We start from the raw sequence: 57,671 nt of genomic DNA on the forward strand, positions 1-57,671 counted from the left end.
CAGGTGGCTCTCGCCACACCGGACTGGCGGCTCTGCCGCACCGTAATATTCATATCGGATCTGACCTATAATACACTTGGTGGAGCAGTAGGTGGTGTCATCTATTATTTAGGATATTTCAGAAAGCGAAAGTGAAAAAATAAAATAAGAAACAGAGGACAGCTATCGGAGCATTAGTCCGGAGCAAAGAATCCTCTGTTTTAGGTGTAAGCTGATTGGATTCACATGGAAATAGGAATTAGAAATGGCAGGAAGACCAAAAAAGAAACCAGAATATAATCCAGAACTTCAATTTAACAATTTTCTTCAAGAGTTAAGAGATGCCTATGAAGAAGCAGATTCCTTAAGATCACTGGCAGATGAGTTAAATATTAGTCTGCTTAAACTTCGTAAGCTACTTATTACTGCAGATGTATTCACATCAGATATATGTACAGAAATTAATGATCTGCATCAGTCGGGGAAAAAGATTCCGGAGATTATGAAACTCACAGGTCTTTCCAGAGCATCGGTTCATTCCTATCTGCCCTACACTAAGGGAATTTATAATGCAGCAGAGATAAGTTTAAATGCGGAGCGATGCCGGACGTATAAGATTCGGCAAGAGCAGGTTCGGCTTCTACACGAAATACCATCAGAAGAAAATCTGTGGCAGACTGTTATTGCATTTCAGGAGTATCCATTTAAAACGGCAACAGGATTACCATTCCGATATAAATTGAAGGTCGGTAAAAACGGAGAGTATAACAGAGAGCTGCTGATAGACCGGAGAGAGAAAAGTAAGAGTCTTGCCTGGAGTAGTGTGGTGCTGGCATTTGAAAATAGTAAGAAGATTTCAGAAGAAGTGAAGAAACCGAAGGCACTTGGAGACATTAGAGGAGTTTCATATATTTATCCGATACTATGGCGATTTGGCATCATCAGAGTTCCGGAAGCAATAGAGAAGAAAATGCATCAACATTTGTATTAAGAAAGAAGAGGATAGAAGAATGACAATTATCGTAACTGGAGGAGCCGGATTTATTGGAAGTAACTTTGTATTTCATATGTTGGATAAATATCCTGATTATAGAATTGTATGTGTGGACAAGCTTACATATGCAGGAAACTTATCTACTTTAGCTCCAGTAATGGATAATCCTAATTTCCGTTTCTGCAAGATTGATATTTGTGACAGAGAAGCAATCTATAAATTATTTGAAGAGGAACATCCAGATATGGTTGTGAACTTTGCAGCAGAATCCCATGTAGACCGTTCTATTGAAAATCCTGAGATTTTCTTAGACACAAACATTAAAGGAACTACTGTTATGATGGATGCCTGCCGTAAATATGGTATCAAGAGATACCATCAGGTAAGCACTGATGAAGTTTACGGAGATCTTCCATTAGACAGACCGGACTTATTCTTTACAGAAGAGACACCAATCCATACAAGTTCTCCATACAGTAGCTCAAAGGCAGGAGCAGACTTATTAGTTCTTGCTTACCACAGAACTTATGGGCTGCCTGTAACAATTAGCCGTTGCTCTAACAACTATGGACCATATCATTTTCCAGAGAAGTTAATCCCGTTAATGATTGCCAATGCTTTAGCAGATAAGCCATTACCTGTTTATGGCGAAGGATTAAATGTTCGTGATTGGCTCTATGTAGAGGATCATTGCCGTGCGATTGACTTAATCATCCATAAGGGACGTGTTGGAGAAGTTTACAATGTCGGCGGTCATAACGAGATGAAGAATATTGACATTGTAAAGATTATCTGTAAAGAACTTGGAAAGCCGGAAAGTCTGATTACTCATGTAACAGACCGTAAAGGTCATGATATGCGTTATGCCATTGATCCAACAAAGATTCACAACGAATTAGGCTGGCTTCCAGAAACAAAATTTGAAGATGGAATTAAGAAGACGATCCAGTGGTATTTAGATAATAAGGAATGGTGGGAGACAATTATTTCCGGTGAATATCAGAACTACTACGAAAAAATGTACGGAAACAGATAAGAATATTAGGAGCGATAAGAAATGAAAGTATTTGTAACAGGCGTGGCAGGCCAGCTTGGTCATGATGTCATGAATGAATTACATACGATATTGCAAAGCTGAGTGATGGGAAAAAGCTGGCTAAGGTTTGCTATTATGGAACGAAGGCGGCAGGTGATGAAAAATTGAAAAAAACAGAGAATTAATGTGTTTTCATAAAAATCTTACTGTGATAAACTTATAGGAAAAACGAAGGAGGATAAATCAATGTTTGACACAATTCATCATATTGCAATTATAGGAAGCGATTATGATAAATCAAAACATTTTTATATTGATTTACTGGGATTTGAAATAATCCAGGAAAATTATCGAAAGGAACGGGATGATTATAAAATAGATTTAGCTTGTGGAGAGCAGGAGATTGAGCTATTTATTATAAAGGATGCTCCGGCCCGTGTGAATTATCCAGAGGCACTTGGTTTAAGACATCTGGCATTTAAGGTAAAAAGTGTTGACGATACGGTTAAGGAGCTTAACGCAAAAGGAATAGCAACAGAACCGATACGTTTAGACGATTATACTGGAAAGAAAATGACATTTTTCCATGATCCGGATGGCTTGCCATTAGAAATCCATGAATAATTGAATTTAAGCGCTTACGATTGGAAAAGTAATAAGATGAGCAAAAACCTGCATTTTCGATTGGGAAAATACAGGTTTTGTTAATATGTAAAATGTCTATATTATATAATATCTATTAATCTCTTTTGAAAATATCACGTGTATATACTTTGTCAAGTACATCATCCAGACGGGAATCGTACCGGTTTGTGATGATTGCTTGACTTTTCTTTTTGAATTTTTTTAGATCATTTACCACGAGTGATCCAAAGAATGTTTCTCCATTTTTTAACGTTGGTTCGTAAATGATAACAGTAGCCCCTTTTGCTTTGATTCGTTTCATGACACCTTGAATAGAAGACTGTCTAAAGTTATCAGAGTTTGATTTCATAGTCAAGCGGTAAACACCGATAACGCAATTCTTCTCCTGATCCGGAGCATAATCCCCACGATTGTAATAATCATAATATCCAGCCATATTTAACACCTGATCAGCAATAAAATCTTTTCTAGTTCTATTACTTTCTACGATAGCAGAAATCATGTTCTGTGGAACATCATTGAAGTTTGCCAGAAGCTGTTTTGTATCTTTGGGCAAGCAGTATCCACCGTAACCGAAGCTTGGATTGTTGTAGTGTGTTCCGATACGCGGATCCAGGCAGACACCGTTGATGATTTCCTGTGTATCTAAGCCTTTTGTCTCAGCATAAGTATCCAGCTCGTTGAAATAAGAAACACGAAGAGCGAGGTAAGTATTTGCAAAAAGTTTTACAGCCTCAGCTTCGGTGAATCCCATAAATAATGTATCAATATTTTCTTTGATTGCTCCTTGCTGAAGAAGTCTTGCAAAGATTTCAGCTTTTTCTTTTGATTCCTCATTGCAGGATACAATGATTCTGGATGGATACAGGTTGTCATAGAGTGCCTTTGATTCACGTAGGAACTCAGGGCTGAAAATAATGTTTTTTGTATTATATTTAGCTCTTACAGATGCTGTATATCCAACAGGAATAGTAGATTTAATGATCATAGTTGCATCTGGATTTACTTTTAATACAAGTTCAATAACTGCCTCTACTGCAGAACAGTCGAAGAAATTTTTCTTGCTGTCATAGTTAGTCGGAGCTGCGATTACTACAAAGTCTGCATTTTTGTATGCTTCTTCTCCATTCAGTGTAGCGGTAAGATCCAGTTCTTTTTCAGCGAGATACATTTCAATATAGTCATCCTGGATTGGCGATTTTCTGTTGTTGATTAGTTCCACTTTCTCAGGAATAATATCTACAGCTGTTACGTGATTGTGCTGGGATAGGAGTGTTGCAATCGACAGACCTACATAACCGGTACCGGCAACAGCGATATTATATTTTTTATTGAGGATAGGTTTATTTACTATAGAATTTTCCTCTTCAAATAAATCGGTTACTTCGAATCCAAGTGCTTCGGCAATGGCCTGAAGCTGATCGATGGAAGGAATATAATCTAATCCCTCTAATCGGCTTACCATAGCTCTGTGGATGCCAGTCATTTTGGCAAGCTGAGCTTGCGTAAGTTTTTGCTCTTTTCTTTTGGCAATAATTGTATCCGCCATTTTCTTATAAGAGATCTTTTTCATAATTACTCCCTTGATGTTATTAATTATCACATTTTAAATGTGAAATGATTACAATCCAAAACATTTTCATGCTAACAGAAGCGTGTGAGGGTGTCAATGTTAGGGGCTGTGAAAAAAGATAATTCTATTATTAATAACAAAAATATTTGTTGCTTTTATGAAAGCATTTCCAGAATGACTGCCTGATAGCCTTCCAGCATAATCTCATTGCCCTCGGTCTTAAGCTGCGGCAGATTGTTCAGCACGATGTGTTTGAGCTTTGATGGAAGTGTCAAAGTCTGTTGCTGGGTTTTATAGTTGCCAATCACGAGCAATGTCTGGTCAGCAGATTTTCGGTAGTAAGCCATGACACGGTCCTGATTCTCAAATACAGGGAGGAGATCACCGTATACGATCGTTTCAGCATAAGCTGGATCCTTGCGCAGTGCAAGCAAACGACGGTAGTACTGGTAAACAGAATCCGGATCATTTTTCTGACTTTCCAGATTGATCTTTTTGTAATTGTAATTTACCCTGAGCCATGGGGTACCGGTTGTAAAGCCTGCATTTGCAGAAGCATCCCACTGGTAAGGAGTTCTGGCATTATCGCGGCTGATGCGGTTTACTGCCTTTAAGGCGCTGTCTGGTGTCAGACCGGCATTTAATGCCACCTGATATTCGTCGAGTGTAGAAATGTCATCGACTTCATCAATCGACTGGAATTCTACATTTTCCATACCAATTTCCTGCCCCTGATAGATAAATGGAAGACCACGGAGCATGATATTCATTGTGGCAAGCAGCTTTTTGGAAGTGTCGGTGCATTCGCCCTCTGGGATATAGCGAGAAACGCCGCGCGGTTCATCGTGATTTTCAATAATATTGGAGAGCATGCCGAAGTCTTCAATCTTTTTCTGACTGGCGAAGCAGCAGCTCCGGTAATCATTTGGTGTGATTACTGTCTGGTCATACCAGCCCTTCGCGCTGGCACCGAAGATAGTCTCATTGAAATCAAACATCGTTGAGAAGTAGCCGTTGTCACCGATGAAATCCGGAAGCTCTTCCGCTTTTTCATTGAAGATTTCTCCGACAGTAAATGCACCATGCGGAAGGAAGGTGCGGTCACGCATTTCTCCTAAAAATTCACCCACACCGACTGCGTGTTTCAGCATTTCGTCCGGACTGCACATTCCATCTTTGCGGTCTGCCGGATAATTCTGCCACGGAAGAGGTTTTTTGATATTAATGATCGCATCGATGCGGAAGCCGGCAAGTCCCTTATCAAGCCACCAGTTGATCATTTTATAAATTTCCTTGCGCAGCTTTGGATTTTCCCAGTTCAGGTCTGGCTGCTTTTTATGGAACATGTGCAGGTAATATTTCCCAGGCTGGCCAGGGAGTGGCTCCCACACACTGCCACCAAAGTAGGAACGCCAGTTACAGGGCAGTTTCCCATTAGGGCAGTCTTCAATGTAAAAATATTTTCCATATTCTCCGTCCGGATCTTCGCAGGCTTTTTTGAACCATTCATGCTCATCCGAACAGTGATTGACGACGAGATCCATCAAAATGTGCATATCACGTTTCTTTGCTTCGGCAATCAATAGATCCATGTCATCCATTGTACCGAAACGTGGATCGATATTGTAATAATCAGAAATGTCATAGCCTTGATCTGCAAGTGGAGAGCAGTAAATTGGAGAGAGCCAGATAATATCTATACCGAGGTCTTTGAGATAATCGAGCTTGCTGATAATGCCTGGAAGATCGCCGATGCCGTCTCCGTTGGAGTCACAGAAGCTTTTCGGGTAGATCTGATAGGCGGTTTTTGTGTGCCACCATTTTTTTTGCATAGTAAAAATCCTTTCGTTGTAAAGTGTGTGTATCAGTGGAAAGAGAAGCCGTTCCTGGCGTCCTTCATTGATTAATAGTGGTTTCAATAAAAATTATTATCTTTTCGATTTTTAGAAACAATCTCATTATACTCCCTTAAGTAAGAAAATGCATCCTCAATCATGTGCCGAAGTGACATGGCATAATATAAAAAGTGGAAATTCGTATAAACGGATGAATAAAAAGCTTTACGGAGGCAGAGTAGTGGATATATTTGAAATGGCAGGAACACAATTTCAGAGTTGGAGCATGAGGCAGATGGCAATATTTGTAGTCTTGTTAGTAGTGCTTGCAATTGGCTTAACATATAGTGTCAGACAGAAGAGATTACATGGATCGCAGGCGATAGCAGCATGGATTTTGGCTTTATTTCTTGGCATTATCTTGGGAGCAACAACATTTACGAGAACACCGATGCAGGGACGTATCGTCAAATTAATCCCATTCTGGTCGTGGTATACCGGAATTGTTCTGGATGATAAGTTACTACTGGAGCAGAATGTTTTGAACTGCTTGATGCTTGCGCCGATGGGATTTTTATTACCATGGATCACGGACCGGAAAGTGAAATTACGATATGCTTTCCTGTCGGGTGTTGCTGTGGCTGTAGTGATTGAAGGATGCCAGCTTATATTCAAGCTTGGCTGGTTTGAATTGGATGACATGATCCATAATGGGATCAGTTGTTTGCTTGGCAGTGTAGTTGGAAATTATGCTGTCAGACGCGTTTAGAGATAATTAATATAGATAGAACAGCTGGCTGATTAGTTATGAATAATTATGCAACTGATTTTATAGAAACGGAAGGGAAGACGTTATGAAGACGGTAAGCGATAGAATTTTTGAATTATTAAAAGAACGGAAGATGAGCCAGAAAGAATTTTCAAAGAAGACAGGGATTGCAGAAAGCACGATCAGCGACTGGAAAAAGAAGAGAACGAATCCGGTATCGGATAAGATTTTGATTATATGCGAAGTTTTGAACGTAACGCCTTATAATCTCCTGTCCGGGGCTGAACATATGGGAAGCAGAAGCAGAAGTGCAGATACTTACGTGATTAGTAAGGGAACTGAGATTGGAACTCTTGTTGAGACATACCAGAAGTTGGAACCGGATATGCAGAAGAGGGCCATGGGGTATCTGGAGGCGTTGAGTGATTTGGAAAAGTAGAGAAAGTGTTGAAAAGTTGCAGGAAACATAATTAAATTGGACAACAATACAGAGGTATGATAATATTTATTGTATCTTAATGAGGATATTGAATGAGATTAGTAATTGATAAGAAAGAATTAGAATTATTACTTGAACAAAAGAAAGAATACATTGGGAATCAAGTTACTATTGATACAGTAATAGCAGGTGTTTCATTTTTATTGTCAGTAATGACAGCGCAATATCAGAAGATTTTTGGAATATCTGGAGAAATAATAAAAGTATTTTTTTGTACAATTGGTATTTTATATGCAGTAAAAATCATATGGGATTGCAAATTGTTTTTGAATTATAAAACGCAGGAACGTGGAGATGAAGCTGCGATTATTGCAAATGTAGTGAAAGAGTTGAAGCTTAATCAGAAAGAAGTAAAATGTCGATACATTACTTCAAAGTTGCAGGAAAAATATTCAGTAAGTCATCGTGAAAATAGAATTTATAATCATCGTTTATATGAGCTTCAGGTTAATAGATTTTCAGAACAGGAAATGGAAAAGGATTTTGTTGTAAATGGAAAGCATTATTATTGGATGAGTATAGAAGAAATGGAAAAAGATGATAACATTAGGAACAAAAACCTGGAAGTGGTAGATTTTGTAAAAGAATATATGGGATAAAGTTTTCCGCTTGTGTATTTCGCAGAGTTTTTGAAGATACACAGGCGGTTTTGTTACTTATATTGTAGCAGGAGGTTGCTATGTCGGAAATGAAGATGAATTATATTTTTATAGAAAAAGAAACGCAGGATTCGATATCTATGTGTGAGCAGATCGCTGAGCTGCTGGGCGTGGAGGACAGCAAGATGAAGTCAGGCAACTTGCCAATGTCAGGTTTCATTTGCTTGCAGGATGTAGAAGTGTTTTATGAGATCTCCGGCAAGAGTGGTGCGGATCAATATTTCCTGGAATTAAGTACAAAAGCCAGAGTGAACAGAGCTGTGATCGCACTGCAGACATTAGATGATACCATTTATCAATCGCCGAAGCAGAAGTATTACACGGCAATTCGTGTGTATGATGGGATTTCGGAAAGCTATTGTAAGCGGCTCTATCCTAAATATGCAGAGTTTGAGCGGCTGCTTCGCGCGTTGGTATCTCTGATCGTGACGAAGGCGTATGGAAGTGCATGGCGGGAAGAGACCGTGCCGGAAGAGATGATGGCAGATCTTAAGAAGAATGCAAGAGGCAATCTGCCGATCAGTGAGACTCTGGAGCAAATGGATTTATCCACAGTGGAAGAATATTTATTTGCAGAAAGAGAAGTTGTGTATGAGGAGGTTGTCGCAGGTAGCGGTGAAAATGCAAATGGGACGGCTGGTAAAACAGCAGATTTTGAACAATTATCAAAAGAAGAATTATGCCGGTTGCTGGAAGAACTTCGACCGACAAGCCTGTGGGAGCGGCATTTTGAATCACTTGGAAGTCAGAAAAAGTGGAAAGAGAAAATTGTTGGCGTACATCCGGTGCGCAACAAAGTGGCACATCAGAAACGGATCAGCGGCGCGGAATATAAGCAGACAACCAGAAAATTACAAAGTCTGAACCGGGATCTGAAGCATGCGATTGGAGAGATCCAGAAGCAGAACTTCACAGATGTGAGTCGGGCAGATATGCTGGGAAGTTTTGTTGATGTATTGGAAAATATTCAGCTTATGACAGATGCTACAAAGGCAGCGGTGTCTGCAATATCAGCAGTACCGGCAGCTGTGGAAAATGTTGCCAGATGGAATACAATTTCACCGGTTACAAAAAGTACGCAGATGATAGCGGAAGTATTATCTGATATGCGGCGTAGACAGCAGGAAGTAATGGCAGCAGTCAGACCGGCGGCGATAGCTGCGAGCATGCAAAAAGATGTGGTATCGGAAGTTGCGAAAAGTCTTCGTATACCACAGACAATGCGTGACAGTATCGCAACTGCGGCGAAGATGTCACGGCTTATGAACATTTCAGGAATTGTAAATCTGGAAGATAAGGGGAATAAAACTGAGGATAATGACTTAGAAAACAATAGGGACTAGTAAATTCCGGCAATTTACGCTATAATAAATAAGATTATAGGCAAAACTAAGGAATTAATAAAAAGAGATAATAATCAAGTCCGGATCTGCCGGACGCCAAATATAATATACCAAAGTAGAAAGGATTTTAGAACGATGGGTAAGTATTTTGGAACTGATGGTTTCCGTGGGGAAGCTAATAGGAACCTGACAGCAGATCACGCATACAAGATTGGGCGTTTCCTCGGCTGGTATTATGGAGAACTGAAAAGACAGAATGGAGATGACACTCCGGCTAGAATTGTAATTGGTAAGGATACAAGACGTTCCAGCTATATGTTTGAATATACACTGGTCGGTGGACTGGTAGCATCCGGTGCAGATGCATACCTGCTTCATGTTACAACAACACCGTCTGTAGCTTATGTGGCAAGAGTAGATGAGTTTGACTGTGGTATTATGATTTCCGCAAGTCATAATCCATATTATGACAATGGAATTAAGCTGATTAATGGTAATGGTGAGAAGATGGATGAAGGAACAATCAGCCTGATCGAAGCATATCTGGACGGAGAAGTAGAATTATTTGGAGAGAAATATTCAGAAGTTCCGTATGCACACAAAGAGAAGATTGGTCGTACCGTAGATTATGTATCAGGAAGGAACCGTTATGTCGGATATCTGATTTCTCTTGGAATGTATTCGTTCAAGGGTGTCAAAGTTGCATTAGACTGTGCGAATGGAAGTTCATGGAATATTGCCAAATCTGTATTTGACGCACTGGGAGCAAAGACTTACGTGATCAATGCGGATCCGAATGGAACAAATATCAATAACAATGCAGGGTCTACACACATTGGAGGACTGCAGAAGTACGTGGTAGAAGAAGGCATGGATGTTGGATTCGCTTATGACGGAGATGCTGACCGCTGTCTCTGTGTGGATGAAAAAGGGCAGGTTGTAGACGGAGATGCGATTCTTTACGTATATGGAAGATATATGAAAGAGCGCGGAAAACTGGTGACAAATACAGTTGTTACAACAGTTATGTCTAACTTCGGACTTTACAAAGCATTTGATGAGCAGGGTATCGATTATGCGAAGACTGCTGTCGGAGATAAATATGTATATGAATATATGCAGAAGAATGGCTGCCGAATTGGTGGAGAGCAGTCCGGTCACATTATTTTCTCAAAATATGCATCAACAGGTGATGGTATTTTAACCAGTCTGAAAATGATGGAAGTTATGATGGCAAGAAAGAAGACAATGAGCCAGCTGACAGAAGATTTACACATTTATCCACAGGTGCTTGTGAATGTACGTGTACAGGATAAAGCTGTTGCACAGGCAGATCCGGATGTGCAGGCAGCAGTACAGAAAGTTGCAGACGAGCTGGGTGATACAGGAAGAATCCTTGTCCGTGAATCTGGTACAGAGCCACTGATACGTGTAATGGTAGAGGCTGAGACACACGACATCTGCCAGAAATATGTGGATGATGTAGTGAATGTGATTAATGAAAAAGAGAAGACAAGATAGCCTGGCTCTCAGAATCAGAAAATGTAGATAGATGATAAGGTCGTATGATCTGACAGGAAAGATAGGAGTATTAAGAAATATGTGTGGAATTGTAGGATATGTAGGAAATAATCAGGCAGCACCGATTTTGTTGGATGGACTGTCCAAGCTGGAATACCGTGGTTATGATTCGGCCGGAATTGCTGTCCGTGATGCAAATGGCGATGCTGAGATTGTTAAGGCAAAAGGACGTCTGAAGATTCTGGCTGAGAAGACAGATAATGGTGCCGCTGTCCCGGGAACATGTGGAATCGGCCATACAAGATGGGCAACACATGGGGAGCCGTCTGAGAACAATGCACATCCGCATAAGAGTGATGATGGCAATGTAGTTGCTGTTCACAACGGTATCATTGAAAATTATCAGGAATTAAAGGAAAAACTGTTAAGAAACGGATATACATTCTATTCCAATACAGATACAGAAGTAGCGGTAAAACTGATCGATTACTACTATAAGAAATATGAAGGAACACCGGTTGATGCGATGAATCACGCAATTGTCCGCATCCGAGGTTCTTATGCGCTGGCAGTTTTGTTTAAAGATTATCCGGAAGAGATTTATGTGGCCAGAAAGGACAGTCCGATGGTTCTCGGAGTTGCTGACGGAGCATCATATATTGGATCTGATGTACCGGCTATTTTGAAATATACAAGAAATGTATATTATATTGGCAACCTGGAGATGGCGCGTGTAAAGAAAGGTGAGATCACTTTCTACAATCTGGACGGAGAAGAGATTGAGATTGAACCAAAGGAAATTAACTGGGACGCAGAAGCCGCTGAAAAAGGCGGTTATGAACATTTCATGATCAAAGAGATTCATGAACAGCCAAAAGTTGTAGGAGATACCATTAACTCTGTTCTTACGACAGATGGCAAGATTGATTTGTCAGAGGTTGGTCTGTCAGAAGAAGAGATCAAAGATATTCGTCAGATTCACATTGTAGCATGTGGTTCTGCATATCATGTTGGAGTTGCAACACAGTATGTAATGGAAGATCTTGCAAGAATTCCGGTGCGTGTAGAGCTGGCATCCGAATTCCGTTATCGCAATCCGTTACTGGATGAGAAGGACCTGGTTGTATTGATCAGCCAGTCCGGTGAGACAGCAGATACGCTGGCTGCACTTCGTGAGTCCAAAGCAAGAGGTGTGCGCACACTTGCAATTGTAAATGTAGTAGGTTCTTCCATTGCAAGAGAAGCAGATAATGTATTCTACACACTGGCTGGACCGGAGATTTCCGTTGCAACAACAAAAGCATACAGCACACAGTTAATTGCAGGTTATGCACTGGCAATCCAGTTTGCCAAAGTAAGAGGCGAGATTGACGAAGCGCGTTATAGCGGTCTGATCAAGGAAATGCAAACCTTACCGGAGAAGATTGAGAAGATTATTGAAGACAAAGAGAGAATCCAGTGGTTTGCATCCAAACAGGCAAATGCAAGAGACGTATTTTTCGTAGGTCGTGGTATTGACTATGCAATCTGCCTGGAAGGAAGTCTGAAGATGAAGGAGATCAGCTATATTCATTCTGAGGCATACGCTGCAGGTGAATTGAAGCATGGAACGATTTCTCTGATTGAAGACGGCATTCTTGTTGTCGGTGTTCTGACACAGCCGGATCTCTATGAGAAGACAGTTTCTAACATGGTTGAGTGCAAGAGTCGTGGCGCTTACCTTATGGGACTTACAAATTTTGGACAGTATAATATTGAAGATACAGCAGACTTTACGGTATATATTCCAAAGACAGATCCGTTATTTGCAACATCACTGGCAGTCATCCCGTTACAGCTCCTTGGTTATTATGTCAGCGTTGCAAGAGGTCTGGACGTAGATAAGCCGAGAAACCTTGCAAAGAGTGTTACAGTAGAGTAATCTTCCTACAAAAGGCGGTCGTTTAGAAAATATTAAAAGAATATTAATAAAAAAGGTGCTCAATATTGTGATGAAAATGCTATAATATTATCGCAATATTGAGCAACATAGCATCTGAAGGAAAATGCCGATGGCGGGCTTGAGAGATGCTGGAACAAGGAGAGGTACAAATGAAAACGACATTAGTTATTATGGCTGCCGGAATCGGATCCCGTTTTGGCGGCGGAATTAAACAGCTGGCACCGGTCGGACTGCATGGTGAGATCATCATGGATTATTCCATTCATGATGCAATCGAAGCAGGATTTAATAAGATTGTCTTTATTATCCGTAAGGACATTAAGGAAGCATTTAAGGAAGCAATCGGAGATCGTATTGAGAAGATCTGTGCGGATCTGGATGTAGAGATTGCATATGCATACCAGGAGCTGGATGCACTTCCGGAAGGAATCGAACTTCCGGCCGGACGTACGAAGCCGTGGGGAACCGGACAGGCAGTTCTTGCGTGCAAAGATGTTTTAAAAGAGCCATTTGCAGTTATCAACGCAGATGATTACTATGGAAAGGAAGCATTTACTAAGCTTCATGATTTCCTCGTAGATTACACACCGGAGAAGGCGAATGCATTCTGCATGGCAGGTTTTATCCTGAAGAACACATTAAGCGAGAATGGATCTGTTACCAGAGGTGTGTGTGAACTGAATGAGAAAGGCTATCTGACAGCAGTTCATGAGACACATAACATTGTGAAGACAGCAGACGGTACAGCAGCCGATACAGAAGACGGATTAAGAGCCATCGATCCGGAATCTTATGTATCTATGAATATGTGGGGACTGACACCGGAGTTTATTGGTGTGCTGGAAGATGGATTCAAAGAGTTTTTTGAGACAATGGGAGACAAAGACATCCTGAAAGCAGAATATCTTTTGCCGATTTATATTGATGAACTATTACAGGCTGACAAAGTATCTGTAAAAGTGCTTGACTCTCATGACAAATGGTTTGGTGTAACATACAAAGAAGACAAAGACTATGTTGTAAAGTCTTTTGCCAAACTGATCGAAGACGGCGTATACGCTGAGAAACTGTTTGAGGACTTGAAGTAAGAATTATCAGAAATAAGAAAGACTGTTATAGCATGTGTGCATGCTATAACAGTCTTTCTTGATTTTATGAAGTTATTGTAATGTTGGAGCGTTTTATGAGAAAATACAATTACATCAACGGTATAATAATATAGAAACGAAAAAATTGTAAATTTGCAAACCATCGCAAACCCGTGTAAAATGGGCATTTTCAAAGACGCTCGACAAGAAAATACAAAAAAGTTGAAAAAAATTAAAAAAAGGGGTTGCAATTTTTGGATTTGCTGATATAATAATATTTGTTCGCTGATGAAATACAAAAGATAAACAACGAACGCAACAGAGAACTACGTAATGCGGATTGGTGTAATGGCAGCACAGCAGACTCTGACTCTGTTAGTAGAGGTTCGAGTCCTCTATCCGTAGTTCCTTGGCAGGGGCGCCGAGTGTTTTGAATGTTTGAAACATTCGGTTGACATGCCGGAGTGTGGCTCAGCTTGGTAGAGCGCTACGTTCGGGACGTAGAGGTCGCAGGTTCAAATCCTGTCACTCCGATTAAGATGAATCTCAAAGCTTATTGCTTTGAGATTTTTTTTTGCTATGGCATCTGGAGAAAGTTGCCGGTGGCAAGTTCTGTAGCTTATGGTGATGGGAAAAATGCGTCATACTTGCATGATTTATAATTGCAATTTCTTGACATCTGTTGGTGGGGCGAGTATCATTAACTGTGTTAAGACTGTAACTATCCAGTATAGTTACAGTAGATGAATTAACGAGTAAAAGAGTGATGACAAGGGGAGCTTATGTATAGGCTGAGAGGAAGTTTAGAAACTTCGACCCGGAACCTGATATGGATAATGCCATCGTAGGGATGTATTAGATATTACAGAACCCTCCTTCGTCTTCAGTCGAAGATACAGGAGGATTTTTTTGTGCAAGTTGGAGCTTACGGAGGAAGGCTAAGAATAAGCTTAAAAAGAAGAAAAACAACAGGAGGACAACAGTCATGAAATTATTTCAGCAGAAATCAGTGATCGAGAAATATGATGATGTGAAAAGCTTCGTGGAAGCATACAACATCGGAGCGGATGATTTCATTCTCGCGACAAAACGGATTTACGAGACCTGTTTTGCACCGCTGAATCTGAAAGCACATGTAGAATACAAGAGCAAATATGGCAGCGGTGAGCCGACAGATGTAATGATCGATGCACTGCTTGAGGATTTCCGTCAGGGAGATTATAAGAGAATCATTGCTATCGGCGGTGGAGCTGTCATTGATATGGCGAAGATTCTTGTACTGGACGGGGAAGCGAAAGCAGAGAGCTATTATCGGAAAGAAGTACCGCTTCGCAAAGTGCGCACACTTCTTGCAGTGCCGACAACCTGTGGCGCAGGATCGGAAGTGTCCAATGTCTCCATTACAGAGATTACTTCGATCCACAGCAAATTAGGACTCGCCGTAGACGAGATTTATGCAGATGAGGCAGTGCTGATCCCGGAACTTTTGCGTGAGCTTCCATATGAGTTCTTCGCAACCAGCGCGATCGATGCATTTATCCATGCGATTGAATCTTTTGTATCACCAAAAGCGAATCTCTACACGGAGATGTTCAGCGAGAAAGCAATGGAGATGATCGTGCATGGATTCCGTAAGATTATCGCTCATGGAAAAGAATACAGGATGGAGCTGCTGGAAGATTTTCTTGTGGCAAGTAATCTGGCAGGTGTTGCATTTGGCAATGCCGGAACCGGAATGGTGCATGCCATGTCCTATCCGCTGAGCGGAATGTATCATGTCGCACACGGAGAGGCAAATTATCAGTTCCTGACTGCCGTATTTGCTGCTTATCAGAAAATGAATCCGACCGGCAAAATCATTCGTCTGAATGCATTTCTCGCAAAAATGATGGAATGTGATGAAGCGGTTGTCTATGAAAAACTGCAGGAATTGTTAGACCAGATTATCAGTCGTAAAAAATTAAGAGAATATGGCATGAAGGAAGAAGAAATCCATTCATTTGCCGTAAGTGTAGACGCAAGTCAGCAGAGACTTTTAAATCAGAGCTATGTGAAGCCTACCATTGAGCAGATGGAGGCAGTTTACAGAGAACTGTACTAGATAGTATACGAAAGTATAGAATAGTATATTCAAACATCAGGAGGAGAATTATGCTTGGAGAAATGTTAAATAAAGTCAGAGAGACAACCCCTCTGGTTCACAATATCACAAATTATGTAACCGTAAATGATGTGGCAAATGTATTGCTGGCATGTGGCGGAAGTCCGATCATGTCTGACGAGCCGCAGGATGTGGAAGATATTACTTCCATCTGTGGAGGATTGAATATCAATATCGGTACATTAAATATAAGAAGTATCGAAGGCATGAAGCTGGCTGGAAAGAAAGCGGCAGAACTGGGACATGCAATTCTGCTGGATCCGGTAGGAGCGGGAGCAAGTGCACTGCGCACGAACACAGCCGTTTCTCTGATGGAAGAAATTCCGTTTTCCGTGATCCGTGGAAATATTTCCGAGATCAAGACCCTGGCATCCGGCAGTGGTACAACAAAAGGCGTAGATGCTGATGTTGCAGATGCAGTGACAGAAGAGAATCTGGATGAAGCAGTTGCATTTGCAAAGGCATTTGCAGAGAAAGCAAACTGTGTTGTTGCGATTACAGGGGCGATTGATCTGGTGAGTGATGGAAAATCCTGCTATGTGATTCGTAATGGACGCCCGGAAATGGGTAAGATTACAGGAACTGGCTGCCAGTTATCCGGAATGATGACTGCATATATCACCGCAAATCCGGAGCATACGCTGGAGGCGGCAGCGGCAGCAGTATGTGTGATGGGACTTGCCGGTGAGATCGGATTTTCACGAATGCAGGACGGAGACGGCAATTCTACATACAGAAACCGTATTATTGATGCGATTTACAATATGGACGCAAAAACACTGGAAGAAGGTGCAAAATATGAACTGCGATAAGAAAGATTTACTTTTATATGCGGTGACAGACCGTCACTGGCTTGGAGAAGAAACATTATATGAACAGGTGGAGAAAGCGCTGAAAGGTGGAGCTACATTTATCCAGCTGCGTGAAAAAGAACTGGATACAGCGCATTTCTTAGAAGAGGCGAAGGAAATCCAGAAACTTTGCAGAGAATATAAAGTGCCGTTTGTGATCAATGATAATGTAGAGATTGCGGCAGAAATTGAGGCAGACGGTGTGCATGTCGGACAGAGTGATATGGAAGCCGGAGATGTGCGTGCAAAACTTGGAGCGGATAAGATCATCGGTGTTTCTGCGCAGACGGTTGAGCAGGCACTCCGTGCGCAGGAACATGGCGCAGATTACCTTGGCGTTGGTGCGGTATTTCCGACAGGTTCTAAGGCAGATGCGGTAGAAGTGGATCATAATGTGCTGAAAGCAATCTGTGAAGCAGTGGATATTCCGGTTATTGCCATTGGTGGAATTACAAAAGACAATGTAAAAGACCTTGCCGGTAGCGGTATTTGTGGAATCGCAGTGATCAGTGCGATTTTCGGACAGAAAGATATTGAAGCTGCAACAAAAGAACTGCGCGAACGCACTCAGAATATGTTGAGAAATTAAGAGAAGTTATGCATAAAGAAGTTCGATATAAGAAGGTTTAATAGGAAATGAAATTAAAAAACAGAGAAATAGACGGTGTGATCTTCGATGTGGACGGTACTTTGCTGGATTCGATGGCGATCTGGGAGGATGCCGGAGCCAGATATCTGCGTAGTGCCGGGATTGAACCGGCGCCGGATCTTGGGAAGATATTATTTCCGATGAGCCTGGATGATGGCGTGGCTTATGTGAAGCGGGAATACCATCTGGAAGAGTCAGAAGCAGAATTAAGAGAAGCGGTATTAAAACAGGTAGAGATCTTTTATAAAGAAGAGGCACCGCTGAAAAAGGGTGTATGTAAGCTCCTTGAGAAGATGAAAGAGGCAAAGGTGCCGATGATCGTGGCGACTTCCAGCGATAAAGAGCAGATCGAAGCGGCGTTTGAACGACTGGAGATTGCCGGATACTTTAAGGAAATATGGACTTGCACGGATGCAGGAGCAGGAAAAGACAAACCGGATATTTATTTTCAATGTGCTGATAAGCTTGGAAGCACACCGGAGCATACATTGGTATTTGAGGACGCATTACATGCGGCAACAACCGCAAAACAGGCAGGCTTCCCGGTAGTCGGACTGTATGACCGCTTCAGCGAAGAAGGACAGGATGAGTTAAAAGAACTGGCGGATCTTTATGCGGGTGACCTTGTGGAGGCTACGGGGAAACTGCAATTCTAACTGCGCTTCTGTCTGTGGGAGAGCTGCAATTTTAACTGCGCTCCTGTCTGTGGGAAGAGATTCAGGATAAATGCGATGGATAAGAAAAATAATTAGAATAGATTGGAAAAGGATAAGTAGATGAATACGAAGAAAAGAAAAACAACCCTCACAATTGCGGGAAGTGATTCCAGCGGCGGTGCGGGGATTCAGGCAGATATCAAGACGATGCAGGCAAATGGCGTTTGTGCCATGAGCGCGATCACGGCGCTGACAGCACAGAATACGACAGGAGTATCCGGAATTTTTGAAGTGACACCGGAATTTTTAGGACAGCAGTTGGATGCGGTATTTACAGATATTTACCCGGATGCGGTTAAAATTGGTATGGTCGCTTCCGCTGAACTTGTAAAAATGATCGCTTTCAAACTTAAAGAATACAAAGCAGAACGGATCGTCGTTGATCCGGTGATGGTGTCCACAAGCGGTTCCAGACTGATCAGCGAAGAAGCAATCCAGATACTGAAGACGGAATTATTTCCGCTGGCAAGTGTGCTGACACCGAATATTCCTGAAGCAGAAGTCCTGTTTGGTGCATCTATTCATTCAGCAGAAGACATGGAGCGCGCAGCGCAGGCAATCAGCGAAGAATATCACTGCGCTGTGTTGTTAAAAGGCGGTCATCAGTTAAATGATGCCAATGATCTGTTGTACGCAGAAGGAAAGAGCCGTTGGTTTTATGGGCGTAGAATTGATAATCCGAACACGCACGGAACAGGATGTACATTATCCAGTGCGATTGCATCGAATCTGGCAAAAGGATATGGACTTGAAGAAGCTGTGGAGCGTGCAAAAGAATATATTTCCGGAGCACTTGCGGCAATGCTGGATCTGGGAGCCGGCAGCGGACCGATGGATCATGGATTTGATATCGGTGGAAAATTCACCTCATAGAGTGATTTGTAGAGATATTGTGGGTGTACGAAGTACGTAATAATTCATAGGGAGTTTGTCCCCAACATATATTTATAATGAAAAGATCATGACTTGCATATTTGTGCGCAGGCATGGTCTTTTTAATAATTAAGAAAGAACATTTCCTCATTATGTAAAAAGTCTCCGGCAGGATGAGCAATTGATCCAACGTTTTATTGATAAAAATACATCTGGAACAAACGTGGAAAGGAATTGACTTCCCTATGAAGTTAGTCTATACTAACTAATAGAAACGATTAGTTGGAACTAACTAAAAACTGATAAAAAGCAAATAAGTTAGGTGAAACTAAGAAAAGATAAGGAGAATGGATATGAGCAAAGTAGCAGTCGTATATTGGAGTGGAACAGGCAATACAGAGGCAATGGCAAATGCAGTTGCAGATGGAGCAAAGAAAGCAGGAGCAGAGGCAGAACTTTTAGGATGCAGTGATTTCACAGCAGCAAAGGTAGCGGAATATGATGCAATCGCATTTGGATGCCCTGCAATGGGAGCAGAAGTGTTGGAAGAAAGCGAATTTGAGCCTATGTTCGAAGCTTGCAAGGGTGCACTTGACGGAAAGAAAATCGCACTTTTCGGTTCATATGGCTGGGGAGATGGCGAATGGATGCGCAACTGGGAAGAAGACTGCAAAGCTGCAGGAGCAGAGCTTGCGTGTGATAGCGTAATGAGCAATGAGGGGCCTGGAGACGCGGAAGTAAAATCCTGCGAAGACCTCGGAGCAGCATTGGCATAAATAATACAAGCAGGACGGTGCTTTTTAACGAAAGCCCGTCCTAACTTACTATGGAGAAAAAATATCAATAAAGAACTTTTCTGTGGATTTTATGAAAATGAGGGATTATACTTGTGTGAACCCAAAGAAATGGGGAGAAAAAAATAAGAGAAAACAAGGAGGAAGATACAAGATGGATTGTTTAAAATTTTTATCAAAATCTAATATGAAGAAAAGTGGACTTTTTGCAGCAGGTGTTTTGTTTGGCACAGCAGGAATTAAAGTACTTGCAAGTGATGATGCAAAAAAAGTATACACAGGATGTACAGCAGCAGTGCTTCGTGCAAAAGAATGTGTAATGAAGACAGCAGCAAAAGTACAGGAGAACGCAGAGGATATTTACGCTGAGGCTCAGCAGGTAAACGAAGACAGAGCCGCAAAGGCAGAAGCTGTAGCAGATGCAGAAGAGGTAGCTGAAGAAACAGCAGAAGAGACAGAAGAAGTTAAAGAGGAAGAAGCGTAAGATCATGAAGTTTTTAATCAAGCATGATATTAAAGGCAGAATCCGTGTGCAGATGTGCCAGACGAGAATGTCATTTTCACAGGCAGATATGTTGCAATATTATCTGGAAGGCAGAGAGTATATCCATGCAGTGAAGATACAGGTGCGTACACAGGGCGTGGTGATTCAGTATGAAGAAAGTGCGAGAGCACAAGTGATCGATGATCTGCGTGCATTTGGATATGACAGAGTGACGGTTCCTGAGAGCTATCTGGAAAAATCAGGCAGAGAGTTAAATCAGGAGTACTGGGATAAGCTGGTCAACAAAGTTGTCCTGCATTTCGGCAATAAATTATTCATGCCGCTGCCAATCCGTACAGCGATTGCAACTGTGAAATCAGTAAAATATATCTGGCAGGGTGTTCGTACACTTGCAAAAGGTAAGATTGAAGTGCCGGTTCTCGATGGAACAGCAATTGCAATTTCCATGTTACGTGGAGATATAAATACAGCAAGTTCTGTCATGTTCCTGCTCGGTATTGGTGAAGTACTGGAAGAGTGGACGCATAAGAAATCGGTAGATGATCTGGCAAGAAGCATGTCACTGAATATCAGTAAAGTATGGCTGGTAACAGATGGAAAAGAAGTTCTTGTCAATGCAACGAAGATCCAGCCGATGGACGAAGTTCGTGTGCATGTCGGCAATGTAATTCCGTTTGATGGTGTTGTGACAGCCGGAGAGGCGATGGTCAATCAGGCATCCCTGACAGGCGAATCTGTTCCGGTGAGAAAATGTGAAGACCGTTATGTTTATGCCGGTACAGTGGTAGAAGAAGGCGAACTGACTGTCCGTGTCAAAGAGACGAATGGTTCCAGCAAGTTTGAGAAGATTGTGACAATGATCGAAGAATCTGAGAAACTTAAATCTTCTCTGGAGAGCAAGGCAGAGCATCTTGCAGATCGTCTTGTGCCGTATACATTTGCGGGAACATTTGCAACCTATTTCCTCACAAGAAATGTGACGAAAGCATTGGCTGTTCTGATGGTTGACTTCTCATGTGCATTGAAACTTGCAATGCCGATTTCCGTATTGTCTGCAATCCGTGAAGCGAGTGAACACAGCATTACGGTCAAGGGTGGAAAATATCTGGAAGCCATGGCAGAAGCTGAGACGATCGTATTTGACAAGACAGGAACGTTGACAAAAGCACAGCCGACAGTTGCTGAGGTTGTTTCTTTTGATGGCAGAGAGCCAAAAGAATTACTGCGTATTGCCGCATGTCTGGAAGAACATTTCCCACATTCTATGGCAAAAGCAGTTGTAAAAGCTGCAAAAGAGCAGAATCTTGTACACGAAGAATTACATTCAAAAGTAGAATATATTGTTGCACATGGAATCTCTTCCAAGATCGAGGAAAAGAAGGTTGTGATCGGAAGTTACCATTTCGTATTTGAGGATGAGAACTGCAAAATTCCGGAAGGAATGCAGGAGAAGTTCGCTACACTGCCGGATGAATATTCTCATTTGTATATGGCGATCGAGCAGGAGCTTGCGGCCGTTATCTGTATCGAAGATCCGATCCGTGAGGAAGCGAGAGAAGTGGTTGCAAGACTGAAAGAAGTCGGACTATCCAAGGTTGTTATGATGACAGGAGACAGTGACCGGACAGCGAAAGCGATTGCTGCAAGAGTTGGTGTTGACCGGTATTTCTCAGAAGTACTGCCGGAAGATAAGGCGAACTTTATCGAAGCTGAGAAGAAAGCCGGAAGAAAAGTCATCATGATTGGCGATGGAATCAATGATTCGCCGGCACTGTCAGCGGCAGATGTTGGCATTGCGATCAGTGATGGTGCTGAGATTGCAAGAGAGATCGCAGACGTGACGGTCGGAGCAGACAGCTTACATGAGATCGTGACACTGAAAGAATTAAGTGACCGGTTAATGAGCCGGATCCATGGCAATTACAGAAGTATTGTCGGAATTAATACAGGACTGATCCTGTTAGGCGTGATGGGCGTGATACCGCCGACAACATCCGCACTTTTACATAATTCTTCAACTTTATATATCAGTTTAAAGAGTATGAAAAATCTGTTGCCGGAATAGGCAGCAGATTTTTTTATGGCGACGAGGAAAATGCGATGCTTTAATAATTTCTTAATTTTCTATAAAAAGAAGCTTTTTATAGATTTTTTCGCTATAATAAAAAGATAAGGCTGAAAAGAAGGAGAATACTACATGTTACAAATCCAACATATATGCAAGGAATACCGGACAGCGAATCTCGTCCAGAAAGCACTGGATGATGTGAGCCTGAATCTCAGGGATAATGAATTTGTTGCAATTCTTGGACCGAGCGGTTCTGGTAAGACAACGCTTCTGAACATTATCGGCGGGCTGGACCGCTATGACAGCGGTGATCTGGTGATTAATGGAATATCGACGAGAAAATACAAGGACAGAGACTGGGATTCATATCGGAACCATACGATTGGATTTGTGTTTCAAAGTTATAATCTGATTCCACATCAGACGGTACTTTCAAATGTGGAACTTGCACTGACGATTTCAGGAATCGGCAAGGAAGAGCGGAGAAAACGTGCGATAGAAGCACTGGAGCAGGTAGGACTCGGAGAACAGTTACATAAGAAGCCGAACCAGATGTCCGGGGGACAGATGCAGCGTGTCGCGATCGCGAGAGCGCTTGTCAATGATCCGGATATTTTACTGGCAGATGAGCCGACCGGTGCGCTGGACAGCGAGACAAGCGTACAGGTTATGGATCTTCTGCGTGAAGTGGCAAAAGACCGCCTGGTTGTAATGGTTACGCACAATCCGGAGCTTGCGCAGGAGTACGCAACGAGGATTGTGAAGTTAAAAGATGGAAAGATCCGCTCGGATTCCGATCCATATATTCCGAAGCAGGATGAAGAGAAAGTTCCGGTTCATCAGAACATGGGCAAATCTTCTATGTCATTTTTAACGGCGCTTGCACTTAGCTTTAATAACCTGAAGACGAAGAAGGCGCGAACACTTCTGACTGCATTTGCAGGTTCCATCGGAATCATTGGAATTGCACTCATTTTGGCACTTTCGACCGGAGTGAATGATTATATCCAGTCGGTGGAAGAAGATACGCTTTCTGAATATCCGCTGCAGATCCAGAGCACCGGATTTGACATTTCTTCAATGATCGTCGGAATGAGTGGTAATGACAGTGATTCAGACAGCGCAAAAGATAAAAAAAGTACAACGAATACAAAAAACAAAGCGGATCAGCAGGTGAAAATTTTCAAAAATGTGACGGAAATGTTCAGCAAGATGAATTCCAATGACCTCAAGTCTTTGAAGAAGTATCTGGACAGTGATCAGTCGGATGTTCGAAAATATACGAAATCTATCGAATATTCCTATAATATAACACCACAGATCTACAGAGATACTGGCAAGAAGATCCGTAAAGTGAATCCGGATCAGTCATTTTCGGCAATGGGACTTGGCTCCTCCGTTGGAACGAACAGTATGATGTCCAGCATGATGAGCACCAATGTATTTTACCGGATGCCGAATAACCCGGATTTGTATAAGGGGCAGTATAACATTAAGGCAGGACGCTGGCCGCAGGATTATAACGAGTGCGTTCTTGTGCTGACACCGGATGGAAGTATGAGTGATTTCCTTCTGTATACACTGGGACTTCGTAATATCAAAGAGCTGGATGATATGGTCCAGAATTTTATCGACGAGAAGAATATAAAGATGCCGGGAGATATTGGAAAATATACTTACCGTGATATTATGAATGCGAAGTTCAAGCTGGTAAACGCTTCGGATTATTATCAGTATGACAGCAAATATAAGGTCTGGAAGGATAAGTCCGGTAATCAGAGTTATCTGAAGAAACTGATGAAAAATGCGGAAGATATAAAGATTGTCGGTGTTGTACAGCCGAAAAAGGGCGGAAAAGCTGCATCACTGACACCGGGAATTAACTATCCGGCTTCGCTTGTACAGCATACGGTACAGGAAGCAAAGAACAGTAAGATCGTAAGAGAACAGTTGAAAAATAAGAAAAAAGACATTTTCACCGGAGAAAAGTTCGGAAAGCCTGATAAGAAAAAAGGCATGGATATGAATTCTATGTTTGCGGTTGATCAGGATGCGTTAAAAAATGCTTTCGGTATGGATACAAGTGCATTTTCAGGCAGTATGAAGAATGCATTTTCCGGGGATTCCCTAAATATGCAGAAATTATTTGAAAATGCCGGAAAGTCTATGGATCTGTCGAAAATGATCGATTTAGACAAAATTGCAATGAACCTTGAAGATATGCCGGATCTGCAGTTGGATGATATGGTGAAGAATCTGCAGGTCGCAGTAAAACCGGGTGGTATGGAGAAGTTATCGGCAAGTCTGATGCTTGGCTATAACGAGTATGTGAAGACACATCCGGAAGCGGATTATTCGAGTCTGGACAGTGCGTTTGCGGCATATCTGAAGACGGACAGTGCGCAGACAATCCTTAAGACGAATATGAAAGCTATTTTGAAAAAGCAGGGAAAAGTAACGCTTACGACCGAACGTATGCAGGAGCTTGTCACAGATGTGCTGAAAGGCTTCCAGCAGTATGAGAAGGCAAACAACCTGACGGATCCTGATAAATTCAGTGAATATTTGCAGGCATATCTGAAAACAGACGGTGCAGTGAGTATCATGAATACGTGGGCGGACAAAGTATTTGCGGATATGGATATCCAGATTACGGATGCAGAGATGGATAGTCTGTCTTCACAGTTGTCAGCAGGATATCTGGTGTATGCGAAGAAAAATAACAAGCCTGATCCGACGAAGATGGGGCAGTATTTTCTGGATTATATCAGCACGCCGGATGGTCAGAAATACCTGGCAGCAGGACTTACGCAGGCAATCGACATGGATAAACTGGAAAAACAGATTTCCAAATCTATGGGAACTTATATGAAAGGGGCGATGGGAACATACAGCAAAGCATTGTCGAAAACATTGCAGAAACAGATGACTTCTGCGATGAAGCAGATCACCAGTCAGATGACAAAAGGTATGCAGACAGCAATGACACAGGCAATGTCAAATATCGGTACGCAGCTTCAGAATGCCATGAAGATCGATCCTTCAGCATTTGCCAAAGCATTTAATATGAATATGAGCCAGGATGATCTGATGGAACTGTTTATGTCAATGAGTGGTCAGGAAAAGGCAACTTACGAAGGAAATCTGCAGAAACTTGGTTATGCTGATTTTGCGAAGCCGAGTACGATTTCCCTGTATCCGAAGAATTTTGACGCAAAAGCAAAGGTTGTCGATATTCTGGATAATTATAATAAAAAGATGGAAAAAGCCGGAAAAGATGAACAGGTAATCACCTATACGGATATTGTGGGTACAATGATGAATTCGGTAACAGATATTATTAATATCATCAGTTATGTACTGATTGCATTTGTGGCAATTTCGTTGATCGTATCTTCGATCATGATCGGTGTTATTACTTATATCAGTGTACTGGAACGTAAGAAGGAGATCGGAATCCTGCGTGCGATCGGAGCATCCAAAGGAAATGTTTCACAGGTGTTTAATGCCGAGACATTTATCATTGGTCTTTGTGCAGGGCTTATGGGAATCGGACTGACGCTTCTGATTCTTGTTCCTGCAAACATGGTGATCCATACACTGACAAATAATACCAATATAAATGCAGTCCTTCCGGCTGTGCCGGCGCTTGTGCTGATCGTGCTGAGTGTCATTCTGACACTTCTTGGCGGATTGATCCCGTCCAGAAAAGCAGCAAAGAGTGATCCGGTGACAGCACTCCGGACGGAATAAAAGTATTTGAGAAAAGTGGTTAAAAGCGATTTTGTGGCAACGCTTTAGACAGAGTAAGAGTATAAGTAGAATGAGAGTGCAGGAAAATAAAAACAAGAAGGTGAACAGACAATGAAGAAAGAACTGGAATATTTCGCTATTGAGGGGGCATTTGGCGGAAATCAGGACTGGTTCAGTAATGTAGTTATGAATATGGGTGGCTGCGCTGCGGCAACGGCGTGCGACAGCTGTATCTATTTTGCAAAATATATGGGAATGCGTGCATTGTATCCCTACGATATCAACAATCTGACAAAAGAAGATTACAAGCGGTTCAGCCAGGTGATGAAGCCTTACATCCGTCCAAGAGTGGGCGGTGTCCGCAAATTATCCTGGTATGTGGATGGGTTCAGCAAATATATAGCGGCTGTGCAGGCGAAGCTGGATATAGAAGAAGCCGGATTTTTAAATATACGCATGCAGGAAATATCCGGTGATGTAGAATATGCAGAGGCATACCGGCGGATCAAGAGCCAGATCGATGCAGGACTTCCGGTTCCGTATCTGATGTTGAAACATAAGAATACCGAAGAATTTAAGGATTTCACATGGCACTGGTTCCTGGTTGTCGGTTATGAAGAGAAGGATGAAGATATGCTCATCCGTATTGCGACATATGGCGAGGAAATTTGGCTGTCGCTCCGGAAGATGTGGGCCACCGGCTATGAGGAAAAAGGCGGGATAGTGTTGTATACGATTTAATTTTTAATTTGGGACGGGGATTTTCTAGAAAATCCCCGTCCCAAATTAAAATTCCCCTGTCCCTTTTTAGAAAATCCCTGTCCCCTCTTTACGAAAAACGGTTTTTCAGTTACAATAATAGCCGAGTATGTAAAATTACAGGAAAAAGTGAGGATATAAAAAATGGCAAATCCAGTAGTTACAATTGAAATGGAAAATGGAGATATTATGAAAGCGGAGCTGTATCCTGAGATTGCACCGAATACAGTAAACAATTTCGTTTCTCTCGTTAATAAAGGATTCTACAACGGACTGATCTTTCATCGTGTGATCAGTGGATTCATGATCCAGGGCGGATGTCCGGATGGAACAGGAATGGGTGGTCCGGGATATACGATCCGTGGCGAATTCATGCAGAATGGTTATGCGAACAGCCTTGCGCACACAGAAGGTGTACTGTCTATGGCGAGAGCCATGCACCCGGATTCAGCAGGATCCCAGTTTTTCATCATGCACAAGAACTCCCCACATCTGGACGGCGCTTATGCTGCATTTGGTAAGATCATCGAAGGTATGGATGTGGTAAATAAGATTGCTGCAACCGATACAGATTACAGTGACAGACCGTTAGAAGAACAGAAGATGAAGAGTGTAACGGTTGAGACATTCGGAGAGACTTATCCTGAGCCGGAGAAAGTTTCATAATAAGATGAAAGAAACAAAGAAGACCGTGTGCTGCACCTTACCGGGTGCAGCCTGATATTTTATGGCTGGAGGCATATAACAGATGGATATGGTTCAGACAGATAATCTGATATTTGAATATGAGAAGCGGGATGAAGAAGGTAACGTGACCGGAACGTACCGCGCAATTGACGGGGTGAATATAAACGCCAGAGAAGGGCAGTTTATTGCCATTTTGGGACATAACGGTTCCGGAAAATCAACGCTGGCAAAGCATATGAATGCAATATTAGTTCCAACCGGCGGCACGATGTGGGTGAGCGGTTGGAATACAAAAGAACCGGAGCATCTGTGGGATGTCAGACAGTCGGCGGGAATGGTATTTCAGAATCCGGACAATCAGATCATCGGAACAGTTGTGGAAGAAGATGTAGGATTCGGTCCGGAGAACCTTGGAGTTCCAACAGATGAGATCTGGACACGTGTGGAAGAAAGTCTGAAAGCAGTCGGTATGCTGGAATACAGACACCATTCGCCAAACAAGCTGTCCGGCGGACAGAAGCAGCGTGTGGCAATTGCGGGCGTAGTGGCGATGGAGCCGAAGTGTATCGTGCTTGATGAGCCTACCGCGATGCTGGATCCGGTCGGAAGAAAAGAAGTTCTGAAAACAGTTCAGAAGTTAAGAAAAGAGAAACATGTGACGGTGATCCTGATCACGCACTATATGGAAGAAGTCATCGATGCGGATCAGATCTATGTTATGGATCATGGTCATGTAGTTATGCAAGGAACACCGAAGAAGATATTTTCGCAGGTAGATAAATTAAAAGAGTACCGCCTGGATGTACCGCAGGTGACACTCCTTGCAGATACACTTCGTAAACAGGGAGTGGATATTCCGGAAGGAATTCTGCGAAAGGAAGAGTTGGTGGAAGCATTATGTCGATTAAATTAGAACATTTGAATTATGTATACAGTGCAGGAACCGCCTACGAAAAACAGGCATTGAAGGATGTATGTCTGGAAATTCCGCACGGAGAATTTGTAGGGATCATCGGTCATACAGGATCGGGCAAATCCACGCTGATTCAGCATCTGAATGGACTGGTAAAGGCGACATCCGGTGCACTTTATTATGATGGCAAGAATATTTACGAACCGGGATATAATATGCGTGAACTGAGAAATCAGGTCGGACTTGTATTTCAGTATCCGGAGCATCAGCTTTTTGAAGTGGATGTTATGAGTGATGTCTGCTTTGGGCCGAAGAATCAGGGACTGAATCCGGATCAGTGTATGGAATGTGCGCTGGAGGCATTGAAACTTGTTGGATTAAAAGAAAAATATTACAATTCTTCGCCTTTCGAACTCTCGGGTGGGCAGAAAAGACGTGTAGCGATTGCAGGTGTGCTTGCCATGCACCCGAAGGTACTTGTACTGGATGAACCAACAGCGGGACTGGATCCGAAAGGACGTGATGACATTCTGGATCAGATCGCTTATCTGCATACGCAGAGAGATATGACAGTTATTCTGGTGTCCCACAGTATGGAGGATATTGCCAGATATGCTGATCGCATTATCGTTATGAATAAAGGCGAAGTGATGTACAATGACTGTCCGCGCAAGGTATTTGAACATTATCGGGAGTTGGAGCAGGTAGGGCTTGCAGCACCGCAGGTAACTTATATTATGCATGATCTGAAAGAACAGGGATTTGCAGTGGAACCAAATGTAACAACCGTGGAAGAAGCGGCTGCGCAGATTAAGAAGGCACTGGAGAAGAGAAAATGATTCGAGATATTACAATAGGACAATATTATCCGGCAAAAAGTGTGGTCCACAGACTGGATCCGAGAGTAAAACTGATATGTACACTGCTGTATCTGATCTCGCTTTTCTTATTCAGCAGTATTCCGGGATATCTTGTGGCAACGGTATTTCTGATCTGTGTGATCCACATTTCCAAAGTTCCTTTTTCTTATATTGTAAAAGGACTGAAGCCGGTGATCATGCTGCTTATGATCACAGTATTATTTAACCTGTTTCTGACAAGACAGGGAGACGTGCTGTTTCATGCATGGATCTTTACAATCACAGAAGGTGGTCTTCGTACTGCGGTATATATGGCAATCCGGCTTGTTTATCTGATTATTGGTTCTTCGCTGATGACATTTACGACAACACCGAATGAGCTGACAGATGGGATCGAAGCGGTGCTTCATCCACTGAATAAGATTCATGTGCCGGTACATGAGATTGCGATGATGATGTCAATCGCACTCCGGTTTATTCCGATTTTGCTGGAAGAGACAGATAAGATCATGAAAGCACAGCTTGCAAGAGGTGCGGATTTCGAGAGCGGTAATATACTGCAGAGAGCGAAAAGCATGGTGCCGATCCTGGTACCGTTGTTTGTATCGGCATTCCGCCGTGCAAATGACCTTGCGATGGCGATGGAAGCCAGGTGCTACAGGGGCGGCGATGGGCGCACGAAGATGAAGCCACTTCGCTATAAGAGCAGAGATTATGCGGCTTATATCATTGTGATTGCATATGTGGTCGCAGTGGTCGCGATCGGTCGTGGTGTGCAGTTGCATATCTGGGTATTTTAAATAAGCGGTGATGGCATCAACAAAAGAATCAATGTGAAATGATGGCAGTATTTTTAAAGTTCCAGGAGAACATAAATGAGCAGAAGAGTGAAATTAACGGTTGCCTATGACGGTACGGATTACTGCGGATGGCAGATTCAGCCGAATGGAATCACCGTAGAAGAAGTATTAAATAAAAAAATCAGTAAGCTGACGGGAGAGGATATCCGGATCATCGGAGCAAGCCGTACAGATTCCGGTGTGCATGCACTGGGAAATGTTGCCGTTTTTGATACGGAGTCTTCCATTCCGCCGGAGCGCATGGCTTATGCATTGAATCAGAAACTGCCGGATGATATTGTCATCCGGCAGTCTTGTCAGGTACCGGATGACTGGCACCCGCGTTATCAGGATCATGTAGTTAAAACATATGAATATCACATTTGTAATGCGCCGGTGCCAAATCCGCTGAAACGAAGATACAGTACACATGTTTCGTTCCCGATGGATGTAGAAGCGATGAAAAAAGGTGCAGCGTATCTGATCGGGGAGCATGATTTTGTGAGTTTCTGCAATATTAAGACAAACGTGGAAGACACAGTGCGTACGGTTTATGCGCTGGATATCATGCAGGAAGGGGAAGATATTACCCTTCGAATCACAGGAAATGGATTTCTCTATAATATGGTCCGTATCATTGCCGGGACGCTGATACGTGTCGGTAGGGGATTTTACGAACCGGAACGGGTAAAAGAGATTCTGGATGAGAAAGTCCGTACAGCAGCAGGCGTTACAGCACCGCCGAACGGACTTGTACTTGTGGAAATCGGCTATAATGATTCGGAAAATGGTGGATATTCCGAAGAAGAACGAAGATAAATGTGGAAAAGTCAGCAAAAAGAGCAGGAGATTAAGATGTATTACGTAGGAATTGATATTGGTTCAACCGCTTCTAAAGTAGTTGTGCGTGGAGAAAAAGAATTACATTTCGTTTTGCCAACAGGATGGAGCAGCAAGGAGACCTGTCAGATCATTAAAGAAAAATTAGAGACAGAAAATATAGATGTTCTGTCAGACGAGACAAAAGTAGTGGCAACCGGATATGGACGTGTTGCGGTTGAGTTCGCAGATTTTGTTATCACAGAGATTACCTGTCATGCAAGAGGGGGACGCGAAATGGCGGGTGATGACTGCACGATCATTGACGTAGGCGGTCAGGATACAAAAGTAATTCTTGTGGAACATGGAATGGTACGGGATTTTCTGATGAACGATAAATGTTCAGCGGGAACGGGAAAATTTCTGGAAGTTATGGCAAACCGTCTCGGCGTGACGCTTCAGGAACTGTTTGAACTGGCAGCGGAAGGGGAAGTGCTTCCAATCAGTTCTCTGTGTACGGTATTTGCAGAGTCAGAAGTCATTAATTATATTGGAGAAGGAAAGAAAAGAGAAGACATTGCAGCGGGTGTTGTAGATTCAGTGGCAGCCAAAGTTGCCCAACTCAGCCAGAGAAAAACACTTTCCGATAAGGTGATCCTGACAGGCGGTTTAAGTGACAGTGTCTATTTTACAGATATTTTGTCAAAGAAGTTAGGATGTGTGGTTGAGACAACGAAAAATGGAAGATACGCAGGTGCTTTGGGGGCAGCACTGCTTGCAAAAGAGAAGAAAAAACGTTAAAACAGGAGGAATAACAAGAAAATTCACAAAAATCTAAAAAAAGTCTTTTTATTTTTTCTGCAAATATGGTATTATAGATAACACTAATCTATTGGGAGGTTAAGTATATGGAAAATCTTTTTGTGATTGTTCCGGTATTTGGAGTTGTCGCATTGCTCTTTGCCGCATATCTTGCAGCAAAAGTAAGCAGACAGAGTGCCGGTAACGAAAGGATGAGAGAGATCGCAGGAGCGATCAGTGAAGGAGCCCAGGCCTTCCTCACAGCAGAATACAAGATTCTTGTCGTATTCGTGCTGATTTTATTCATCTTGATCGGAGTCGGGATCAAGAGTTGGGTAACTGCTGTATGTTTTGTTGTGGGAGCATTATTCTCCACACTGGCTGGTTACTGTGGTATGACTGTAGCAACGAAGGCAAATGTCAGAACAGCGAATGCTGCAAAAGAGTCCGGTATGAACCGTGCACTCTCCATCGCATTTTCAGGTGGTGCTGTAATGGGGATGTGTGTAGCAGGACTTGGTGTTCTCGGAGTAAGCGCAATCTATGTGATCACGAAGAACGTAGAAGTCCTTTCCGGATTCAGTTTAGGTGCTTCTTCTATTGCATTATTTGCCCGTGTTGGTGGTGGTATTTATACAAAAGCTGCTGACGTTGGAGCGGATCTTGTTGGTAAGGTAGAAGCAGGAATCCCGGAAGATGATCCGCGTAATCCGGCCGTAATCGCTGATAACGTAGGAGATAACGTAGGTGATGTTGCCGGTATGGGAGCGGACCTTTTCGAGTCTTATGTTGGTGCGCTGATTTCTGCGCTGACACTCGGAGTTGTGTATTTCCAGGTATCCGGAGCACTGTTCCCGCTTCTAATCTCAGGATTGGGACTGATCTCATCTATCCTTGGTACATTCTTTGTTAAGGGTGATGAGAACTCCAACCCACACAAAGCACTGAAGATGGGATCTTATGTATCCAGTATTTTGGTATTGATCGTTGCGTTTTTTGCAAGCAAATACTGCTTTGGTAATTTTAACGCAGCAATCTCTGTAACAGCAGGACTGATCGTTGGTCTTCTGATCGGTATCATCACAGAAGTTTATACTTCAGGTGATTACAAATCTGTAAAAGAGATTGCAGAACAGTCTGAGACAGGATCTGCAACAACGATCATCAGTGGTATTGCTGTTGGTATGAAGTCTACAGCTATTCCGATCCTACTGATCTGCGTAGGTATTTTTGTGGCTTATACAGTCAGTGGACTTTACGGAATCGCTCTGGCGGCAGTCGGTATGCTGTCTACAACTGCAATTACAGTTGCTGTAGACGCATATGGACCGATCGCAGACAATGCCGGTGGTATCGCTGAGATGTCAGGTCTTGATCCAAGTGTTCGTAAGATCACGGACAAGCTGGATGCTGTTGGTAACACAACTGCAGCTATGGGTAAAGGATTTGCCATCGGTTCTGCAGCGCTTACAGCACTTGCTTTATTTGTATCTTATGCAGAAGCAGTTCAGTTAAAGAATATTGACATTCTGGACAGCCGTGTAATCATTGGATTATTTATCGGTGGTATGCTTCCGTTCCTGTTCTCAGCTATGACAATGTCTTCTGTATCGAAGGCTGCATATCAGATGATCGAGGAAGTAAGACGTCAGTTCAAAGAGATGCCAGGCATTATGGAAGGAAAAGAGAAGCCGGATTACAAGTCCTGCGTAGCGATTTCTACAACAGCAGCACTTCACGAGATGCTGGTTCCTGGTGTGATGGCAGTACTGTCACCGCTTGCAGTTGGTCTGTTACTTGGACCATCCGCGCTTGGCGGACTTCTGGCAGGAGCACTTGTAACAGGTGTTATGATGGCAATTTTCATGTCTAATGCAGGTGGTGCATGGGACAATGCGAAGAAGTACATCGAAGATGGCAATCATGGTGGAAAAGGAAGTGAGGCTCACAAAGCAGCCGTTGTCGGAGATACCGTTGGTGATCCGTTTAAAGATACTTCCGGACCGTCTATTAACATTCTGATTAAGTTAATGACGATCGTATCACTTGTATTTGCACCATTATTCCTGTCTGTAGGCGGAATCCTGTAAGGTGATCCACAAGATAATCAAACAAAACTAATAAGATAAGTGGTCGGTCAGAGTCTGTCACACTGGGCAGTGAAATAAGGCTTTGTTCGTTAAAATTAAAAATTTCATATGGTATAACAAAAGAAGCAGTATTTTCAGGGGGATAAAAATACTGCTTCTTTTTCACGTACTGACAATTTTATAGAAAATTCATATTCTTTTTTTCTCATGAAGCCGGGAAAGGTCTAGAAGACAGGGCAAGTTTGTGGTAAGATAAGAAACGGAGATTAAACGCAACTAATATGCAAATGTATAAAGAAAAGAGGTAACTATATAATGACAAAAGTAGATATTATTTCCGGATTCCTCGGAGCCGGAAAGACAACATTTATTAAACAACTGGTACAGGATGTATTCGCAGGAGAGAAACTGGTTCTGATTGAGAATGAATTTGGTGAGATTGGAATTGACGGTGGTTTCTTAAAAGATGCAGGAATTGAGATTACAGAGATGAACTCCGGATGCATCTGCTGTACACTGGTTGGAGATTTTAGTAAGGCGCTCGTAAAAGTTCTGGATGAGTACAAACCGGACCGTGTAATCATCGAGCCTTCAGGAGTTGGAAAATTATCCGATGTAGCAAGAGCAATCGAAGACGTGAAGAAAGATGCAGATATCGAGATCGAAGGAAGAATTACGATCGTTGATGGTAAGAAAGCTAAGATGTATCTGAAGAATTTTGGCGAGTTCTTTAAGGATCAGGTAGAGCATGCTTCTACAATCGTTGTCAGCCGTACACAGATGATGGCAGATGAGAAAGTAGAAGATTGTGTAAAGATGCTGCGTGAAGAGAATGAGAAGGCAGCAATTATTTCCACACCGTGGGATCAGCTTGGAAAAGAAGCAATCCAGCATGCACTTCATGCAGGAGCAGAGATCGAAGGGCTGTTCGAGGATAAAGAAGGTCACGGACATCATGAACATCATCATGATCACGAAGATCACGACCATGAGGAGCACGGCTGCTGTGGACATCATGAGCATCACCATGATCACGATCATGACCATGAGGAGCACGGCTGCTGTGGACATCATGAGCATCACCACGATCACGATCACGAGTGTGGATGTGGCTGCGGACATGACCACGATCACCATCATCACCATCATGCAGATGATGTGTTTACAAGCTGGGGCAAGGAGACTGCTCACAAGTATATAGAAGAAGAGCTGGATTTGATCCTGAAAGCATTATCAGAGACAGATGGTTATGGAACAATCCTTCGTTCCAAAGGAATTATCGCTATGGAAGACGGAACATGGAGACAGTTTGACCTTGTGCCGGAAGAGTACGAGACTCGTGAGTGCCAGGCAGATTATACAGGACGTATCTGTGTCATTGGTACAGATTTGAAAGAAGAAAACCTGATGAAGTTATTCCATTTATAAAATATCATTTTTAATGATGGAGTTTTAAATCAGGATATAGAAGGAGAAACAAATGGGAACAACACCGATTTTTATTTGTACCGGATTTCTGGACAGTGGTAAGACAACACTGATCAAAGATACTTTGATGACACAGGACTGGATCGAACCGGGACTTACACTTCTGATCGTATGTGAGGAAGGTGAGAAAGAGTTTTCACCGGAATATTTGAAGATGAAGAATATGGTAATGCTGCAGGTAGAAGAGGAAGAGCAGCTGAATCCTACATTTTTCAAAAATTGTTTGAAGAATTACCAGCCGACACAGGTTGTGATTGAGTTCAATGGTATGTGGAAGTTGGAAAAACTGATTAAGATGCGTTACCCACGTGGATGGGAGATTCAGGGAATCTACTCTACTGTGGACGGAACAACACTGGATATGTATCTGACAAATATGCGTAATATGCTGATGGAGCAGCTGACAGAATCTTCACTGATCATTGTTAACCGCTGTGACCGCAACATGAGCCGTGCCGGATTCCGCCGTGCCTTGAAGGTACAGAATCCGATGGCACAGCTGATTTTTGAAGATCTGGAAGGCAAGATCATTGAACCGTCAGAGGACGATCTTCCATATGATGTAAAGGGAGACAAGATTGTGATTGAGGATATGGATTTCGGTGTATGGTATGTAGATGCATATGATCATCCGGAATTGTATCTGCACAAGGAAGTTGAATTTACAGCGCAGGTACTTATCCCGAGAGGAATGGGAGATGACATGTTTGTGCCGGTGCGTAAGATTATGACCTGTTGTGCAAATGATGTCCGTTATTACGGATATCCGTGCAAGATCACAGATGGAACAAAGGTTAAGAAGAATCAGTGGGTACATGTGCGGGCAAGATTTGAGTATGAAGCAGTCATGTATCCGGACCGTAAGCAGCCGGTACTTTATCTGGAAGAACTGACAGAGGCGGAGAAACCGAAAGATGATGTAGTATTTTTGGGATAATGTAATTACAGACAGATCTGTCTTTTCAGGCAGATCTGTTATTATATAATAAGCCTCTGGCGAGATGCACACTCGCATGAGAGGTAGAGCGTTGCATATAACCGCGCTCCTGGCACGAGAATATGCAAGGCACATTAAAAAAAAGGAGAGAAAAGGTATGGCGAGAGGAGAAGGCGCCTGTCTGGTGTGCGGGAAATCGTTAGTATACACAGAGAAGGCAGAAAAGTTAGAATGTCAGATGTGCCATCAGATATTTGAAAGTTATGCGTGCTGTGAAGATGGACATTATGTATGTGATAGCTGTCATGAGAAAAAAGGCGTAGAAGTGATCATGGAAGAAACGGGCAAAACGACTTCGGTGAATCCGATTGAGATTATGCAGGAGATTATGGAGAATCCATACATTTACATGCATGGACCGGAACATCATATTCTTGTCGGAGCAGCACTTCTGGCGGCATATAAGAATGCAGGCGGAAAAGTGGATTCTTTTGAAGATGCACTGGAAGAAATGCGGCATCGTGGCAGTGAATATCCGGGTGGTGCCTGTGGAATGTGGGGCTGCTGTGGAGCTGCAGTGAGTACGGGCATTTTCATGAGCATTATTTTAAAGGCTACACCGCTTACCGGAAAATCCTGGGGAAGAGCAAACCGCATGACTGCCAGAGCATTAGAGGCAATCGGTGAGGCGGGCGGTCCAAGATGCTGTAAACGGGATTCCTTCAAGGCTGTGACAGAAGCAGTGAATTTTGTGGAGAAGGAGTTGGGTGTGAAGATGGAACTGCCAGAGAAGATATGTTGTACATTTTCAGATGAAAATGCACAGTGCCTGAAAGCACAGTGCCCGTATTATAAGAATTATGAGAGTACGAAATACGGAGCAATTCGTAAGGTCTCTTCTGATCCTGCATTATTACAATAAGGTGTGACTGGGAATGGTCATATTATTTTGGGAATATTGCCGGGGCATTTCAGGCAATAAAAGCCTTGACAAATATCTGCAAATAAGTTAGTCTTTAAACGATATGAAAATATTTACAAAGGCGAAGAAGAGAAGAAGTAACAGTCTTGACACCTGTACAGAGAGTTGCCGGCTGGTGAGAGGCGCACAAAGGACATGGTTGCGAATACATCCCGGAGCTGCGCACCGAAGAAGCGCATGTATGGTTTCATAAGATACCTGCATAGAAGCGTTTTGTAGGCTGCGACGTGTGGCATACGTTATGTGCACAGGTTTGTGAACACGCAGACCTTCTGAGGCTGATAAGCGTAAGCGTATCGGTGAATATAAGGTGGTAACACGATAATCTCGTCCTTATCTGATTGTTTGATCAGGTAAGGACTTTTTTTGCGTGAACGTAAATCTTAAGATAAGAAAAGGAGAGGACAGGAAAATGGGAATTTATGAAGAGTTAAAAGCCCGCGGACTGATCGCGCAGGTAACAGACGAAGAACGGATCAGAGATTTGGTAAATAATGGAAAAGCAACATTCTATATTGGATTTGATCCGACAGCAGACAGCCTTCATGTCGGACATTTCATGGCATTGTGCCTGATGAAACGTCTTCAGGAAGCAGGAAATAAACCGATCGCTCTGATCGGTGGAGGAACAGCGATGATCGGAGATCCATCCGGTCGTACAGATATGCGTCAGATGATGACACCGGAGACAATCCAGCATAACTGTGACTGCTTTAAAAAGCAGATGAGCCGTTTTATTGATTTCTCAGATGGAAAAGCATTGATGGTAAATAATGCAGACTGGCTGATGGATCTGAACTATATTGAAGTACTTCGTGAAGTAGGTGCTCATTTCAGCGTAAACCGTATGCTGACTGCTGAATGTTACAAACAGAGAATGGAGAAAGGATTAAGTTTCCTTGAGTTTAACTACATGATCATGCAGGCATATGATTTCTATGAGTTATTCCAGAAATATGGATGTAATCTGGAATTTGGTGGAGATGACCAGTGGAGCAATATGCTTGCAGGTACAGAACTGATTCGCCGTAAACTTGGGAAAGACGCAAGTGCGATGACGATTACACTGCTTCTGAACTCAGAAGGCAAGAAGATGGGTAAAACACAGAGTGGTGCTGTATGGCTTGATCCGGAGAAGACTTCTCCATTTGATTTCTATCAGTACTGGAGAAATGTTGCAGATGCAGACGTTCTGAAATGTATCCGTATGCTGACATTCCTTCCGCTGGAAGAGATTGACAAGATGGACAGCTGGGAAGGCGCACAGTTAAATACAGCAAAAGAGATTCTTGCTTATGAACTGACAAAACTTGTCCATGGTGAAGAAGAGGCTGTGAAAGCGCAGGAAGCTGCAAGAGCACTGTTCAGCAAAGGTGCTGCCGCTGATATGCCGACAGCAGAACTTACAGCTGATGACATGACAGATGGTGAGATTGACATTATGACAATGCTTGTAAAAGCCGGACTGGTTCCATCCAAATCAGAAGCACGCCGTGCAGTACAGCAGGGCGGAGTTGCTGTTGATGGTGAAAAAGTTACAGATATCCATGCAGCGTTTAAGGCAGAAGATATGAGCGGAGAAGGTCTTGTACTGAAAAAAGGAAAGAAGAATTTCCGTAAAGTACTCATGAAATAATCCAGAATTGTAATTGCAAAGTACAAAGAACAATATATGAAAAAATAAAAAATCAGAAAGCAGGCGTAGAAAATGGCATTTAAAGAGATTTCTATTGATACATTGAAAATCAATCCATTTCACAAGATTTCCAAAGAATGGATGCTGATCACGGCAGGTGATGAGAAGAAGAGCAATACGATGACAGCCAGCTGGGGCGGAGTCGGAATCATGTGGGGCAAGAATGTGGCAACTGCTTACATCCGTCCGCAGAGATATACGAAAGAATTTGTAGATAATTCAGAGTATTTTACACTTTCTTTCCTGCCGGAAGAGAAAAGGGAAGCGCTGAATGTGTGTGGAAGAGTTTCCGGACGAGATGTGGAAGATAAGTGGGCAGAAGCCGGACTTCATCCATATTATGTGGATGGAACAACAGCAGTTGAGGAAGCAGATCTGGTATTTGTGTGCAGAAAGCTTTATGCGCAGGATATGCTGCCAGAATGTTTCACAGATGAAGAATGTGATACAAAATGGTATCCGCAGAAAGATTATCACACCATGTATATGGCAGAGATCGTGAAGGTATTAGAGAAACAATAACGTGATACCAAGATAAAAAGTGGCTGGAACGCTGATGATATGTCAGCATTCCAACCGCTTTTTTTCTTAGCATCCGCAGTCGTCATTACCTTCTTCAAAAGAGTATTTGTAATCAAATTCGGTAGTGCCATAGTTTTTTAGATAATGTTTGTCATATTCTGCATACGGATATATAAAATAGTGTAGGGTTCCATCGCCGTTAAGGACTCCGTAATTCTTTACAGAGCCATCTGGGTTGAGTACTGCATCGGCTGCAGTTGTTTCGTCCTGTTTTGGAGAAAGTGTGATATCTCCGCCGGCACTTAGCATCATCCAGTGATTATCGGCTGAACCCCAGTATTCGTCTTTTAAGGATTTCCAGATTTGGGCTTTCTCTGCTGATACATTTTTTCCACGATAATCATCTTCGTGTCCCATGATATCCGGGAGTTTCAGCAATGCACTCACATCAGCTTCTGCCCATCCATATCCTGGCAGATAATATTGTGGCTTGCATTTCTGAACATAAGGAGTATTAGGATTATCAATCATGGCATTCAGCTTTAATCCGTAAACACTTCTTGCAGGGATGCCTTCCGCTCTGCAGAGTGCGACGAATACAGCATTTACGTCAGTACATTTTCCGATACCTTTATCGGTATTTTTAAGAATATACTGTACATCTCCTGAACCGATCGCCGGAGTGCTATTGTCACGCCTTAGATTTTCGCAGACCCAGTCATAAATGGCATATGCTTTCTTATAAACAGTAGTAGCATGTGCGTCTTTGACGATTTTGTCAGCTGTTTCTTTTACAATTCCGCTGGTCAGAGATCCGCTTCGCTTGGTTTCTTTCAGATATGGCGCCATTTTTTCTTTATCAACAGTACCTTTTTCTAATGCCTGCATGTTGGCAGGGCGGATGATTTCTCTTCGGACTACATTGAAGGAGAAATCAACTGTACGATCTTTCGGGTCTGTATTCTCATCCCATTTAACGTATAAGGCTTTGTTACCGGCAGAGTCTGTCGTAATCTTTAATTCTGTGGCGTGTTTTGCTGTGTATTTGATACTGGAAGGAGAAACAGTCTGTGAACCATTTGCGTCTGTTTCAGGCACTGGAATCCAAAGGCATGCCACTTTTCCCTTTGGGCATTTCTCTTCAGTGGAAAGGCTTGCGGTCAGTTTGACAGTGCCACGAAGTGTTTTTAAAACAGTAATCTTGATAGTTGCTTTTCGTGCATTGTTTTTTGTTGAAGTCGCTGTGATTGTAACTGTACCATCTTTGACTCCTGAGATCAGTCCGCTTCGGGATACAGTAGCTACCTTTTCATTGCTGGATGAATAGGTCACAGCCTTGCTTGCGGTAGAAGGTGATACGGATTTTACATATACAGAACAGTGGTCACCTACACCAATAGAATTCTGGGTAGCTGCAAGTGTGATCTTCGTTGGAACGTTGCTTGAAACTGTTTTTTTCTTAACGGTAATTTTAACTTTTTTTATTTTTTTTCCGTATTTTGCTTTGATATAAGATGTTCCGTTCCTTAATCCTTTAATAGTGATTTTTTTCGCATATTTTGATTTGGAAACAATTTTTACATATTTCTTTCCTTTGTATACAGACCAGCGAACTTTCTTGTTGGCCTTAAGGGTGGTTGCCTTTCCGACATAAATCGTTTTCTTAGTCGGTGACACCTTGAGGCGGCTTGTGGCTGCGGATGTTTCTGATCCGGCCGCAAATACCGAGCCTAATAAAAATCCAGCTGCTATCAGAAGCGTCAGAAGCCGTTTCTTTAAAGAAATAGAATGTTGCATTTCATAACCTCTCTCTCTTCATTGTTGAAAAAACGGGGAGCTGTCTATCAACTCCCCGTTGTGATTACCTGGAACCATTCAAATCCATGAGCTCCTTATTATTGTGCCGGCTGTGCAGTTTCAACTTTCTCGATAGAATATCCTGCATCAACCCATGCACTGATTCCACCGCCGTAACGATATACATTTGTGTATCCCTGTTTTACAAGGTAAGCTGCAGCAACGTGAGAACGAGCACATCCGATATGACCACAGTATACTACGATCTTGTAGCTTTTATCTTTGACAGTAGTTTTCTTTGTAGATTTCTTTACAACTTTTTTGTAATAATATGTAACTGTCTTTTTGCCTTTTTTTACTTTTTTTGCTTTTCTGTCAGCTTTTTTCAGTTTGCTGTAAGTTTTCTTAGAAACTTTAGACCATGTAGTTTTTGAAGTTGTCTTTGAGATTGTCTTGTTTGGAAGGAGCTTCTCAACCTGGCTGGTCAGATCAGCTTTCTGTTCTGGTGTGTACTCAGCTTCTTTCATTGGAGCAACTGAGTTGATAGCACCAGGAACATGCTGCTTGTCGTAAGATGCAGCAGCCGGCATTGTGTCTACAATGATCATCTTGTCTTTCTTTGAAACCCAACTGTGCAGAGTATCTGTGTCAACAAGTTTGTACTTACCAGCTTGCGTTTCGTTCATGAACTGATATGTAACTTTTTCAACCTGGGTTTCCTTGATTCCACTGTTGTCAAATGTAGCAGCAGATACTGGAAGTAATGAGCTGAAGCACAGGGCACCAGCTAATGCAATAGATGTGATAATGTTTCTTTTTTTCATTTTTACATGCCTCCTCTTTGTTTATGAAAAAATTATCTAATTGCATTGTAGCAACAATAAATTGCAATTACAAGGAAAATGTAAGTTTTTTTGTTAAAAATTTTACGTTTTGGCATATCTTGATGCTTTGAATTGTGCAATTTGATTATTATGGCATTATCTTAAATACTGCACGCTGTATGGGGGCAGCTCAAGTTGTCCCTGCATGGTAACGGTTTCGCCGGTGATCAGATCCGTCATTTGACCGCTCAGGTCACCGTGATAAGCGGTGTATGGATAGTCAGCAGCGTTAATGGCAACGAGAACACGTGTGTTCTCCGTGCAGCGTTCAAAGATTAGCTGATGATTCTGAATCACAACATTTCTGTAAGAGCCGTTGCAGAGTGCATCGCTGTGCTCACGAATCTGAATTAATTTTTTGATAAATGAGGTCAGGTCATTCGGCTTTGGCGCATCGAAGCAAGGACGCAGTGCGTAATCATTATCCGGAGCTTTCTCTCCCGGTTCAGCCCATTCGCTTCCATAATAAAGACACGGTACACCCGGCATGCCGAGAAGTAGTCCATAAGCAAGTGGAATATGAGCTTTGTTTGTCAGGATGCTGGCAAGTCTTGTGACGTCGTGGTTATCTGCAAATGTCATCAAATGTTTCCCACGGTAAATGCACCATGGATCAGCCCCGAACTGGCGGTGCAGAGAATGGGCAATCTCGAACAGATTCATGGAATTGAAGCTGGAGTACAAGCCCTTGTAACATTCATAATTTGTGCAGCTGTGAAGCATTTCATCATTGACGATAATATTATAATCACCAAAAAGAACTTCACCAATCAGTGCGAAATCAGGCTTTAATTCCTGGGTATAACTACGGAGCCTGCGCATGAAATTGTGATCCAGACTGTAAGCGACATCCAGCCGGAGCCCGTCGATGTCAAAAGTATTGATCCAGAATTTTACACATTCCAGAAGATAATCGACGACTGCCGGGTTTTGCAGATTTAATTTAACCAATTCAAAATGACCTTCCCAGCCCTCGTACCAGAAACCATCATCATAGCAGCTGTTTCCGTCAAAGCTGATATGGAACCAGTCCTTGTAAGGAGAATCCCATTTCTTCTCCTGCACATCTTTGAACGCCCAGAAACCACGACCGACATGGTTGAAAACACCGTCGAGAACGATTTTCACACCATTTTCATGGAGCGATTTACATACTTCAGCGAAATCTTCATTTGTGCCGAGACGGCAGTCAATCTTCTTAAAATCTCTCGTGTCATATCCGTGATTGTCGGATTCAAAAATCGGATTTAATAATATAGAAGTAATCCCGAGGTCGCCGAGATAACCTGCCCAGTCCTTTAATTTCAGAATTCTGGAAACGGTCACGCCGTCATTGTGCACAGGTGCACCGCAGAATCCAATCGGATAGATTTGATAAAAAACGCCTTCATAAGCCCACATAATAATTAAGTCCTCCCTGTTGATGATAATTGTATTTAGAAAGATGCCATACGAATTGTTCCGTACTTCGCGCTGCTGCAATTCTGCCCAATATCCGCATATCATGAAGCTTGCGCTCCACTTTTATGCTCATATCGAGCGGGTCACTAAGCCATAAAACCACTTATGTGCAAGCACATCGTGAGTTCAGGCTTTTGCCCCTGGCATCATTAAAATAAATCAGGATTTTTTCATTTCTTTCCTTAAAAAGAACAAAAACCAGATCAGCAGTAAAATCCCTTTGAAAATGCTGGAAATGGTTATACTCCACCAGATACCGTTTAAGGCGAGTGACGTTGTGATCAGCAGCATCGCCAGAGGAATCCGCGCGGAGGTAAATATAATACTGATGACAGACGGCGGTACTGTACGGCCGTAGCCGGAAAATGCACCGGCTGTAGTGATCTCTACGCTCATAAAGAGTTGTGACACGCCGAGGATCATCAAATAGTCCACGCCCATTGGTATGACGTCCGGTTCTGTGATAAAGATCCGGAAGATTGGTTCCGGGCAGAGAATCAGAAGCAGTGTGCAGAAGATTCCCCAGACCAGCACGATTCCCATGGCATGCGAATAGCCCTTGCGGATACGGTCGCGGTTTCCGGCACCGTGATTTTGCGCAATAAAAGAATTGACGGCAGCGGCAAAACCATCAGCAGTCATCCAGGAAATGGATTCAATCTGTGAACCAACTTTCTGCACAGCAACAGCCGCATCTCCATAGCTTGCAACCAGTCTTGCGATAATCATGGAAATGCCGGTAAACAGCATACTCTGGATGGAAGTCGGAAGGCCAATCTTTATAATAGAAGTAAGATAGTGCAGGTTCGGTTTTCCGAAGAAATGTACTTCCGGGAAAATCAGAGTATCTTTCCTTGTAAATATAAGAAATGTCAGGGTTACGATCGCCTGTGCGATTACGGTTGCGACAGCAGCACCCATGATCCGCATAGCCGGAAATGGTCCGAGACCGAAAATAAGAACCGGATCCAGAATGATATTGACGATCAGACCGGATGTGGTAGCGAGAAAAGCAGCCTTGCTGTTTCCAAGTGCCGTAAAGATTCCGGTAAAGCTCTGATTCACAAAGGAAAATACAACCAGACCACAAGTGATCTGGAGATAGATTTTCGCATCGGCGATAACCTGTGGACTGTTCAGATTGAAAAAACCGATCAATGGTGTTGCGGACAACATGCAGACAATACCAAAAATAATGCCCGAAATGGCTGCAAAACGTAAAGTGTTTGCGATATATCCGGCAGCTTCTTTGCGGCTACCGCTCCCCAGTGAGTAGCCTGTATTTACCTGACCACCCATTTTAGACAGTGAAGCCAGCCCGTTGGAAAGCCACATATACATACCTGCTGCGCCGACTGCGGCTACAGCGTTGCTCCCCAGCCTTCCTATCCAGATCATGTCAGTCAGGTTGTACGCCATTTGGATAAGTGAAGTTGCCATGATCGGAAGTGCCAGCTTCGTAAGTGCCGGCAGCACAGGTCCATGGAGCATATCAATGTTCTTTTTCATTTAGTTTTCCCCCAAATATTATTAATTGTATAAATTATTGATCTTATGTTAAAATAAGAGCTCAACAGAAAATATTATACTGAGAATATTATACTATAAGATGCTTTCATGGTCAAAAGACTGAAAATCACGATGTGCTTGCACACGAGTGGAGTTTTTTAACCTTGACACCATAAGATAGTATTGAGATCGAAAGATGAAGAAAACAGCATATTGTTTATAAAAAAGGTTGACACACACGGGGTTGTGTAATATAATAATGCAGTATGACAAAAGGAGAAACAGTAAAGCACCAAAGCCCCGGAGCTTTATTGATTTCAATATATTTATCATGAAAGTGTTAATGAAAAAGTTAATGATTCACAGGAGGGAAACCAATGAAAACTTATATGGCTAATCCAGATAAGATTGAAAGAAAATGGTACGTAGTTGACGCTGCTGGATGTACATTAGGACGTCTGTCATCAGAAGTAGCTAAAGTTTTAAGAGGTAAGAATAAACCAGAATTTACACCACACGTAGACACAGGTGATTACGTAGTAGTTGTAAATGCTGAGAAGGTAAAAGTAACAGGAAAGAAACTGGATCAGAAAGTATATTATAATCACTCTGATTATGTAGGAGGAATGAAAGAGACTACATTAAAAGAGATGATGGCTAAGAAACCTGAGAAAGTTATCGAACTGGCTGTAAAAGGAATGCTTCCGAAAGGACCTTTAGGAAGAGCAATGATCAAGAAACTTCATGTATACGCTGGACCGGAGCACAAACAGGAAGCTCAGAAACCAGTTGAACTGAAATTCTAAGGAAAGGTTGAAAGGAGGATATTACAGTGGCTAAGGCAAAATTCTACGGAACAGGAAGAAGAAAAAAATCTATCGCAAGAGTATATTTAGTACCTGGAACAGGTAACATTACAATTAATAAAAGAGATATTGACGAGTATCTTGGACTTGAAACATTAAAGGTTGTTGTACGTCAGCCGTTGGTTGCTACAGAGACTGAAGGAAAATTCGACGTTATCGTTAATGTTAAAGGTGGCGGATACACAGGACAGGCTGGAGCAATCCGTCATGGTATCGCAAGAGCACTTCTTGAGGCTGATGCTGATTACAGACCGGTACTTAAGAAAGCCGGATATTTAACACGTGATCCACGTATGAAAGAACGTAAGAAATACGGTCTCAAAGCAGCTCGTAGAGCACCACAGTTCTCAAAGAGATAATTCAAAACAGAACAAAGAATTTACAAAAAACCCTCAAAGCCTTGTGCTTTGGGGGTTTCTTTATACTTAAAATTTTTGGGAATTCCTGCCATTTCTGTCGGCGGGAGGTAACTATATTGTCGTATGCTATGCAATGCTTGGGATTGTTTTAAGTGTCTATAAAAACAAAAATATTTACCCGAAGCATGTATGTATAGGAAACGAGAAGATGACAGTGTAAAAGTACTTCGCAGATTTTGACTTCCTGCTTATAGCTCAGCATGGATATAACGGATAAGAATTGTCTGCATGTGTTTCATATATGATTTTAAGCATGTAAGACAATATCTCCGTCTTCTGATTGAATGGATAAAGTTCCGTATCCATCCCTGCCATTCTGCTGGTAGATGCTTTTATCATCTTTTTCCTTTACTTTTCCGGAAAATGAAGAAGGAACAATGATTTCACCGTCGTTCGTTTCAAGTTTCAGGGAAAGTGGCTTCAATACGTCTGCTGCACGATAGAAAAGTACATCTCCATCTTTGCATGTGATTGCCGTATTTCCGGAATAGGTAGTAGCGGTACTAAGAACATCTCCGTCATTAGAAGTTAGTAGTGTATTGCGTAGTGCACAGTTCTTGAAAATAATATCGCCATCATCGACATGGATAATACCTTGGCTGGTTCTAAGATTGTTAAGGAGCAGATTACCATCATTGTTTTCCAGTGTAATCTGGTCAAAAGCAGCATTCTTCGGAATATATAAAGTTACCATATCTTCATCGGACACCGCTTCTTTTTCATCATCGTTTCCGAAAAGGCGGATCAGAAAGTTAAGGTCAATATGAAACCAGGTATGCTTTTTCAAATTACGCTCACGGATTTTTAAAGTGTTTCCGGACTGTGACCAGGTAATTGGAGTGGTGCTTTTCGTTTTAGAAGTCTTAGTATTTTTATATGAAAGAGCATAGGTATTATCTTTTGAATAGCGCACTTGCAGATTCAAGGAATCCAGAGATACATCCAAGTTTTTATATGGAGAAAGTTCTTCTGTAACTAATTTTTGAACTTTTGCTGCACTTTTATCGGAATTATTAAAACTGCCAAGATCAGTGGATGTCAGATATTGGATACCACCTGCAAATAGACCGAAGATTAGAAGAAAAAATCCAAGTATAGTGCAGACTGTGCCAGTGATGAGTGTAAATTTTTTCCAGTTTTTCATAATTTATCGCATCTCCTTTCCTGTAGTTCCAATAGTATTTGGAGAAATCTGTCGGTGATTATTTCTATTGGTCAGATATCTCGCAAGTTTAACAAAAAGTCTGCCACTTAAACGGCACAGCCAGAAGATAAATAAGGCGGACAGGATGCTGACACCCAGTATAAGTAGCCCGCTTCCGGTAACGACGGCAAATCCAGCACCGGAAAATGGAATTGCAAGAATCCCCCGGACAGCAAGTACAACACCTGCGATAGCTCCGCAGAAAACAAACAGTAATCCGCATAAAAGCAGAAGTGCAAGGCAGAAAAAGATGTAGAAAACAACAATTGCGGCTGCCACAAGAAATGGCCCTCCGATCGGTGCTGCAAGGAGTGCAAGACATGCAATCCATATAATATGTGAATTTTTTCGTTTCTTTGGTAACTCTGATGTTGTGTTATATGCATTAGGTGAGGGCGCAGAAGTGCGATAAGCATTTGTTTTCTTGTCTAAGAGATTGCCGATCAGATCTCTTGCTGCCTGCTTTGGAGTGCCGAGTTCTTCTATTAATTTTTGTGCGCCTTCCTCGTCTGTCTCTTCAAAATATTCGGTAAAGTATTCCATGGCATCTTCATAATCTTCGCGCGGAAGTTTCTTCAGATACTTATGTAATTGATCTAGATATTCTTTCTTTGTAGTGATACTCAATGTCTGATTCTCCCTTCTATGATTCCATCAATGGTGTCCCGGTAAGCGTTCCATTCTGTATGCAGATAATGCATCTGTTCTTTGCCGGAAGGAGTGATGGAGTAATATTTTCTCTTTCTTCCCTGAAATTCCTGTGAATAAGTTGTGACGTAGCCGGCTTTTTCCATGCGTTTCAGGATTGGATATAAGGTTGATTCCTTAATATCAGCGACCAGTTTGATCGTCTGGCTGATCTCGTATCCGTAAGAATCCCTGGAATCTACGATTGTAAGGATCAGATATTCGATCAGCAGAGCGGATACTGGAAAGTAATACATCGCAATACCTCCTTGTAATATTGGGACGGCTACAAAAGTCTTCCAGCTACTTATGTGCAGGCACATATGACTGTAAGACTTTTGTAACCTGATATCATATATATAAATTATATATATAAATTATATATATATCATAAAGCGACAGAAATGGGATGTCAATAGCATATATAAAAAAAATATATATTGTTCCAGATGAAAAATAATATGTAAATCTGTACAGGATAAAAAAATTGCGCTATAATAAGTTGTCAAAAAAAGGCAGTCGTGGTCGGCTGCCTGTTATATAGTAAAAAGGAGACTAAAGAAATGAAAGAAGTAGAAAACAAAGGAGCGGAGTACGACTTCTATGGGAAGCTTCCGCTGGGCAAAGCGATTCTCCTTGGTCTGCAGCATGTATTTGCAATGTTTGTAGGTAACTTGACACCGGTTCTTATTATTACAGGAGCCTGTGGAATTGCCTCCGGAACAGAATTTGCAGACGTTCAGATTGCGCTTTTACAGAATGCGATGTTGATCGCGGGTGTTGTAACGTTGATTCAGCTTTATGCGATTGGACCGATTGGTGGAAAAGTTCCGATCATCATGGGAACCAGTTCCGGATTTATCGGAGTCTGCAGCAGTGTTGCCAGTGTGATGGGCGGAGGTGTCTTAGGATATGGTGCCATTATGGGGGCTTCTGTGATCGGCGGACTTTTTGAGAGTGTGCTTGGATTTTTATTAAAACCGCTTCGTAAGTTTTTCCCGGCAGTTGTAACCGGTACAGTTGTATTGTCTATTGGACTTTCGCTTATAGGTGTTGGTGTGAATTCGTTTGGCGGTGGAAATTCAGCAAAAGATTTTGGCTCTGTAGAAAATCTGCTCCTTGGTCTGATTGTACTGATTGTGATTATTGTTTTAAAACATGGTACAAAAGGAATGACCAGTGCATCTTCTATTTTAATAGGTATTATTGTGGGTTATATCATTGCAGCAATTATGGGAGTGGTACTTCCGACGACAGGTATCGATGCGGATGGTGTGGAGTATACAAAAGCATGGGTATTAAACTGGGATAAAGTTGCACAGGCAAGCTGGTTTGCAGTTCCGAAAATTATGCCGATAAAAATTGTATTTGACGCAAGAGCGATTGTCCCTGTTATGATCATGTTTATTGTAACTGCTGTAGAGACAGTAGGAGATATCTCCGGTGTAATCGAAGGTGGTATGGACAGAGAGGCAACAGATTCTGAACTTTCCGGTGGCGTTGTCTGTGACGGAATCGGATCTACACTTGCTGCATTATTCGGTGTACTGCCGAATACATCGTTCAGCCAGAATGTAGGACTTGTAACGATGACGAAGATCGTGAACCGTTTCGCACTCGCTACAGGAGCGATTTTCCTGATCCTGTGCGGATTGTTCCCGAAACTAGCTGCACTGATTTCTATTATGCCACAGAGCGTTCTTGGTGGAGCAGCGGTTATGATGTTCTCTTCTATTGTAATCAGTGGTATACAGTTGATCACAAAAGAAAAGATGACGATGAGAAATATTACAATCGTATCCGTAGCGCTTGGACTTGGATATGGTATTGGCGCGAACAGCGCTGTTTTATCCGGATTACCGGAAGGAATCCAGCTTATTTTCGGAGGCTCCGGTATTGTGCCGGCAGCACTTGTTGCAATTATTTTAAATATTGCATTGCCGAAAGATGAAGAAGCAAAGCCGGATGCAGAAGAATAACTATACATAAAAACAGACAGACAAATAAAAAATGAAATGGGCAATCCCCTTGTTCACTGGATAACAGAAGAAACGAGGGGATTTTCTATGTAAAAACAGAAAAAGATAGTGTATAATTAAGTGAAAAAAGAAAGTATGTCCACTAAACAGGAGGTTTTACAGATGTTGCGAATAAAAGAATATGTAAAAGCAGCCAGTCTGGAAGAAGCGTATGAACTGAATCAGAAGCGCAGCAACCGGGTGCTTGGCGGAATGCTCTGGATGCGGATGAGTGATGTGCAGGTGCAAAAAGCGATCGATCTGTCCGGACTCGGACTGGATACGATAGAAGAGACAGATACAGAATTTATTATTGGAGCGATGGTGACGCTCCGTGAACTGGAACTTCACAGTGTGTTGAATGATTATTTTGAAAATGCGATCCGGGATGCAGTGCAGGATATCGTAGGAGTACAGTTCCGGAATCTAGCAACCGTCGGAGGAAGCGTATTTGGAAGATTTGGTTTTTCTGATGTATTGACCGTATTGTTGTCTCTGCATACATCTGTAGAGCTTTATAAAGGCGGGATTGTTCCGTTGGAAGAATTTGCACAGATGAAACGTGATAATGATATTCTTGTAAATGTCCGTATTGCAAAGACGCCGGGACATTTTGCTTATCTGACACATCGGAATACGAAGACTGATTTTCCGGTTCTTGCGGTTTCCGCTTCAAAGACCGGGGAAGAGATCCGTGTGGCAGTCGGAGCAAGACCGATGAAAGCCGAGCTTTTTGGAGCCGGAGATTTAAGTGAAGAGTCAGCAAAGAAACTGGCAGCGCAGGTGAAGACAGACAGCAATATGCGTGCATCGGCGAAATTCCGTTCGCATCTGGCAGAGGTGTTGATCACACGATGCTTTGACAAGATAAAAGACGTAGAAAAGGAGGAAAAGTAGGATGCTCATCAGTATCATGTTAAATGGAAAAAAAGTGGTTGATGATATCAGCCCGGATATGACGCTTTTCAAATTTCTGCGTGCGCATGGATGCTACAGTGTCAAATGTGGCTGTGAGACAACGAACTGTGGCTTGTGTACTGTATTTTTAGACGAGAAACCGGTACTGTCCTGTGCTGTTCTGGCTGCAAGAGCGGATGGACATAAAGTGGAGACAATGGAAGGACTTCAGAAAGAGGCAGAAGAGTTTGGAAGATTTATTGCCGATCAGGGAGCAGAACAATGTGGTTTCTGTAATCCGGGCATGATCATGAATGCAATCGCCCTGTTCCGGGAGAAAGAAGAACCGACAGACGAAGAAATCAAACAGTATTTGGCAGGAAACCTCTGCCGCTGTTCCGGATATGAAGGACAGCTCCGGGGAATCCATGCATTTATGGAATATCGGAAAAATGGAGGTGCGACATGCGGGAAGTAGGAAAAAGAGTACGCAAAAAAGATGCAATGGCGCTGGTGACCGGTCAGCCGGTATATACCGATGATCTTGCGCCAAAGGAATGTCTCATTGTCAAAGTTCTGAGAAGTCCGCACGCTAATGCAATTGTAGAAGAAGTCAATAAAACGGTCGCACTGAAAGTTCCGGGTGTTGAAGCTATTTATACATGGGAGGATGTCCCGAAAGAACGTTTTGCGCAGGCGGGGCAGACGTATCCGGAGTGGAGTCCGTATGATCGGCTCATTTTGGATCGGCATGTACGTTTTGTCGGAGATCCGGTTGCAATCGTGGCTGGTGAGGACGAGGCATGCGTAGACCGTGCACTCAAGATGTTAAAAGTGAAATACAAAGTCCTTCCGGCAGTGCTGGATTATCATACTGCGAAGGACAACGAGACACTGGTGCATCCGGAGGACAGCTGGAAATCCCTGTATCCGGTTGGCGCAGACAATAAGCGAAATTTATGTGCCCACATGGAGGAAGAAAAGGGAGATGTGGAAGGTACGTTTAAAGACTGTGATATCGTACTGGAACACACTTATCATGTTCCGGCAGTGAACCAGACGATGATGGAGACATTCCGGACAGCCTGCTATCTGGACACATATGGCAGACTGGTTGTACTGAGCTCAACCCAGATTGTTTTCCATCTGCGTCGTATTCTCGGAAATGCTCTGGGCATCCCGAAGAGTAAGATACGTGTTATAAAACCAAGAATTGGCGGCGGATTTGGTGCGAAACAGACATCAGTATCGGAAGTCTATCCGGCATTTGTAACGTGGATGACAAAGAAACCATCCAAGATGATCTACACAAGAGTGGAAAGTCAAATCGCAGGCTCGCCGAGGCATGAGATGGATGTCACTGTGAGACTTGGAGCAGACAATGACGGGAAGATTCGTGTGATCGATATTTATAATCTGTCGAATACAGGAGCTTACGGTGACCACGGGCCAACGACAGCGGGGCTTACCGGACATAAGTCCATTCCAATGTATACCGGAAATCTGGAGGCATTCCGCCATACGTTTGATGTAGTTTATACGAATCAGCTTGCCGCGGGTGCATACCGCGGATACGGAGCAACACAGGGAATTTTTGCACTCGAATCCATGGTCAATGAACTGGCAGGAATTCTGAAACGTGATCCGGTAGAACTGCGTATGCAGAATATATTAAAACAGGGCATGAAAATGCCGGCTTATTTTGATGAGACTGCGGAGTCCTGCCGTCTGGATGAATGTCTTGTGAGAGCGGCAGATATGATCGGATGGAAAGATAAATATCCATGCCGGGACATGGGAAATGGAAAAGTCCGTTCTGTAGGAATTGCGATGGCAATGCAGGGATCCTGTATTTCCTTTGTCGATGTTGGATCGGCAACTGTAATGTTAAATGAAGACGGCAGTTACAAACTTTCCATTGCAGCGGCAGATATGGGAACCGGATGTGACACCATTCTTTCACAGATGGCAGCAGATGTACTGCATGTATCGACGGATGAGATTTTTGTGTCCGGTGCGGATACGGACAATTCTCCATATGATTCCGGATCTTATGCATCCAGTACGACTTATATTACCGGTCAGGCAGTTGTTAAGGCATGTACTGAGCTTGAGAGGAGAATCTGTAAGCTGGCTGCGCTCATGATGGAATGTGATGAAGAAGATGTCGAACTGGAAGGTCATCAGGTGTGCAATATAAAGACTGGAAGATCTGTGACGACAGAAGAAGTCGGGTTTAAAGTACAGAGTTTCAATGACTTTGCTTTACAGGTTACAGAAAGCCACACCTCGCCGGTATCTCCACCGCCATATATGGCAGGAGCAGTCGAGATCGAGCTGGATAAAGCAACCGGTCATGTGGAAGTTCTGGACTATGCGTCTGTCATCGACTGTGGAACGGTTGTGAATCCGAACCTTGCGACTGTTCAGGCAGAAGGCGGTCTTGGACAGGGAATCGGAATGACTCTTTATGAGAATATCCAGTATACAGAAAAAGGTCAGATGATAAATAATTCCTTCATGCAGTATAAGATCCCGACAAGAAGAGATTATGGACCGCTACGTGTGGAATTCAGACCAAGCTATGAACCGACTGGACCATTTGGTGTAAAATCAATTGGAGAGATTGTAATCAATACTCCGGCACCGGCAATTGCGCATGCGATTTACAACGCAACCGGATGCTGGCACAGAGACCTTCCAATTACCAGTGAGAAGATTGCTATGGCACTTTTGGACGGAGAATAGAAAATGACTGGCGAAATATACAGTTTAGATGAAAATGGATGGAAATGGACAGACAGTCTCTGGAAAGCGTTGGAGACTGGAGCTGTATCGAATCCGATGGCCAGGATGTGGGAAAAAAAAAGGACAGGCATAGTCAGTGTTGTAGGAGCCGGAGGTAAGACAACTGTTATCCGGAGACTCCGGGAAGAGTGTCTTGCAGAAAAAATACCGCATATTGTGTCTACGACAACACATATGCAGACCGGACCGGAAGAATGTTTTGTGAAAGAACCGGATCTGGAGCAGATAAAAAGTGTACTTGAAAAAATAGGTACGGTGTGGATGGGAATCCCCATAAGTAAAGAGAAAATGGGGAGTTTTCCGTTGGATTTTCTTATAAATGTGGAAAACTTAAATGTTTGGATGTTTCTAGAGGCAGACGGAGCAAAATGTCTGCCGGTCAAAGCGCCGAGAGATACCGAACCGGTCATTTTAAAGGGAACAACCCATGTAATTAGTGTATATGGGCTGGATGGCATTGGGCAACAGATTCAAGAATGTTGCTGCCGTCCGGAGCATGTGGCGCAGATCCTTAATAAAAATACAGATGAGATACTTGAATGGAAGGATCTGGTAAAACTTGCATTAAGTCCGCGTGGCGGAAGAAAATCTGTGACCAATGAGATGGAATATCATGTTATTTTGAATAAAGCAGATACTAAGGAACAGAAAAAACTGGCAAGGAAGATTGCAGAAGCGATCATAGAGCAGGCGCAAATGTCTGAGCGGGAAAGAGAATGTTCTGAGAATCAAGCACACTCTGTAGTAAAATCAGTTCATATCACCGACTGGTTATATAGTAAATAAAATCTATAGCAATAAAATAGTTTCTAATCAAAAGAAGGTATGCTGGAAATAAAAGATAGATCAGAAAATAAAGATTGAAAATAGAAATAAAGAGAGGAGGCAGCTATGAAAATTTTAATCAAAGGAGCGGGAGATCTGGCGACAGGTATAGCTGCCGCCTTTTTTAGAAAAGGGCATCAGGTTGTTATGACAGAGATCGCATGCCCGCTTACCGTGCGGCGGCAGGTGGCATTTTCCAGAACTGTCTATGAAAAACGTGCAGTTGTAGAAGAGATGGAAGCAGTTCTTGTAAAAGATGCAAGTCAGATGCAGCAGGCAGTCAGCAGCGGCAAAGTCGCAGTGATCGTTGATCCGGAAGCGAAGATTCGGGAAGTATATAAGCCGGATGTGTTAGTGGATGCGATTCTTGCAAAACGGAATACAGGAACGAAGAAGGGCGATGCTCCTTGCGTGATCGGGCTTGGCCCGGGATTCTGCGGAGGAAAAGACTGCTATGCGGCGCTTGAAACTATGCGTGGAGATACATTGGGAAAGATTCTGTATGACAGCACACCGATTCCGAATACCGGTGTACCCGGAGTTGTCGGCGGATACAGTATCGAGCGCCTCTTAAAAGCATCCGGGGATGGAAAGATAGAACCGATGGCTAAGATTGGTGACATTGTGGAAAAAGGGCAGATTGTTGCATACACAGGTGGAAAACCGGTGTACGCCGGAGTGGCAGGCGTTGTCCGCGGTATGCTGCAGGCAGGTATAAATGTAAAGACGGGACTTAAGATTGGGGATGTAGATCCAAGAAAAGACATATCGCTTGTATATAAGATCTCGGACAAATCCAATCTGCTTGGAATGCAGGCATGTAAAGCAGCCGAACAATATTTTTGCAGTCAGACAGGAATCGTTGTGCTGGCAGCAGGAAGATCCAGCAGATATGGAGAGAACAAGCTCCTGGCAGAGGTTGGAGGAAGTCCGATGTTCCGGCACATTTTTGAGGTGTTGAAAGAATTTCCGATGTGTGAAAAGATTGTTTCCACAAGATTTCCACAGATCATGGAAGAGGCCAAAGAGCAAGGAATTGCCGTTGCGGAAAATAATCATCCGGAGTGGGGAATCGCTTACTCTCTGCAGTGTGGATTGAAGAAGTGTCTGGAGCAGAAGCCGGATGTGAAGAAAATTCTATTCGTGGTAGGGGATCAGCCGTATCTGACAGCAGAAACACTGCGAAGACTGATGGGTGTATCTGTACAGTATCCGGGAAAGATCATCTGCGCAGGCACGCATGGAAGACCGGGAAATCCGGTGCTGTGGGATCAGAAATATTTTCAGGAGCTTCTGAAATTAGAAGGGGACATAGGTGGCAGGCAGATTATGAAAAAATATCCGGATGAAGTTATAATCTGCGAAACAACGAAGAAAGAACTTCATGATATCGATCAGAAAACAGATACAGATTTAAGCGGACAGTAATCTGTCGCAGATAAAACGTCAGTTTCGGTAAAAGGTTATGCCGGTTCTGACGCTTTTTTTATATAAACAGGAAACTGCCAGATGATTTTCAAAAAATAATTATAAAAATTTCAAACTATTTTAGCGGAGATTTCGTATCTATAAGTGAACGGATAAGAAGGAAGTGATATTGCATGCAGTCGGACAACCATTTGATCCGTAAAATAAAGAAAAAACAGAACAAAGAAGCAGCAGGACTTCTGATTGAAAGATATTACCGAGAAATCTATGCCTATACCTATCGTCAGGTTGCTTGCAAAGAACTTGCCATGGATCTGACCCAGGAAATCTTTATTCTTGTACTGAAAGGAATACGGGCTTTTGATGAAAAGAAAGGCTCTTTCCGTACATGGATTTACCGGATCGCATCGAATAAGATTACCGATTATTACAGAAGTCTTGCATACAGGAAGAGTCAGCTGGAAGGACCCTATGGGCAGGAATATGAACATACCGGAGTAAGTCCGGATATCAGTTCACAGGTGCTCCGGCAGGAAACGATAAGAGAAGTGATGGCAGTTATTGTCCGTTACGATGAACCGTGGATACAGATCTTCCAGAAGCACTGCTTTGAAGAGCAGACGTTTGCAGAAATCGCAGAAGAACTGAAGTTGTCAGAAGGAACAGTGAAAACACGATATTATAAAATGCTTGCACAGATTCGGAAGGAGGTAGCGGATAATGAATGATAAACAAAGATCGCAAGATCAGAAATGGAATGAATGGCTGGAAGAAAACTGCCGGATACAGGTTGAATATCCGGATATGGCAGAAATGGAACAGCAGAAAAACAGAATTTTGCAAAGCGCGCTTCCGGAGAAGGACAGTCTGTTTGAGCGGTTAAAGAAAATATATTATGGACCTGGACTGGGGATTATTTTTTATCGATGCACTCTGATCTGGGTAGTGATGATTTTACTTTATATAGGTGTCCTGGTTCTAAGTATTGGAACAAGAGATGCAAGGCAGACACAGATGGCGGTTGTGCTATTTGCATTTCCGGCAATGTATCTGGGCTTTTCGTTTCTGTCCTGCTGGGTAGATGAGCAGGAAGCAGTGACAGAACTTATAAATTCCATGCATTATTCCATGCATTACATTGTCGGACTCAGGATGTTTTATGCAAGTCTTGTCAGTGCTTTGATTAATTTAGGAACACTTCTGGTGCTTGGTGGACAGGCAG

General features: G+C 42.7%; 52 protein-coding genes, 2 tRNA genes and 1 riboswitch (1 of these 55 running past the window's edge). Of the genes, 45 read left to right on the forward strand and 9 right to left on the reverse strand.

From position 1 onward, the window contains the following. Positions 1–244: 244 nt before the first annotated feature. The 4 genes from DW152_RS05735 to gloA2 all read left to right on the forward strand — a co-directional run bounded on the left by DW152_RS05735 (position 245) and on the right by gloA2 (position 2,633). Entirely contained in the window at positions 245–970 is a 726-nt protein-coding gene (locus DW152_RS05735) for a hypothetical protein (protein ID WP_117536840.1), read from the forward strand. Between the two features lie 19 nt (positions 971–989). Next, positions 990–2,009 (forward strand): dTDP-glucose 4,6-dehydratase, encoded by a 1,020-nt coding sequence (gene rfbB, locus DW152_RS05740; protein WP_117536839.1) that lies wholly within the window; start codon positions 990–992, stop codon positions 2,007–2,009. A gap of 89 nt (positions 2,010–2,098) precedes the next feature. Next, positions 2,099–2,194: a hypothetical protein gene (locus DW152_RS13810; RefSeq protein ID WP_442873191.1), complete on the forward strand. Its 96-nt coding sequence runs from the start codon at positions 2,099–2,101 to the stop codon at positions 2,192–2,194. A gap of 61 nt (positions 2,195–2,255) precedes the next feature. Next, entirely contained in the window at positions 2,256–2,633 is a 378-nt protein-coding gene (gloA2, locus tag DW152_RS05745) for an SMU1112c/YaeR family gloxylase I-like metalloprotein (protein ID WP_117536838.1), read from the forward strand. Between the two features lie 115 nt (positions 2,634–2,748). On the opposite strand, the gene DW152_RS05750 is transcribed toward gloA2, so the two are convergent. Continuing rightward, positions 2,749–4,227: a nucleotide sugar dehydrogenase gene (locus tag DW152_RS05750; RefSeq protein ID WP_117536837.1), complete on the reverse strand. Its 1,479-nt coding sequence runs from the start codon at positions 4,225–4,227 to the stop codon at positions 2,749–2,751. 155 nt (positions 4,228–4,382) lie between these two features. Beyond that, positions 4,383–6,059 (reverse strand): alpha-glucosidase, encoded by a 1,677-nt coding sequence (locus DW152_RS05755; RefSeq protein WP_118288167.1) that lies wholly within the window; start codon positions 6,057–6,059, stop codon positions 4,383–4,385. A gap of 244 nt (positions 6,060–6,303) precedes the next feature. Between DW152_RS05755 and DW152_RS05760 the strand changes: the two genes are divergently transcribed. From DW152_RS05760 to DW152_RS05910, 31 genes are all read left to right on the forward strand, one after another. Further along, positions 6,304–6,831 (forward strand): VanZ family protein, encoded by a 528-nt coding sequence (locus tag DW152_RS05760; protein ID WP_158570024.1) that lies wholly within the window; start codon positions 6,304–6,306, stop codon positions 6,829–6,831. Positions 6,832–6,916: 85 nt separating this feature from the next. After that, positions 6,917–7,270 carry a helix-turn-helix domain-containing protein gene (locus DW152_RS05765; protein WP_118288169.1) on the forward strand — a complete coding sequence of 118 codons (354 nt, stop codon included), beginning with the start codon at positions 6,917–6,919 and terminating at the stop codon, positions 7,268–7,270. A gap of 92 nt (positions 7,271–7,362) precedes the next feature. Further along, entirely contained in the window at positions 7,363–7,929 is a 567-nt protein-coding gene (locus DW152_RS05770; protein ID WP_118288170.1) for a hypothetical protein, read from the forward strand. Positions 7,930–8,009: 80 nt separating this feature from the next. Next, entirely contained in the window at positions 8,010–9,332 is a 1,323-nt protein-coding gene (locus DW152_RS05775; RefSeq protein ID WP_118288171.1) for a hypothetical protein, read from the forward strand. A gap of 135 nt (positions 9,333–9,467) precedes the next feature. Next, positions 9,468–10,853, forward strand: a complete 1,386-nt coding sequence (glmM, locus tag DW152_RS05780) for a phosphoglucosamine mutase (RefSeq protein ID WP_118288172.1) — start codon at positions 9,468–9,470, stop codon at positions 10,851–10,853. A gap of 79 nt (positions 10,854–10,932) precedes the next feature. Beyond that, on the forward strand, positions 10,933–12,774 hold the full coding sequence (gene glmS / locus DW152_RS05785) for a glutamine--fructose-6-phosphate transaminase (isomerizing) (RefSeq protein ID WP_118288173.1): 1,842 nt from the start codon (positions 10,933–10,935) through the stop codon (positions 12,772–12,774). 170 nt (positions 12,775–12,944) lie between these two features. Next, positions 12,945–13,883: a nucleotidyltransferase family protein gene (locus DW152_RS05790; protein WP_118288174.1), complete on the forward strand. Its 939-nt coding sequence runs from the start codon at positions 12,945–12,947 to the stop codon at positions 13,881–13,883. Positions 13,884–14,217: 334 nt separating this feature from the next. Continuing rightward, positions 14,218–14,288, forward strand: a tRNA-Gln gene (locus tag DW152_RS05795). A gap of 55 nt (positions 14,289–14,343) precedes the next feature. Next, positions 14,344–14,417: transfer RNA gene (locus DW152_RS05800), tRNA-Pro, on the forward strand. Positions 14,418–14,645: 228 nt separating this feature from the next. Beyond that, positions 14,646–14,751: riboswitch (TPP riboswitch) on the forward strand. A gap of 117 nt (positions 14,752–14,868) precedes the next feature. Then, entirely contained in the window at positions 14,869–15,984 is a 1,116-nt protein-coding gene (locus DW152_RS05805; protein WP_118288175.1) for a 4-hydroxybutyrate dehydrogenase, read from the forward strand. Positions 15,985–16,034: 50 nt separating this feature from the next. Then, positions 16,035–16,856: a hydroxyethylthiazole kinase gene (gene thiM, locus DW152_RS05810; protein WP_117536830.1), complete on the forward strand. Its 822-nt coding sequence runs from the start codon at positions 16,035–16,037 to the stop codon at positions 16,854–16,856. Then, positions 16,843–17,484 carry a thiamine phosphate synthase gene (gene thiE / locus DW152_RS05815; protein WP_117536829.1) on the forward strand — a complete coding sequence of 214 codons (642 nt, stop codon included), beginning with the start codon at positions 16,843–16,845 and terminating at the stop codon, positions 17,482–17,484. The genes thiM and thiE overlap by 14 nt, the downstream gene beginning before the upstream one ends. A 47-nt stretch (positions 17,485–17,531) precedes the next feature. Beyond that, positions 17,532–18,200 carry an HAD family hydrolase gene (locus tag DW152_RS05820; protein ID WP_117536828.1) on the forward strand — a complete coding sequence of 223 codons (669 nt, stop codon included), beginning with the start codon at positions 17,532–17,534 and terminating at the stop codon, positions 18,198–18,200. Positions 18,201–18,320: 120 nt separating this feature from the next. Further along, positions 18,321–19,133: a bifunctional hydroxymethylpyrimidine kinase/phosphomethylpyrimidine kinase gene (gene thiD, locus DW152_RS05825; RefSeq protein ID WP_118288176.1), complete on the forward strand. Its 813-nt coding sequence runs from the start codon at positions 18,321–18,323 to the stop codon at positions 19,131–19,133. A 353-nt stretch (positions 19,134–19,486) separates the two neighbouring features. Next, a complete protein-coding gene (locus tag DW152_RS05830; protein WP_021860098.1) occupies positions 19,487–19,909 on the forward strand; it encodes a flavodoxin in 423 nt (140 codons plus the stop codon). A 172-nt stretch (positions 19,910–20,081) separates the two neighbouring features. Continuing rightward, entirely contained in the window at positions 20,082–20,411 is a 330-nt protein-coding gene (locus DW152_RS05835) for a DUF6110 family protein (protein WP_021860099.1), read from the forward strand. 4 nt (positions 20,412–20,415) lie between these two features. Further along, a complete protein-coding gene (locus DW152_RS05840; RefSeq protein ID WP_021860100.1) occupies positions 20,416–22,497 on the forward strand; it encodes a heavy metal translocating P-type ATPase in 2,082 nt (693 codons plus the stop codon). A gap of 132 nt (positions 22,498–22,629) precedes the next feature. Further along, positions 22,630–26,253, forward strand: coding sequence for an ABC transporter ATP-binding protein/permease (locus DW152_RS05845; protein WP_118288177.1), 3,624 nt, complete (start codon positions 22,630–22,632; stop codon positions 26,251–26,253). A 111-nt stretch (positions 26,254–26,364) separates the two neighbouring features. Further along, positions 26,365–26,994 (forward strand): hypothetical protein, encoded by a 630-nt coding sequence (locus tag DW152_RS05850; RefSeq protein ID WP_021860102.1) that lies wholly within the window; start codon positions 26,365–26,367, stop codon positions 26,992–26,994. Positions 26,995–27,156: 162 nt separating this feature from the next. After that, positions 27,157–27,678 carry a peptidylprolyl isomerase gene (locus DW152_RS05855; RefSeq protein WP_117536826.1) on the forward strand — a complete coding sequence of 174 codons (522 nt, stop codon included), beginning with the start codon at positions 27,157–27,159 and terminating at the stop codon, positions 27,676–27,678. 82 nt (positions 27,679–27,760) lie between these two features. Beyond that, positions 27,761–28,612 (forward strand): energy-coupling factor transporter ATPase, encoded by an 852-nt coding sequence (locus DW152_RS05860; protein ID WP_021860104.1) that lies wholly within the window; start codon positions 27,761–27,763, stop codon positions 28,610–28,612. After that, on the forward strand, positions 28,597–29,451 hold the full coding sequence (locus DW152_RS05865) for an energy-coupling factor transporter ATPase (protein WP_021860105.1): 855 nt from the start codon (positions 28,597–28,599) through the stop codon (positions 29,449–29,451). The genes DW152_RS05860 and DW152_RS05865 overlap by 16 nt, the downstream gene beginning before the upstream one ends. Further along, on the forward strand, positions 29,448–30,272 hold the full coding sequence (locus tag DW152_RS05870) for an energy-coupling factor transporter transmembrane component T family protein (protein WP_117536825.1): 825 nt from the start codon (positions 29,448–29,450) through the stop codon (positions 30,270–30,272). The genes DW152_RS05865 and DW152_RS05870 overlap by 4 nt, the downstream gene beginning before the upstream one ends. A gap of 75 nt (positions 30,273–30,347) precedes the next feature. Beyond that, a complete protein-coding gene (gene truA / locus DW152_RS05875; RefSeq protein WP_118288178.1) occupies positions 30,348–31,130 on the forward strand; it encodes a tRNA pseudouridine(38-40) synthase TruA in 783 nt (260 codons plus the stop codon). 36 nt (positions 31,131–31,166) lie between these two features. Beyond that, the gene (locus tag DW152_RS05880; RefSeq protein ID WP_117537102.1) at positions 31,167–31,931 is read left to right on the forward strand and encodes an acyl-CoA dehydratase activase; all 765 of its coding nucleotides are present in this window, start codon (positions 31,167–31,169) and stop codon (positions 31,929–31,931) included. 107 nt (positions 31,932–32,038) lie between these two features. Next, a complete protein-coding gene (locus DW152_RS05885) occupies positions 32,039–34,021 on the forward strand; it encodes a sodium-translocating pyrophosphatase (RefSeq protein ID WP_118288179.1) in 1,983 nt (660 codons plus the stop codon). Positions 34,022–34,336: 315 nt separating this feature from the next. Then, positions 34,337–35,449 carry a CobW family GTP-binding protein gene (locus DW152_RS05890; RefSeq protein WP_118288180.1) on the forward strand — a complete coding sequence of 371 codons (1,113 nt, stop codon included), beginning with the start codon at positions 34,337–34,339 and terminating at the stop codon, positions 35,447–35,449. Between the two features lie 52 nt (positions 35,450–35,501). Then, positions 35,502–36,446 carry a TIGR03943 family putative permease subunit gene (locus DW152_RS05895; RefSeq protein ID WP_021860111.1) on the forward strand — a complete coding sequence of 315 codons (945 nt, stop codon included), beginning with the start codon at positions 35,502–35,504 and terminating at the stop codon, positions 36,444–36,446. A gap of 157 nt (positions 36,447–36,603) precedes the next feature. Beyond that, on the forward strand, positions 36,604–37,368 hold the full coding sequence (locus tag DW152_RS05900) for a DUF5714 domain-containing protein (protein WP_021860112.1): 765 nt from the start codon (positions 36,604–36,606) through the stop codon (positions 37,366–37,368). A 472-nt stretch (positions 37,369–37,840) separates the two neighbouring features. Continuing rightward, a complete protein-coding gene (tyrS, locus tag DW152_RS05905; RefSeq protein ID WP_118288181.1) occupies positions 37,841–39,064 on the forward strand; it encodes a tyrosine--tRNA ligase in 1,224 nt (407 codons plus the stop codon). Positions 39,065–39,136: 72 nt separating this feature from the next. Next, positions 39,137–39,646, forward strand: a complete 510-nt coding sequence (locus DW152_RS05910) for a flavin reductase family protein (RefSeq protein ID WP_021860114.1) — start codon at positions 39,137–39,139, stop codon at positions 39,644–39,646. 66 nt (positions 39,647–39,712) lie between these two features. On the opposite strand, the gene DW152_RS05915 is transcribed toward DW152_RS05910, so the two are convergent. The 4 genes from DW152_RS05915 to DW152_RS05930 form a co-directional block, all read right to left on the reverse strand. Further along, a complete protein-coding gene (locus DW152_RS05915; RefSeq protein ID WP_118288182.1) occupies positions 39,713–41,443 on the reverse strand; it encodes a transglutaminase domain-containing protein in 1,731 nt (576 codons plus the stop codon). 98 nt (positions 41,444–41,541) lie between these two features. After that, positions 41,542–42,267, reverse strand: coding sequence for a rhodanese-like domain-containing protein (locus tag DW152_RS05920; protein WP_199663819.1), 726 nt, complete (start codon positions 42,265–42,267; stop codon positions 41,542–41,544). Between the two features lie 156 nt (positions 42,268–42,423). Continuing rightward, positions 42,424–43,728 (reverse strand): alpha-amylase family glycosyl hydrolase, encoded by a 1,305-nt coding sequence (locus DW152_RS05925; protein WP_117536818.1) that lies wholly within the window; start codon positions 43,726–43,728, stop codon positions 42,424–42,426. Positions 43,729–43,947: 219 nt separating this feature from the next. Next, positions 43,948–45,297, reverse strand: a complete 1,350-nt coding sequence (locus tag DW152_RS05930; protein WP_118288183.1) for an MATE family efflux transporter — start codon at positions 45,295–45,297, stop codon at positions 43,948–43,950. A gap of 377 nt (positions 45,298–45,674) precedes the next feature. Between DW152_RS05930 and rplM the strand changes: the two genes are divergently transcribed. Both rplM and rpsI read left to right on the forward strand, forming a co-directional pair. Then, a complete protein-coding gene (gene rplM / locus DW152_RS05935) occupies positions 45,675–46,103 on the forward strand; it encodes a 50S ribosomal protein L13 (RefSeq protein WP_021860119.1) in 429 nt (142 codons plus the stop codon). 26 nt (positions 46,104–46,129) lie between these two features. Continuing rightward, positions 46,130–46,522, forward strand: coding sequence for a 30S ribosomal protein S9 (gene rpsI / locus DW152_RS05940; protein WP_021860120.1), 393 nt, complete (start codon positions 46,130–46,132; stop codon positions 46,520–46,522). 307 nt (positions 46,523–46,829) lie between these two features. On the opposite strand, the gene DW152_RS05945 is transcribed toward rpsI, so the two are convergent. The 3 genes from DW152_RS05945 to DW152_RS05955 are packed head-to-tail and all read right to left on the reverse strand — an operon-like array spanning position 46,830 to position 48,730. Beyond that, a complete protein-coding gene (locus tag DW152_RS05945) occupies positions 46,830–47,726 on the reverse strand; it encodes a DUF4097 family beta strand repeat-containing protein (protein WP_118288184.1) in 897 nt (298 codons plus the stop codon). A 3-nt stretch (positions 47,727–47,729) separates the two neighbouring features. After that, the gene (locus DW152_RS05950) at positions 47,730–48,413 is read right to left on the reverse strand and encodes a DUF1700 domain-containing protein (protein WP_242992874.1); all 684 of its coding nucleotides are present in this window, start codon (positions 48,411–48,413) and stop codon (positions 47,730–47,732) included. Further along, the gene (locus DW152_RS05955) at positions 48,410–48,730 is read right to left on the reverse strand and encodes a PadR family transcriptional regulator (protein WP_117536814.1); all 321 of its coding nucleotides are present in this window, start codon (positions 48,728–48,730) and stop codon (positions 48,410–48,412) included. The genes DW152_RS05950 and DW152_RS05955 overlap by 4 nt, the downstream gene beginning before the upstream one ends. Positions 48,731–49,036: 306 nt before the next feature. Here DW152_RS05955 and DW152_RS05960 point away from each other — a divergent pair, with 306 nt between their 5' ends. From DW152_RS05960 to DW152_RS05995, 8 genes are all read left to right on the forward strand, one after another. After that, positions 49,037–50,452 carry a uracil-xanthine permease family protein gene (locus DW152_RS05960; RefSeq protein ID WP_117536813.1) on the forward strand — a complete coding sequence of 472 codons (1,416 nt, stop codon included), beginning with the start codon at positions 49,037–49,039 and terminating at the stop codon, positions 50,450–50,452. 162 nt (positions 50,453–50,614) lie between these two features. Further along, on the forward strand, positions 50,615–51,388 hold the full coding sequence (locus DW152_RS05965) for an FAD binding domain-containing protein (protein ID WP_118288185.1): 774 nt from the start codon (positions 50,615–50,617) through the stop codon (positions 51,386–51,388). A gap of 1 nt (position 51,389) precedes the next feature. Continuing rightward, positions 51,390–51,866 (forward strand): (2Fe-2S)-binding protein, encoded by a 477-nt coding sequence (locus tag DW152_RS05970; RefSeq protein WP_021860128.1) that lies wholly within the window; start codon positions 51,390–51,392, stop codon positions 51,864–51,866. Then, positions 51,854–54,136, forward strand: coding sequence for a xanthine dehydrogenase family protein molybdopterin-binding subunit (locus DW152_RS05975; RefSeq protein ID WP_117536811.1), 2,283 nt, complete (start codon positions 51,854–51,856; stop codon positions 54,134–54,136). The genes DW152_RS05970 and DW152_RS05975 overlap by 13 nt, the downstream gene beginning before the upstream one ends. Positions 54,137–54,139: 3 nt before the next feature. Beyond that, a complete protein-coding gene (yqeC, locus tag DW152_RS05980; protein WP_117536810.1) occupies positions 54,140–54,982 on the forward strand; it encodes a selenium cofactor biosynthesis protein YqeC in 843 nt (280 codons plus the stop codon). A gap of 105 nt (positions 54,983–55,087) precedes the next feature. Further along, positions 55,088–56,449: a selenium-dependent molybdenum cofactor biosynthesis protein YqeB gene (gene yqeB / locus DW152_RS05985; RefSeq protein ID WP_117536809.1), complete on the forward strand. Its 1,362-nt coding sequence runs from the start codon at positions 55,088–55,090 to the stop codon at positions 56,447–56,449. A 173-nt stretch (positions 56,450–56,622) separates the two neighbouring features. Beyond that, positions 56,623–57,177, forward strand: coding sequence for an RNA polymerase sigma factor (locus tag DW152_RS05990; protein ID WP_117536808.1), 555 nt, complete (start codon positions 56,623–56,625; stop codon positions 57,175–57,177). Then, positions 57,170–57,671, forward strand: partial view of a hypothetical protein gene (locus DW152_RS05995; RefSeq protein ID WP_117536807.1) — the 5' portion only. Its footprint extends 296 nt past the window's final position; only the first 502 of its 798 coding nucleotides appear in the window; its start codon is at positions 57,170–57,172; the stop codon falls past the right edge of the window. Before DW152_RS05990 ends, DW152_RS05995 begins: the two co-directional genes overlap by 8 nt.

Origin of the sequence: Dorea sp. AM13-35, from assembly GCF_003473885.1 — a bacterium.
Classification (GTDB): Bacteria; Bacillota; Clostridia; order Lachnospirales; family Lachnospiraceae; genus Dorea_D; species Dorea_D hominis.

What these genes read in the sequence shown, in the direction of transcription:
- DW152_RS05735 (WP_117536840.1), top strand. Translation starts at nt 245, where the DNA reads ATGGCAGGAAGACCAAAAAAGAAACCAGAATATAATCCAGAACTTCAA.
- rfbB (WP_117536839.1), top strand. Translation starts at nt 990, where the DNA reads ATGACAATTATCGTAACTGGAGGAGCCGGATTTATTGGAAGTAACTTT.
- gloA2 (WP_117536838.1), top strand. Translation starts at nt 2,256, where the DNA reads ATGTTTGACACAATTCATCATATTGCAATTATAGGAAGCGATTATGAT.
- DW152_RS05750 (WP_117536837.1), bottom strand. Translation starts at nt 4,227, where the DNA reads ATGAAAAAGATCTCTTATAAGAAAATGGCGGATACAATTATTGCCAAA.
- DW152_RS05755 (WP_118288167.1), bottom strand. Translation starts at nt 6,059, where the DNA reads ATGCAAAAAAAATGGTGGCACACAAAAACCGCCTATCAGATCTACCCG.
- DW152_RS05765 (WP_118288169.1), top strand. Translation starts at nt 6,917, where the DNA reads ATGAAGACGGTAAGCGATAGAATTTTTGAATTATTAAAAGAACGGAAG.
- DW152_RS05770 (WP_118288170.1), top strand. Translation starts at nt 7,363, where the DNA reads ATGAGATTAGTAATTGATAAGAAAGAATTAGAATTATTACTTGAACAA.
- DW152_RS05775 (WP_118288171.1), top strand. Translation starts at nt 8,010, where the DNA reads ATGTCGGAAATGAAGATGAATTATATTTTTATAGAAAAAGAAACGCAG.
- glmM (WP_118288172.1), top strand. Translation starts at nt 9,468, where the DNA reads ATGGGTAAGTATTTTGGAACTGATGGTTTCCGTGGGGAAGCTAATAGG.
- glmS (WP_118288173.1), top strand. Translation starts at nt 10,933, where the DNA reads ATGTGTGGAATTGTAGGATATGTAGGAAATAATCAGGCAGCACCGATT.
- DW152_RS05790 (WP_118288174.1), top strand. Translation starts at nt 12,945, where the DNA reads ATGAAAACGACATTAGTTATTATGGCTGCCGGAATCGGATCCCGTTTT.
- DW152_RS05805 (WP_118288175.1), top strand. Translation starts at nt 14,869, where the DNA reads ATGAAATTATTTCAGCAGAAATCAGTGATCGAGAAATATGATGATGTG.
- thiM (WP_117536830.1), top strand. Translation starts at nt 16,035, where the DNA reads ATGCTTGGAGAAATGTTAAATAAAGTCAGAGAGACAACCCCTCTGGTT.
- thiE (WP_117536829.1), top strand. Translation starts at nt 16,843, where the DNA reads ATGAACTGCGATAAGAAAGATTTACTTTTATATGCGGTGACAGACCGT.
- DW152_RS05820 (WP_117536828.1), top strand. Translation starts at nt 17,532, where the DNA reads ATGAAATTAAAAAACAGAGAAATAGACGGTGTGATCTTCGATGTGGAC.
- thiD (WP_118288176.1), top strand. Translation starts at nt 18,321, where the DNA reads ATGAATACGAAGAAAAGAAAAACAACCCTCACAATTGCGGGAAGTGAT.
- DW152_RS05830 (WP_021860098.1), top strand. Translation starts at nt 19,487, where the DNA reads ATGAGCAAAGTAGCAGTCGTATATTGGAGTGGAACAGGCAATACAGAG.
- DW152_RS05835 (WP_021860099.1), top strand. Translation starts at nt 20,082, where the DNA reads ATGGATTGTTTAAAATTTTTATCAAAATCTAATATGAAGAAAAGTGGA.
- DW152_RS05840 (WP_021860100.1), top strand. Translation starts at nt 20,416, where the DNA reads ATGAAGTTTTTAATCAAGCATGATATTAAAGGCAGAATCCGTGTGCAG.
- DW152_RS05845 (WP_118288177.1), top strand. Translation starts at nt 22,630, where the DNA reads ATGTTACAAATCCAACATATATGCAAGGAATACCGGACAGCGAATCTC.
- DW152_RS05850 (WP_021860102.1), top strand. Translation starts at nt 26,365, where the DNA reads ATGAAGAAAGAACTGGAATATTTCGCTATTGAGGGGGCATTTGGCGGA.
- DW152_RS05855 (WP_117536826.1), top strand. Translation starts at nt 27,157, where the DNA reads ATGGCAAATCCAGTAGTTACAATTGAAATGGAAAATGGAGATATTATG.
- DW152_RS05860 (WP_021860104.1), top strand. Translation starts at nt 27,761, where the DNA reads ATGGATATGGTTCAGACAGATAATCTGATATTTGAATATGAGAAGCGG.
- DW152_RS05865 (WP_021860105.1), top strand. Translation starts at nt 28,597, where the DNA reads ATGTCGATTAAATTAGAACATTTGAATTATGTATACAGTGCAGGAACC.
- DW152_RS05870 (WP_117536825.1), top strand. Translation starts at nt 29,448, where the DNA reads ATGATTCGAGATATTACAATAGGACAATATTATCCGGCAAAAAGTGTG.
- truA (WP_118288178.1), top strand. Translation starts at nt 30,348, where the DNA reads ATGAGCAGAAGAGTGAAATTAACGGTTGCCTATGACGGTACGGATTAC.
- DW152_RS05880 (WP_117537102.1), top strand. Translation starts at nt 31,167, where the DNA reads ATGTATTACGTAGGAATTGATATTGGTTCAACCGCTTCTAAAGTAGTT.
- DW152_RS05885 (WP_118288179.1), top strand. Translation starts at nt 32,039, where the DNA reads ATGGAAAATCTTTTTGTGATTGTTCCGGTATTTGGAGTTGTCGCATTG.
- DW152_RS05890 (WP_118288180.1), top strand. Translation starts at nt 34,337, where the DNA reads ATGACAAAAGTAGATATTATTTCCGGATTCCTCGGAGCCGGAAAGACA.
- DW152_RS05895 (WP_021860111.1), top strand. Translation starts at nt 35,502, where the DNA reads ATGGGAACAACACCGATTTTTATTTGTACCGGATTTCTGGACAGTGGT.
- DW152_RS05900 (WP_021860112.1), top strand. Translation starts at nt 36,604, where the DNA reads ATGGCGAGAGGAGAAGGCGCCTGTCTGGTGTGCGGGAAATCGTTAGTA.
- tyrS (WP_118288181.1), top strand. Translation starts at nt 37,841, where the DNA reads ATGGGAATTTATGAAGAGTTAAAAGCCCGCGGACTGATCGCGCAGGTA.
- DW152_RS05910 (WP_021860114.1), top strand. Translation starts at nt 39,137, where the DNA reads ATGGCATTTAAAGAGATTTCTATTGATACATTGAAAATCAATCCATTT.
- DW152_RS05915 (WP_118288182.1), bottom strand. Translation starts at nt 41,443, where the DNA reads ATGCAACATTCTATTTCTTTAAAGAAACGGCTTCTGACGCTTCTGATA.
- DW152_RS05920 (WP_199663819.1), bottom strand. Translation starts at nt 42,267, where the DNA reads ATGAAAAAAAGAAACATTATCACATCTATTGCATTAGCTGGTGCCCTG.
- DW152_RS05925 (WP_117536818.1), bottom strand. Translation starts at nt 43,728, where the DNA reads ATGTGGGCTTATGAAGGCGTTTTTTATCAAATCTATCCGATTGGATTC.
- DW152_RS05930 (WP_118288183.1), bottom strand. Translation starts at nt 45,297, where the DNA reads ATGAAAAAGAACATTGATATGCTCCATGGACCTGTGCTGCCGGCACTT.
- rplM (WP_021860119.1), top strand. Translation starts at nt 45,675, where the DNA reads ATGAAAACTTATATGGCTAATCCAGATAAGATTGAAAGAAAATGGTAC.
- DW152_RS05945 (WP_118288184.1), bottom strand. Translation starts at nt 47,726, where the DNA reads ATGAAAAACTGGAAAAAATTTACACTCATCACTGGCACAGTCTGCACT.
- DW152_RS05955 (WP_117536814.1), bottom strand. Translation starts at nt 48,730, where the DNA reads ATGTATTACTTTCCAGTATCCGCTCTGCTGATCGAATATCTGATCCTT.
- DW152_RS05960 (WP_117536813.1), top strand. Translation starts at nt 49,037, where the DNA reads ATGAAAGAAGTAGAAAACAAAGGAGCGGAGTACGACTTCTATGGGAAG.
- DW152_RS05965 (WP_118288185.1), top strand. Translation starts at nt 50,615, where the DNA reads ATGTTGCGAATAAAAGAATATGTAAAAGCAGCCAGTCTGGAAGAAGCG.
- DW152_RS05970 (WP_021860128.1), top strand. Translation starts at nt 51,390, where the DNA reads ATGCTCATCAGTATCATGTTAAATGGAAAAAAAGTGGTTGATGATATC.
- DW152_RS05975 (WP_117536811.1), top strand. Translation starts at nt 51,854, where the DNA reads ATGCGGGAAGTAGGAAAAAGAGTACGCAAAAAAGATGCAATGGCGCTG.
- yqeC (WP_117536810.1), top strand. Translation starts at nt 54,140, where the DNA reads ATGACTGGCGAAATATACAGTTTAGATGAAAATGGATGGAAATGGACA.
- yqeB (WP_117536809.1), top strand. Translation starts at nt 55,088, where the DNA reads ATGAAAATTTTAATCAAAGGAGCGGGAGATCTGGCGACAGGTATAGCT.
- DW152_RS05990 (WP_117536808.1), top strand. Translation starts at nt 56,623, where the DNA reads ATGCAGTCGGACAACCATTTGATCCGTAAAATAAAGAAAAAACAGAAC.